This is a genomic window from Rheinheimera sp. NSM, assembly GCF_052380015.1.
Classification (GTDB): Bacteria; Pseudomonadota; Gammaproteobacteria; order Enterobacterales; family Alteromonadaceae; genus Alishewanella.
Map to the genome: position 1 here is coordinate 1 of NZ_JBQTCI010000005.1, position 57,671 is coordinate 57,671.

48 protein-coding genes, 1 tRNA gene and 1 pseudogene (1 of these 50 running past the window's edge) are annotated in these 57,671 nt (G+C 50.7%); 37 read left to right on the top strand and 13 right to left on the bottom strand.

What is annotated here, in order from left to right; translation table 11 throughout:
• Positions 1 to 200: 200 nt before the first annotated feature.
• From ACTZWV_RS14425 to pdxH, 7 genes are all read left to right on the top strand, one after another.
• The gene (locus ACTZWV_RS14425) at positions 201 to 2,237 is read left to right on the top strand and encodes a prolyl oligopeptidase family serine peptidase (RefSeq protein ID WP_444787225.1); all 2,037 of its coding nucleotides are present in this window, start codon (positions 201 to 203) and stop codon (positions 2,235 to 2,237) included.
• A 152-nt stretch (positions 2,238 to 2,389) separates the two neighbouring features.
• Positions 2,390 to 2,466, top strand: a tRNA-Trp gene (locus ACTZWV_RS14430).
• A gap of 9 nt (positions 2,467 to 2,475) precedes the next feature.
• Positions 2,476 to 2,871 carry a hypothetical protein gene (locus ACTZWV_RS14435; RefSeq protein WP_444787226.1) on the top strand — a complete coding sequence of 132 codons (396 nt, stop codon included), beginning with the start codon at positions 2,476 to 2,478 and terminating at the stop codon, positions 2,869 to 2,871.
• Positions 2,858 to 3,301 (top strand): ribosomal protein S18-alanine N-acetyltransferase, encoded by a 444-nt coding sequence (gene rimI / locus ACTZWV_RS14440; RefSeq protein ID WP_444787227.1) that lies wholly within the window; start codon positions 2,858 to 2,860, stop codon positions 3,299 to 3,301. Before ACTZWV_RS14435 ends, rimI begins: the two co-directional genes overlap by 14 nt.
• Before the next feature lie 128 nt (positions 3,302 to 3,429).
• Positions 3,430 to 5,016 carry a peptide chain release factor 3 gene (gene prfC / locus ACTZWV_RS14445; protein ID WP_444787228.1) on the top strand — a complete coding sequence of 529 codons (1,587 nt, stop codon included), beginning with the start codon at positions 3,430 to 3,432 and terminating at the stop codon, positions 5,014 to 5,016.
• Positions 5,017 to 5,028: 12 nt separating this feature from the next.
• The gene (argS, locus tag ACTZWV_RS14450; protein WP_444787229.1) at positions 5,029 to 6,768 is read left to right on the top strand and encodes an arginine--tRNA ligase; all 1,740 of its coding nucleotides are present in this window, start codon (positions 5,029 to 5,031) and stop codon (positions 6,766 to 6,768) included.
• Positions 6,769 to 6,770: 2 nt separating this feature from the next.
• Positions 6,771 to 7,409, top strand: coding sequence for a pyridoxamine 5'-phosphate oxidase (gene pdxH, locus ACTZWV_RS14455; RefSeq protein ID WP_444787230.1), 639 nt, complete (start codon positions 6,771 to 6,773; stop codon positions 7,407 to 7,409).
• A gap of 5 nt (positions 7,410 to 7,414) precedes the next feature.
• Here pdxH and ACTZWV_RS14460 read toward each other — a convergent pair whose 3' ends face one another.
• Positions 7,415 to 8,788, bottom strand: coding sequence for a tetratricopeptide repeat protein (locus tag ACTZWV_RS14460; protein ID WP_444787450.1), 1,374 nt, complete (start codon positions 8,786 to 8,788; stop codon positions 7,415 to 7,417).
• A 234-nt stretch (positions 8,789 to 9,022) separates the two neighbouring features.
• Positions 9,023 to 9,364, bottom strand: a pseudogene (locus ACTZWV_RS14465) (winged helix-turn-helix domain-containing protein); the annotation flags it as partial.
• Positions 9,365 to 9,472: 108 nt separating this feature from the next.
• Between ACTZWV_RS14465 and ACTZWV_RS14470 the strand changes: the two are divergent.
• Both ACTZWV_RS14470 and ACTZWV_RS14475 read left to right on the top strand, forming a co-directional pair.
• Complete coding sequence (locus ACTZWV_RS14470; RefSeq protein WP_444787231.1) at positions 9,473 to 11,011, top strand: amidohydrolase family protein; 1,539 nt, start codon at positions 9,473 to 9,475, stop codon at positions 11,009 to 11,011.
• 91 nt (positions 11,012 to 11,102) lie between these two features.
• Entirely contained in the window at positions 11,103 to 11,882 is a 780-nt protein-coding gene (locus ACTZWV_RS14475) for a TatD family hydrolase (RefSeq protein ID WP_444787232.1), read from the top strand.
• On the opposite strand, the gene ACTZWV_RS14480 is transcribed toward ACTZWV_RS14475, so the two are convergent.
• The gene (locus tag ACTZWV_RS14480; RefSeq protein ID WP_444787233.1) at positions 11,862 to 12,455 is read right to left on the bottom strand and encodes an AhpA/YtjB family protein; all 594 of its coding nucleotides are present in this window, start codon (positions 12,453 to 12,455) and stop codon (positions 11,862 to 11,864) included. The genes ACTZWV_RS14475 and ACTZWV_RS14480 overlap by 21 nt on opposite strands.
• Before the next feature lie 80 nt (positions 12,456 to 12,535).
• Between ACTZWV_RS14480 and serB the strand changes: the two genes are divergently transcribed.
• Positions 12,536 to 13,582: a phosphoserine phosphatase SerB gene (gene serB, locus ACTZWV_RS14485; protein WP_444787234.1), complete on the top strand. Its 1,047-nt coding sequence runs from the start codon at positions 12,536 to 12,538 to the stop codon at positions 13,580 to 13,582.
• 2 nt (positions 13,583 to 13,584) lie between these two features.
• Entirely contained in the window at positions 13,585 to 14,484 is a 900-nt protein-coding gene (locus tag ACTZWV_RS14490; RefSeq protein WP_444787235.1) for an alpha/beta fold hydrolase, read from the top strand.
• Here ACTZWV_RS14490 and ACTZWV_RS14495 read toward each other — a convergent pair.
• Positions 14,449 to 16,968 (bottom strand): PilZ domain-containing protein, encoded by a 2,520-nt coding sequence (locus tag ACTZWV_RS14495; protein WP_444787236.1) that lies wholly within the window; start codon positions 16,966 to 16,968, stop codon positions 14,449 to 14,451. The genes ACTZWV_RS14490 and ACTZWV_RS14495 overlap by 36 nt on opposite strands.
• A gap of 120 nt (positions 16,969 to 17,088) precedes the next feature.
• On the opposite strand from ACTZWV_RS14495, the gene radA reads away from it, so the two are divergent.
• On the top strand, positions 17,089 to 18,450 hold the full coding sequence (gene radA / locus ACTZWV_RS14500; RefSeq protein ID WP_444787237.1) for a DNA repair protein RadA: 1,362 nt from the start codon (positions 17,089 to 17,091) through the stop codon (positions 18,448 to 18,450).
• Positions 18,451 to 18,487: 37 nt separating this feature from the next.
• On the opposite strand, the gene ACTZWV_RS14505 is transcribed toward radA, so the two are convergent.
• Positions 18,488 to 19,237 carry an outer membrane protein assembly factor BamD gene (locus ACTZWV_RS14505; RefSeq protein ID WP_444787238.1) on the bottom strand — a complete coding sequence of 250 codons (750 nt, stop codon included), beginning with the start codon at positions 19,235 to 19,237 and terminating at the stop codon, positions 18,488 to 18,490.
• A 124-nt stretch (positions 19,238 to 19,361) separates the two neighbouring features.
• Between ACTZWV_RS14505 and rluD the strand changes: the two genes are divergently transcribed.
• From rluD to pssA, 4 genes are all read left to right on the top strand, one after another.
• Complete coding sequence (rluD, locus tag ACTZWV_RS14510) at positions 19,362 to 20,336, top strand: 23S rRNA pseudouridine(1911/1915/1917) synthase RluD (RefSeq protein WP_444787239.1); 975 nt, start codon at positions 19,362 to 19,364, stop codon at positions 20,334 to 20,336.
• Positions 20,337 to 20,342: 6 nt separating this feature from the next.
• The gene (gene pgeF, locus ACTZWV_RS14515; protein ID WP_444787240.1) at positions 20,343 to 21,083 is read left to right on the top strand and encodes a peptidoglycan editing factor PgeF; all 741 of its coding nucleotides are present in this window, start codon (positions 20,343 to 20,345) and stop codon (positions 21,081 to 21,083) included.
• 93 nt (positions 21,084 to 21,176) lie between these two features.
• Positions 21,177 to 23,756, top strand: coding sequence for an ATP-dependent chaperone ClpB (clpB, locus tag ACTZWV_RS14520; protein ID WP_305551670.1), 2,580 nt, complete (start codon positions 21,177 to 21,179; stop codon positions 23,754 to 23,756).
• Positions 23,757 to 23,880: 124 nt separating this feature from the next.
• On the top strand, positions 23,881 to 24,711 hold the full coding sequence (gene pssA / locus ACTZWV_RS14525) for a CDP-diacylglycerol--serine O-phosphatidyltransferase (RefSeq protein WP_444787241.1): 831 nt from the start codon (positions 23,881 to 23,883) through the stop codon (positions 24,709 to 24,711).
• A 53-nt stretch (positions 24,712 to 24,764) separates the two neighbouring features.
• Here the strand turns inward: pssA and ACTZWV_RS14530 are convergent, their stop codons facing one another.
• Entirely contained in the window at positions 24,765 to 26,309 is a 1,545-nt protein-coding gene (locus ACTZWV_RS14530; RefSeq protein WP_444787242.1) for a methyl-accepting chemotaxis protein, read from the bottom strand.
• Positions 26,310 to 26,535: 226 nt separating this feature from the next.
• Here ACTZWV_RS14530 and gshA point away from each other — a divergent pair, with 226 nt between their 5' ends.
• Together gshA and ACTZWV_RS14540 are read left to right on the top strand one after the other, a co-directional pair.
• Positions 26,536 to 28,125, top strand: a complete 1,590-nt coding sequence (gene gshA, locus ACTZWV_RS14535) for a glutamate--cysteine ligase (RefSeq protein WP_444787243.1) — start codon at positions 26,536 to 26,538, stop codon at positions 28,123 to 28,125.
• A gap of 90 nt (positions 28,126 to 28,215) precedes the next feature.
• Entirely contained in the window at positions 28,216 to 28,848 is a 633-nt protein-coding gene (locus ACTZWV_RS14540) for a transglycosylase SLT domain-containing protein (protein ID WP_444787244.1), read from the top strand.
• Between the two features lie 55 nt (positions 28,849 to 28,903).
• Here the strand turns inward: ACTZWV_RS14540 and ACTZWV_RS14545 are convergent, their stop codons facing one another.
• Both ACTZWV_RS14545 and ACTZWV_RS14550 read right to left on the bottom strand, forming a co-directional pair.
• The gene (locus tag ACTZWV_RS14545; protein WP_444787245.1) at positions 28,904 to 30,172 is read right to left on the bottom strand and encodes an HlyC/CorC family transporter; all 1,269 of its coding nucleotides are present in this window, start codon (positions 30,170 to 30,172) and stop codon (positions 28,904 to 28,906) included.
• A 65-nt stretch (positions 30,173 to 30,237) separates the two neighbouring features.
• Entirely contained in the window at positions 30,238 to 31,044 is an 807-nt protein-coding gene (locus ACTZWV_RS14550) for a cytochrome C assembly family protein (protein WP_444787246.1), read from the bottom strand.
• A gap of 150 nt (positions 31,045 to 31,194) precedes the next feature.
• On the opposite strand from ACTZWV_RS14550, the gene ffh reads away from it, so the two are divergent.
• The 11 genes from ffh to tyrA all read left to right on the top strand — a co-directional run bounded on the left by ffh (position 31,195) and on the right by tyrA (position 41,078).
• Entirely contained in the window at positions 31,195 to 32,562 is a 1,368-nt protein-coding gene (gene ffh / locus ACTZWV_RS14555; protein WP_444787247.1) for a signal recognition particle protein, read from the top strand.
• 161 nt (positions 32,563 to 32,723) lie between these two features.
• Entirely contained in the window at positions 32,724 to 33,674 is a 951-nt protein-coding gene (locus ACTZWV_RS14560) for a GAF domain-containing protein (protein ID WP_444787248.1), read from the top strand.
• 90 nt (positions 33,675 to 33,764) lie between these two features.
• Positions 33,765 to 35,339 (top strand): hypothetical protein, encoded by a 1,575-nt coding sequence (locus ACTZWV_RS14565; protein WP_444787249.1) that lies wholly within the window; start codon positions 33,765 to 33,767, stop codon positions 35,337 to 35,339.
• A gap of 102 nt (positions 35,340 to 35,441) precedes the next feature.
• Positions 35,442 to 35,840: an ACT domain-containing protein gene (locus ACTZWV_RS14570; RefSeq protein WP_444787250.1), complete on the top strand. Its 399-nt coding sequence runs from the start codon at positions 35,442 to 35,444 to the stop codon at positions 35,838 to 35,840.
• 159 nt (positions 35,841 to 35,999) lie between these two features.
• On the top strand, positions 36,000 to 36,251 hold the full coding sequence (gene rpsP / locus ACTZWV_RS14575) for a 30S ribosomal protein S16 (RefSeq protein ID WP_166835971.1): 252 nt from the start codon (positions 36,000 to 36,002) through the stop codon (positions 36,249 to 36,251).
• Positions 36,252 to 36,281: 30 nt separating this feature from the next.
• Positions 36,282 to 36,809: a ribosome maturation factor RimM gene (gene rimM, locus ACTZWV_RS14580; protein WP_444787251.1), complete on the top strand. Its 528-nt coding sequence runs from the start codon at positions 36,282 to 36,284 to the stop codon at positions 36,807 to 36,809.
• On the top strand, positions 36,809 to 37,597 hold the full coding sequence (gene trmD, locus ACTZWV_RS14585) for a tRNA (guanosine(37)-N1)-methyltransferase TrmD (RefSeq protein WP_444787252.1): 789 nt from the start codon (positions 36,809 to 36,811) through the stop codon (positions 37,595 to 37,597). The genes rimM and trmD overlap by 1 nt, the downstream gene beginning before the upstream one ends.
• A 22-nt stretch (positions 37,598 to 37,619) precedes the next feature.
• Positions 37,620 to 37,979, top strand: coding sequence for a 50S ribosomal protein L19 (gene rplS / locus ACTZWV_RS14590; protein ID WP_068234280.1), 360 nt, complete (start codon positions 37,620 to 37,622; stop codon positions 37,977 to 37,979).
• 58 nt (positions 37,980 to 38,037) lie between these two features.
• A complete protein-coding gene (locus ACTZWV_RS14595; RefSeq protein WP_444787253.1) occupies positions 38,038 to 38,652 on the top strand; it encodes a DNA-J related domain-containing protein in 615 nt (204 codons plus the stop codon).
• Positions 38,653 to 38,885: 233 nt separating this feature from the next.
• Positions 38,886 to 39,944, top strand: a complete 1,059-nt coding sequence (locus tag ACTZWV_RS14600) for a 3-deoxy-7-phosphoheptulonate synthase (protein ID WP_444787254.1) — start codon at positions 38,886 to 38,888, stop codon at positions 39,942 to 39,944.
• Positions 39,945 to 41,078 carry a bifunctional chorismate mutase/prephenate dehydrogenase gene (gene tyrA / locus ACTZWV_RS14605; RefSeq protein WP_444787255.1) on the top strand — a complete coding sequence of 378 codons (1,134 nt, stop codon included), beginning with the start codon at positions 39,945 to 39,947 and terminating at the stop codon, positions 41,076 to 41,078.
• On the opposite strand, the gene ACTZWV_RS14610 is transcribed toward tyrA, so the two are convergent.
• Complete coding sequence (locus ACTZWV_RS14610) at positions 41,075 to 41,974, bottom strand: LOG family protein (protein ID WP_444787256.1); 900 nt, start codon at positions 41,972 to 41,974, stop codon at positions 41,075 to 41,077. The two genes, tyrA and ACTZWV_RS14610, sit on opposite strands and share 4 nt — an antisense overlap.
• 133 nt (positions 41,975 to 42,107) lie before the next feature.
• On the opposite strand from ACTZWV_RS14610, the gene ACTZWV_RS14615 reads away from it, so the two are divergent.
• The 4 genes from ACTZWV_RS14615 to gloA2 all read left to right on the top strand — a co-directional run bounded on the left by ACTZWV_RS14615 (position 42,108) and on the right by gloA2 (position 46,637).
• The gene (locus tag ACTZWV_RS14615; protein ID WP_444787257.1) at positions 42,108 to 43,703 is read left to right on the top strand and encodes a Na/Pi cotransporter family protein; all 1,596 of its coding nucleotides are present in this window, start codon (positions 42,108 to 42,110) and stop codon (positions 43,701 to 43,703) included.
• Entirely contained in the window at positions 43,693 to 45,099 is a 1,407-nt protein-coding gene (locus ACTZWV_RS14620) for an MBL fold metallo-hydrolase RNA specificity domain-containing protein (RefSeq protein WP_444787258.1), read from the top strand. The genes ACTZWV_RS14615 and ACTZWV_RS14620 overlap by 11 nt, the downstream gene beginning before the upstream one ends.
• A gap of 102 nt (positions 45,100 to 45,201) precedes the next feature.
• Positions 45,202 to 46,182: a tetratricopeptide repeat protein gene (locus ACTZWV_RS14625; protein WP_444787259.1), complete on the top strand. Its 981-nt coding sequence runs from the start codon at positions 45,202 to 45,204 to the stop codon at positions 46,180 to 46,182.
• A 35-nt stretch (positions 46,183 to 46,217) separates the two neighbouring features.
• Positions 46,218 to 46,637: an SMU1112c/YaeR family gloxylase I-like metalloprotein gene (gloA2, locus tag ACTZWV_RS14630; RefSeq protein ID WP_444787260.1), complete on the top strand. Its 420-nt coding sequence runs from the start codon at positions 46,218 to 46,220 to the stop codon at positions 46,635 to 46,637.
• 115 nt (positions 46,638 to 46,752) lie between these two features.
• Here the strand turns inward: gloA2 and ACTZWV_RS14635 are convergent, their stop codons facing one another.
• The gene (locus tag ACTZWV_RS14635; protein WP_444787261.1) at positions 46,753 to 47,112 is read right to left on the bottom strand and encodes a hypothetical protein; all 360 of its coding nucleotides are present in this window, start codon (positions 47,110 to 47,112) and stop codon (positions 46,753 to 46,755) included.
• 104 nt (positions 47,113 to 47,216) lie between these two features.
• Here ACTZWV_RS14635 and ACTZWV_RS14640 point away from each other — a divergent pair, with 104 nt between their 5' ends.
• The gene (locus ACTZWV_RS14640; RefSeq protein ID WP_444787262.1) at positions 47,217 to 48,101 is read left to right on the top strand and encodes a LysR family transcriptional regulator; all 885 of its coding nucleotides are present in this window, start codon (positions 47,217 to 47,219) and stop codon (positions 48,099 to 48,101) included.
• A 72-nt stretch (positions 48,102 to 48,173) separates the two neighbouring features.
• Here the strand turns inward: ACTZWV_RS14640 and ACTZWV_RS14645 are convergent, their stop codons facing one another.
• Positions 48,174 to 49,328, bottom strand: coding sequence for a chorismate mutase (locus ACTZWV_RS14645; RefSeq protein WP_444787263.1), 1,155 nt, complete (start codon positions 49,326 to 49,328; stop codon positions 48,174 to 48,176).
• Positions 49,329 to 49,508: 180 nt separating this feature from the next.
• Positions 49,509 to 51,860, bottom strand: coding sequence for a penicillin acylase family protein (locus ACTZWV_RS14650; RefSeq protein ID WP_444787264.1), 2,352 nt, complete (start codon positions 51,858 to 51,860; stop codon positions 49,509 to 49,511).
• Positions 51,861 to 51,915: 55 nt separating this feature from the next.
• Between ACTZWV_RS14650 and ACTZWV_RS14655 the strand changes: the two genes are divergently transcribed.
• Complete coding sequence (locus ACTZWV_RS14655) at positions 51,916 to 52,566, top strand: cytochrome b/b6 domain-containing protein (RefSeq protein ID WP_444787265.1); 651 nt, start codon at positions 51,916 to 51,918, stop codon at positions 52,564 to 52,566.
• A 16-nt stretch (positions 52,567 to 52,582) separates the two neighbouring features.
• On the opposite strand, the gene ACTZWV_RS14660 is transcribed toward ACTZWV_RS14655, so the two are convergent.
• Complete coding sequence (locus ACTZWV_RS14660; RefSeq protein WP_444787266.1) at positions 52,583 to 53,035, bottom strand: c-type cytochrome; 453 nt, start codon at positions 53,033 to 53,035, stop codon at positions 52,583 to 52,585.
• A 110-nt stretch (positions 53,036 to 53,145) separates the two neighbouring features.
• Between ACTZWV_RS14660 and ACTZWV_RS14665 the strand changes: the two genes are divergently transcribed.
• Complete coding sequence (locus ACTZWV_RS14665; protein WP_444787267.1) at positions 53,146 to 56,109, top strand: bifunctional diguanylate cyclase/phosphodiesterase; 2,964 nt, start codon at positions 53,146 to 53,148, stop codon at positions 56,107 to 56,109.
• A gap of 14 nt (positions 56,110 to 56,123) precedes the next feature.
• Positions 56,124 to 57,671, top strand: partial view of an amidohydrolase family protein gene (locus tag ACTZWV_RS14670; protein ID WP_444787268.1) — the beginning only. It continues 1,581 nt past the right edge of the window; the window shows 1,548 of its 3,129 coding nt (coding positions 1–1,548); it begins with the start codon at positions 56,124 to 56,126; its stop codon lies off the right edge, out of view.

Sequence of the window (57,671 nt, forward strand, 5' to 3'; positions counted from 1 at the left end):
TGCGACGATGGTAGTGTAGCATTCGCTATGCGAGAGTAGTTCACCGCCAGGCTCCTATTAAGTAAACAAGCCTCACGCGAAAGCGTGGGGCTTTTTGCTTTTTATCTCCTCGATCTTTCACTCTGACGAAAGCCTGTAGTCTGTTGCGATTATTCAGTTAGTATCATCTGGCGTCTAAAACTATAAAATCGGATACCAAGATGAATCTAAAGCATATAACTAACGGTTTGTGTTTAACCGCATTACTGCTGTTAACAACAAGTAGTGCAGTGGCAGCCGCTAAAGCTTTACAATATGACGACGTGTTTGAACTGGAGTTTGTATCAGATCCACAGCCGGATGCTAAAGGCGAGCAAATTGTTTTCGTGCGCAACTGGATGGATAAACAAACCGATCGGCGTCGCATGACGTTATGGCTCAGTTCGGCCGATGGTAAAACGCAGGAAGCCTTAACTGATAAAGATATTAATGCCAGCTCACCGCGCTGGGCTCCCGATGGTAAACGACTGGCGTTTATTGCCAATGGCCAAATCCAAGTTAAATGGCTTGATAGTGGCCGCACGTCACAGTTAGGCCAGCTAACGCAAAGCCCGTCGAATTTAAGCTGGTCACCAGATGGTAAATGGTTGGCTTTTACCTTGTTTACGCCCAAGCAGGTTAAAGCGCCTGTGAGTTTACCTGGCAAGCCGGAGAAAGCGGACTGGGCTAAAGCCGCGATATATATAGATAACAAACAGTATCGCGCCGATGGTGCCGGTTATCTGAAAGCCGGCTACCAGCATATTTATATTATGCCGGCTGACGGCGGTTCTGCTATACAGCTAACCGAAGGTGATTTTAATCATGCCAGTGCTATCAGTTGGACTAAGGATAGCAAAGCGATTTATTTCTCGGCCAATCGTCATGCCGACTGGCAGTCAAAACCAATAAATAGTGAAATATTCCAGCTGACGCTGGCTGATCGTGAACTGACGCAACTTACTGATCGTAACGGCCCTGATGCATGGCCGCAGCTTTCGCCTGATGGCAAACTGATCGCCTATGTCGGATTTGATGACCGAAAACTGGCACATCAGGCCAACCGTTTGTATGTGATGAATACTGATGGCAGTAATATCCGCAATCTTACCGAAGATTTAGACCGCGCTATTGATGATTTTCAATGGCTGCCAAACAGTAAAGCCTTGTATATTTCTTACGATAGTGAAGGTAGAGGCATACTGGCAGAGCAAGCTTTGTCCGGAAAACGCAGTATTATTACCGAGGATATCGGCGGTGGTTCCTATGGTCGGCCTTATAGTGGCGGCCAGTTTTCTGCAGCGGAGAATGGCCTGATTGCCTATACCAAGATGAATACGCAAACACCGGCTGAGCTGGAGGTTATCTATAAGCGCAAAAAGCAGACGCTAACTCAACTTAACGCCGATCTGTTGTTTGCTAACGATATCGGCGAAGTAGAAGAGTTTTGGTACAGTTCATCGGTTGATCAGCGTAAGCTACAAGGTTGGATTATTTATCCGCCACAGTTTGATGCCAGTAAAAAATACCCACTTATTTTAGAAATTCATGGTGGCCCGCACACCGCTTATGGCCCGCATTTCGCGATGGAGCTGCAGTTAATGGCGGCGCAGGGGTATGTGGTGCTGTATACCAATCCTCGCGGCAGCACCAGCTATGGTGAAGATTTTGCCAATCTTATTCATCATAATTACCCCAGCCAGGATTTTAATGATCTGATGGACGGCGTCGATGCAGTAATTGCTAAAGGTTTTATTAATGAAAAAGAGTTATTTGTTACCGGCGGTAGTGGTGGTGGTGCTTTAACGGCCTGGATTGTTGGCCATACCGACCGCTTTGCCGCAGCGGTATCGGTAAAGCCGGTGATTAACTGGTTTAGCTTTGTATTAAATGCCGATATGTACAGTTATTTTACTCAGTACTGGTTCCCGGTCATGCCATGGGAAAACCCGCAGCATTACTTAAAGTACTCGCCAATCAGTTATGTGGGGAATGTGACAACGCCAACCATGCTGATGACCGGCGAGGCCGATCATCGCACACCGATCTCTGAAACCGAACAGTTTTATCAGGCATTGCAATTGCGTGGCATTGATACTGCCATGGTGCGGATACCGGAAGCTTCGCATTCCATTTACAGCCGGCCAAGCAATTTAATGGCGAAAACCGCTTATATCCTGTACTGGTTTGAGAAATACCGCCAGAAAACTGCAGATTAAAGTCGGCTCAGCCCGGTAGGCAGACTACCGGGCTTATGCTAGGCTGCACTGATTAATAGTGCTGATGTTCGTTTTATATGCAGTTGAATGTAATTACACAGCTTTTTGCTTTACCTTTAGGGCGGCTTTTGTATAATGGCGCGACCAGCTACAGGGGCATAGTTCCAATTGGTAGAACAGCGGTCTCCAAAACCGATGGTTGGGGGTTCGAATCCCTCTGCCCCTGCCACTTTTCCTTATGACAACACTTTCTTATTCTCAGCAGCAGCTGTTAAAAGTTTTGCAAATCTCGCCGGTTAAATTAACCGATGCTTTTGCTACTCAGCCATTGCTGGCTGCAGTAAGTTCAGCGATTGAAAACCAGTCAGCACAAAGCTCGTCAGATAATATTGCCTCACTCAAGATTGAATCACAGAGCGTAGTGCCGGATCTTAGCCAACTATTAGCGCAGGATATTGCTGCGGCATTAGCCGAGGGCCTGAACTGGCATATTGCTCCTGACGCTGCGCAAAGCCAGATCCAGCAGCAACAGCTGCTGACGCCACCGTTGTCGGTATTACAGCAACCTGAACAGAAAAAAGCCTTATGGGCGCTGCTAAGTGGCTATACACAAGGTAGCTATGAGCAAAGTTGAGTTGTTAAGCCATGCCGATATCATTGCGGTTTTGCCTATTGAACAAGCGGCCAATAGTTATCCGTGGACAGAGGCTGCCTTTGCCAGCAGTTTTGCCGATAGTTACTTCAGCTACAAGTTGTTGGATAACGCCGGCAATATTGTCGGGTTTTATATTGCACAGCTGATTTTAGAGCAATTGGAGCTGTTTAATATCTGTGTTGCGCCAACGCAGCAGGGTAAAGGTTACGGCCATATATTAATGCAGCACTTCTTAAAGGAAGGCGCAGCCAGAGGCGCGACAGAAGTATTTTTGGAAGTGCGTAGCAGTAATGTGGCGGCAATCGCTTTGTATCAGCGCTACGGCTTTACGCAAACAGGCTTACGCAAAGGCTACTATGTCAGTAGCCAAGGTAAAGAAGACGCCCTGCTGATGAGTTGTATTCTGTAACGCAGCAGGGCATTTGTACTCTGTGCCCGCGCCGTCCAAGCTGTTATAATCGCGCGCATTATTATTTACTTGTGGGCTTTCGCCCGACACCGTAGCCGGATGCCTGCGGTAACACACTATTGGATATTATGAGCACAGATAACTTTTTAGCCGAAGTAAACAGCCGCCGCACCTTTGCGATTATTTCGCATCCCGATGCCGGTAAAACCACCATTACCGAAAAGGTATTGCTGTTCGGACATCTGATCCAAAAAGCCGGTACCGTTAAAGGTAAAAAGTCCGGCCAGTATGCTACCTCCGACTGGATGGAAATGGAAAAAGAGCGTGGTATTTCGGTTACCACCTCAGTAATGCAGTTTCCGTATAACGATTGCCTGGTAAACCTGCTGGATACACCGGGCCACGAGGACTTCTCGGAAGATACTTATCGTACTTTAACGGCGGTAGACTCCTGCCTGATGGTTATCGACGGCGCCAAAGGTGTTGAAGAGCGCACCATTAAACTGATGGAAGTTACCCGGCTGCGCGACACGCCTATCATTACTTTTATGAACAAAATGGACCGCGATATCCGCGACCCGGTTGATTTGTTAGATGAAGTAGAAAGCGTACTGAAAATTGCCTGCGCGCCCATTACCTGGCCTATTGCTTCGGGCAAAGAGTTTAAGGGCGTGTATCACATTTTACGTGATGAAATTATTTTGTATAAATCCGGTATGGGCCATACCATTCAGGATGTGGATATTATTAAAGGCCTGAATAACCCTGAGTTGGATAAGCGCATTGGTTATTACGCTCAGCAACTGCGTGATGAAATGGAGCTGGTGCAGGGCGCCAGTAATGAATTTGACCAGGAGCTGTTTTTAAAAGGTGAGTTAACGCCGGTGTTCTTTGGTACTGCCTTGGGTAACTTTGGTGTCGACCATATGCTGGATGGCTTAACGCAATGGGCGCCGATACCGCAATCGCGCGCTACCGATACCCGTACAGTGGAACCCACCGAGACCGGTTTTAGCGGTTTTGTGTTTAAAATTCAGGCCAATATGGACCCGAAACACCGCGACCGCGTGGCATTTTTGCGCATAGTGTCGGGCAAGTACGAAAAAGGCATGAAGGTGCGCCATGTACGCATTGGTAAAGATGTATTGATCCCGCAGGCATTAACCTTCTTAGCCGGCGATCGCGAGCATTTGGAAGAAGCTTACCCGGGCGATATTATCGGTTTGCATAACCACGGCACTATTAAGATTGGTGACACCTTTACCACCGGTGAAAATATGCAGTTTACCGGCATTCCGAACTTTGCGCCTGAACTGTTCCGCCGTATACGCCTGCGCGATCCGCTAAAGCAAAAACAATTGCTAAAAGGCCTGGTGCAATTATCCGAAGAAGGTGCGGTGCAGGTATTCCGGCCGCTGGATAATAACGATCTGATCGTAGGCGCGGTGGGCGTGCTGCAGTTTGACGTGGTCGTACACCGGCTTAAATCGGAATATAACGTTGATGCCTTGTACGAGTCGGTTAACGTATCCACCGCGCGCTGGGTGTACAGTGATGACGGCAAAGCGCTGGACGAGTTTAAAAACAAAGCCAGCCAGAATTTAGCGCTGGATGGTGGCGATGCCTTAACCTATATCGCACCGACTATGGTAAACCTGAACTTGTCGATAGAGCGTTACCCGAAAATTAAATTCCACAAAACCCGTGAACACTAACAGGCAGGCCGCATGAATATTAAGCATTTATTAACCGAAAAAACCCAAGCCGCTTTTGTCGCGCTGGGCTTACCTGCCGACACTAATGCCGCTGTTACCGTAAGTACCAAGCCGGAGTTTGGTGATTATCAGATTAACGGCGCTATGGCCGCTGCCAAGCTGTTAAAGATGAATCCGCGCCAGTTGGCTGAGCAATTAGTGCAACAGCTGGATCTTGCTGATATTGCCGACAAAGCCGAGATCGCCGGTCCGGGTTTTATTAACGTTACGTTGAACAAAAATTGGCTGGCCGCGCAATTACAACATGCCGGCGCAGACAGCCGTTTGGGGGTGTCTGCAAATACCGCACCGCAAACGGTAGTGGTGGATTACTCGGCACCGAATTTAGCCAAAGAGATGCACGTTGGCCATTTGCGTTCGACTATTATTGGTGACGCCGTCGTGCGCACATTAGAGTTCTGGGGCGATAAGGTGATCCGTCAGAACCATATGGGCGACTGGGGTACCCAGTTTGGTATGCTGATAGCACACCTGGAAGACAAACTGGCCGCCGGTATCGACCTGGAGCAGGTTGCCCTGGCTGATTTGGAAGACTTTTACCGTGAAGCGAAAAAACGCTTTGACGATGAAGAGGGCTTTGCCGATAAATCGCGTGACTATGTGGTGAAGCTGCAAAGCGGCGACGCGCACTGCCAAAAGCTGTGGCAGCTGTTTATCGATACCTCGATTAAACATAGCGATGAAGTGTATCAAAAGCTCAATGTCACCCTGACCCATGCTGATATTAAACCGGAAAGTGCGTATAACAGTATGTTGCAAGGCATCGTCGATGATTTAAAACAGCAGCAGCTGGCTGTGGAAAGCATGGGCGCTCTGGTGGTGTTTTTAGCCGAGCTGGCTGATAAAGAAGGTAACCCGTCGCCGTTTATTATTCAAAAAACCGGTGGCGGCTTTTTATACTCCACCACCGATTTAGCAGCCTGCCAGCATCGCAGCCATACTTTGCAAGCCGATCGGGTGATTATTTTTACCGATGCGCGTCAGGCGCTGCATTTTAAACAGGTAGAATTGGTTGCCCGTAAAGCCGGCTATCTGCGCACTGCAACCGCTTATGATCATTGCCCCTTTGGTACCATGATGGGTGAAGATGGCAAGCCATTTAAAACCCGTACCGGTGGCACTGTGAAACTGGCAGAACTGCTGGAAGAAGCGGTAGTGCGCGCTAAAGCTGTGGTGCAGGAAAAAGCCACTGATTTAACCGAAGCAGAAATCGCCGAAGTAGCGCGTAAAGTCGGCATTGGTGCGGTGAAATTTGCTGATTTATCGAAAAATCGTACCAGCGACTATATTTTCAGCTGGGATGCCATGCTGAGTTTTGAAGGTGCTACTGCGCCTTACCTGCAATACGCTTACACCCGGGTACGCAGTATTTTACGCCGCGCTGAGATCAGCGATGGCTTTAGTGCCACATTAAAGCTGGTTGAAGAGCAGGAAAAGCAACTGGCGGTTAAACTGCTGCGGTTTGAAGAAACGCTGCAACAGGTAATTAAAGATGCCCAGCCAAACCTGCTGTGTAATTACCTGTATGAACTGGCCAGTTTGTATATGACCTTCTACGAAGCTTGCCCGATATTAAAAGATGGCATTGAACCGGCCGTGCGTGACAGCCGTTTAATGCTGAGTATTATTAGTTCCCGTATGCTGAAGCAGGGCTTAGACTTGCTGGGTATCGGGGTTATGGAGCGCATGTAAAGATGAAAATCGACGCTATTCGCCGCAGCTATGTGAAAGACAAACTGGATTTGGATAAGCTAAATGCAGATCCTATCGCCCAGTTTGAGATGTGGTTAAAAGATGCCATAGCGGCAGAATTACCGGATCCTACAGCTATGTGTGTGGCCAGCGTCGACGAGCATGGCCAGCCGTCACAGCGGCTGGTACTGTTAAAAGATGTCAGCACTGAGGGTTTTACCTTTTACACCAACCTTGGTAGCCGTAAGGCGACTGAGCTGAGTGCTAACCCTAAAGTATGTCTGCATTTTCCCTGGCACCCGCTGGAGCGTCAGGTCATAGTGTACGGCACAGCCGAGCGGGTATCGGGTACCCAGGTGATGAAGTACTTTTTATCACGGCCAAAAGAGAGCCAGCTGGCCGCCTGGGCGTCAGAGCAAAGCCGGCCGGTCTCTACCCGTCAGGCGCTGATGCAAAAATTTGCCGAGATAAAACACAAATTTGACCACGGCGAAGTACCTTTGCCATCCTTCTGGGGCGGCTTTTTAGTACGGCCGCATAAAATTGAATTCTGGCAGGGCGGTGAGCACCGGCTGCACGACCGCTTTATGTACAGCAAGTCAGCCGATGGCCGCTGGGGTATCGAAAGGTTATGTCCTTAACCCCGTCATTGTGGTACTCCATTGGACTTTATTTCTGCCATTTCTGCAGCAAAGGCGGTTAACACTTGTTGTCGTTGCTGTTGCAGCTTGCTGAAAAACTCGGCTGATAGCTGTTGCCATAACGGGTGTTGTTCAGCTACATAATAATCATCATGTGGTGAGGGTAACCAATCATTGTCTAATAATTGTAATGCTAGCTGGTTTGCTTGCGCTTTCAAATCAACAGCACATAGCAATTGTAAGCTAAGACTATCTGCAGTTTGCTGATTGCTGACAAAGGCACTAATACTGCTTTGATATACTTGCCGTTCTGTCTGCGGCAGGCTCAACAGAAAATACAGCACGTTAAGTTGTTTATTATTAGCCAGATCTTGTTGGATGGCGAGATCTGCATTCTGCTGATAATGAGGCAACAACTGGAGAAATGCACTTTGTTGCGATCTGGCCGCCGCCGGCGGGGATAAAAATAGTGCTTGTAGCTGAAAAATTTTATGCTGTGGTTTAAGACTGGCCCGCTGTTGAAGATAAGTGTTTGCCTCAGCGGTATGAGTCTGAGCCTGAGCGAACATAGCCTGTGCCAACAACACAAAGGGATGTTTATCAGACATTGACACTGCGTGTTGTAAACTGGCTTTTGCCAACTCAATTTGTTGCAGACTCAGTTGTACCAGGCTCAGTTGCGTCCATCGCTCTGGACTATTTAATCTGTCTGGAAAACGTTCTGCCCACAGTAAAAACGCCAGGGCGCGCTGGCTGGTAAGCGGTAGTAGCTCTAACTCGTCCAATGCCCGATCGGAATAGTTATCTTCAAGCAGCAAGGCCTGCTGAAATACTGCGCGTGCCTGGCTAAGCTCGCCGTTGCCAATAAGACTGTAAGCATAATGTCGTTTCAGCAAGCCGGATAACGGTGCCAGTGCAGTTGCTGTTGTCATTAACGTGGCTGCGTCGTCGTAACGTCCCTGAGCCCGGTAAAGTGCTGCTCGCCATAACAGGATTTGCGGATCCTTTGGCTGCAAATGCATCGCTTTATCCAGATAGTAGCTGGCTCCGGCCAGGTTCTGCCTTGATAACTGTAAAGCTCCGAAGCTACCTAGTGCTGGAGCAAAATCAGTTTGTTGCAGTAGCGCCTGCTGCAGTAAAGGTTCGCAAAGTGCTAATACTTTTTGTAGTGGCCAATCGCTATAGATATGCATAGCATGATAGCTGTTACACAGCCCGACTAGCAATGGTGGATACGTGGGGTAAACAGGCAGCAGTTCGCGCAAAATGTGTACTGCCTCACTGATTGTTTCTGCTTGTGGTTGATTTAGCAGATAAAGTGCCTGTTGCAGCATGCTCCAGTCATGATGACTAAAGCCTTCAGCTGGTACCAACTGCACACTGGGCTCCGGAGTTTCATAGGTTCTGTCTGATGTTAGCGGTGCAGCGGTGGGAGGCAGGCTATAAAACCACACTGCATATAACAAAATTAAAGTCGTTAATAGTCCTGTATAAATCCAGCGAGTTTTCGTTATATCAGCAGGTTGTTTAGTGCCTGTCTCTGCCAGCATTGCGGTTTGTTGTTGGTGAGTATTGGTGGGCAATAGTTCCGCATTTTGCAGTAGGCGGTAACCTTTACGTTGCACTCGTTCAATTAGCTGATAGGGCTTTTGCTGATCCTGTAACGCCTTTCTCAACTGAGTGACAACTTGATATAAAGATGAATCCGATACCACTAAATTAGGCCAGACAGTGCTTAACAGTTGTTCGTCACTGACTGTTTGACCGTTGGCAGTCAGCAATAACTCAAATGCCGTCATTAGCCTGGGTTCTAGCTGCAACACTTCGCCTGAATTGCTTATGCTGTTACGCGCAGGCTCGACCAGCCAGTCTCCAAGTTTCCAGCAAGTTTGTGGAGGAATCGTCGTCGGAGTAACCGCTTGATGGAGTTGGTTGGTATTGTCTGATTTTTGCATACAAATTCGCTGGTATTCACACTCTTCAGAAAAGCTTCAGTGATTCTTCAGGTACAACAAGCTGTGTTGTGGCACCTTTGGCCACTGTTAACCAATGGGAGCAATAAAATGAAGCCAATATATAAAGTCTTGCTGAAGTTTGCGTGTTTGGGGATCATGCTGTCAAGCCCGCTGCAAGCACAACTGAACGAGACGTTTGCAGTAATGCCAACGCCGCAGGCAGGAAACTTGTTAATAGAGCCAGTCACTGTGTTATCACCTGAACTTGACGGTGAACTGCCCAATCAGCAAGTGTTAATCCGAAATGGCATCATCGTTAGACTGGCTGAAGCGGGTAGTGCGTTGACAGCCAGTGAGTTGCTGGGCGTAGTAAAACTTAATGGTCAGAACCTATACTTAACGCCGGGGTTAATGGATAGCCATGTACATGTCAGTGACGCACCTGGTTTATTGCCTGCCAGGGCTGATAACTATCTGCCAGAGTTTTTTCGGCAGCAACCGCGTAGTTATCTGTACTTTGGCGTGACACAATTGTTAGATTTAAGCAGCAACCCCCAAGGGATTGAGGTATTTAAACAGCAACCACAGGCGCCTGATTTATGGCACTGTGGTGCGGCCCCTGTGGCAGGTGGTTATGGTAATCCCCGGTCGGCACACCCAAACTTTATTCATCAACATAGCGCAGAAAAGACTTCACCCGAGGAGCAAGCAAATACGCCTGCAACAGTCGTTAAGCGCATTGCTGACCGTGGTGCTCATTGCCTGAAGATTTTTATTGAAGATGGTTTCGGTGATTCCAATCATTTGCCGCTGTATAGCAAAGAAACATTGGCAGAAATCAGGAAGCAAGCCAGCCATTATCAGTTGCCGTTGTTTGCTCATGCCAATGCTTATGATATGCAGCAAATTGCGCTGGAGAGCAAAGTGGATGTGTTGGCTCATGGTCTGTGGAATTGGACCGGGATGACCATTACTGAACAAGAGCGAAAAATGGCGATGTTGCCCTCAGCACTAGCCGAACACTTGCAGCAGATCAAACTGGCTGATGTAGGTTATCAGCCGACATTGAGTGTTATGACACGGTTGGCGGCTATGCTGGATGCTGATGTATTAACCGATCCGCAGTTGCAGCATGTTGTACCGCCGGCGTTACTTAACTGGTATCAACTAGAAGAGGCCCAATGGTTTAAGCGGGAGTTGCTGGCTGATTTCGGTGGTTTGACCGCGTCAGATGCCGCAGCGCGGCTGCGAGCCATTGGTCAGCGCGGCGCTCTAGCTGCAAAGACACTGCATCAACTGGGGCATCCATTGCTGTTAGCCAGTGATACACCATCTGCTCCGGCATACAGCCATCAGCCGGGCTACAGTACTTATCTCGAGTTAACAGAAATGGCAGCGGCAGGTATTTCGTTACAGGCCATCTTTGAAGCCGCAACAATCAACAATGCCCGCTTGCTGCAGCTGGATGAACAATATGGCACTGTCAGCGTTGGTAAGGTAGCCAATTTACTGCTGCTAAAGCACAACCCGCTGCAACATGTAGAAGCTTGGGACAGCATTGAAACCGTGATTTTACATGGTCGGCCGATAGCACGGCAAAGTTTGTCTGCCCGCGATAGGTTTAACAATGCAACCGACAGACAATAGTGTGCTATTGCCAACCAGATGAATTAAATCAGTCAGATGTTCATTGCATCAAGGCCTTGTGGTCGCAGTGAGGATCTGCTGCAATAGCTTAATGAAACTTTTCGATACTCATTGTCATCTGGACTTGCCTGAACTGGCGCCAGAGCAGCAACTTCACTGGCAGCAGGCACAGCAAGCCGGTGTTGCCGCTTTAGTTATTCCCTCCGTACAACAATCCGCCTGGCAAAACCTGCTGGATTTACAAAAACAACAACCCAACTGGCATATTGCGCTGGGTATACATCCGTGGTGGGCGGCTGAGCACTCGCTTGACGCTGTAACCGCGCTGGATAAGCTTGTTGCAGCACATAGCACAGCTATTGTTGCCGTAGGGGAGATTGGGCTGGATTTTGCGCTGGATGAAGACAGCTTTGTTATGCAGCAGCAGCTGTTTACGCTGCAGTTGGCGCTGGCAAAACAGCATAATAAGCCGGTGATCCTGCACCATCGGAAAAGCCAACCGCAGTTGCTGGCAGAGCTTAAACGCCAACAGTTTAGCGGTGGCGGTATTTTGCATGCCTTTTCCGGCAGTCAACAACAGGCGATGGCCTTTGTCGATTTGGGTTTTAAGCTCGGTATCGGCGGCACTATTACCTATGACCGGGCAGAAAAAACCCGCAAAACGGTGCAAAAATTGCCGCTTGAAAGCTTTGTGTTAGAAACCGATGCGCCTGCTATGCCGCTGGCCGGTTTTCAGGGCGAGGTTAATACGCCGGCACAACTGGCGTTGGTGTTTGATGCCTTTTGTCAATTACGACCGGAACCACGCGGGCAGATCGCGCAGATGCTGTGGCAAAACAGCCTTAAGGTGTTAAGGCTTAGCGCGACGTAACCGCAGCGACTGGCGCGACAAGCGCGAGAAACCGCGGCGCAGCATAAAGCCGACAATACCGGCTAACACCAGCATCGCCATCAGCTGTTGCATCATCTGTTGCCACGACAGGCTGATTGGCGTTAATGCCGCATCCTGGCGTAAGCTCAGCTTAATATAGCCCAGTAGCTGCTGATCTTTTTCAATCGACTGCACCATAGCCTGCAACTGTTCACTTTGTGTCGGGCCGTACAACAGTCGCGCCGGCGCGCTGCCTTCTGACCAGCTCATGCGTACGCCGTTAGCGTCATACACCACTACATCGTGCAGGTAAGGGCTGGCCGCGATATGCCGGGTTAACTGCTCCAGGCCATCGAGCTGATCATGCTCAATTAAATAGGCGGCGGTATGCGATAGCGCGGTTAAGGTTTCCCGCATCAGCTGGCTGCTTTGCTGTTGCAATAACTGTTTACCCTGCTGTTGGGTTAGTACCCAGCTATGCAATAACAGCCAAATACCGATAACTGCAACAGCAACCTGTAACAGTTTAATAGTGCTTGATGTGCTGTCCGGTAATGGGATATCGTTCTGCATATTTTCCATAAAGCGCCAGCTAAGCCAGTCATTAAAGCCGCTAGGATGCCATGGCTGTGGCGCTAAGTATAGGTAGCAGAGTGTCGTTTTTTTATCATATTCCAGCACAGCAACACAGCGCAGTATCGCCGTTAGCCCACCTTACTGCAGCAAACCGTTATGCGCTTAAACTCAGTGGCACAGCATTATCGCTGCATAGCAGCCAGCCGTTAGCGTTAGCGACAGCCAATGCTTTTGCCGCAGATGCCGCACCCGGTGCTGCGGTGATCCGCCTGTTTGGCAGGGCGCTTGATTGGCAACTGGTGCATGCGCTGTTGCAACTGGTAGCACCGGATAATGCTGTGCAGTGCCGGGTGCATAAACCGCATCCGCAGTTGGATGGTGCGCTGGAGCTGCAGTTAACACAGCAGTTAAGCACACCACTGCAACAAAAACTGGCAGAATATGCAGCTAAACCGGGTGTTGAGCTGGTGTATCTGCCGCTGCGGCCCGTGTTGGCAAAGCCCGGCGTATTGGTCATGGATATGGATTCAACCGCGATACAAATTGAATGTATTGACGAAATAGCCAAACTGGCGGGTGTAGGTGAAGAGGTAGCGGCAGTTACTGCACGGGCGATGAATGGCGAGCTCGACTTTGCGCAAAGCCTGGTCGCCCGGGTGGCAACGTTAAAAGACGCGCCTGAGACCATACTGCGCCAGGTGCTGGATGCTGTGCCGTTGATGCCGGGCTTAGCTGAGCTGGTCAGCCATTTAAAAGCGCATCAGTGGCAGGTTGCTATTGCCTCCGGTGGTTTTACTTATTTTACTGAAGCATTAAAACAGCAGTTGGGCTTAACGGCGACCTTTGCCAACGAGCTGGATATTATTAATGGCAAACTCACCGGTAAGGTGCTGGGCGATATAGTCGATGCCAATACCAAAGCGCAGGTGGTTGGCCAATTGGCGGCACAATATGCTATAGCTGCTGAGCAAACCGTCGCTATCGGTGATGGTGCCAACGATATTCCAATGCTTAACGCTGCCGCGCTGGGAGTGGCTTTTCATGCCAAACCCAAAGTGCAGGCGCAGGCAAAAGCCGCTATTCGCAGTGGCTCGCTGCTGCAGCTGTTGTATCTGCTGGACTAAGCATGAAGCATCAACAAAGTTCGCTATATCTGGATATGCAGCAGTATCAGCTGCATTTGCGGCGTTTGTTACCATTACAACATGGCATAGCGCCGGTGCTGATGTTGCATGGCGCTATTGAAAACGGTCGTATTTTTTACAGCCAGTCCGGTAAGGGCCTGGGCTGTTATCTGGCGGATAACGGCTTTATGGTGTACTGCGCTGATTTTGCCGGTCGTGGCTTGTCTAAGCCACATGTATCACAAGGTTTTGTTCAAAGCCAACAACAGATGATTACGCAGGATATTCCGGCGTTAATTGAGCATGTGTATCAGCTGCATCAGCAGCCGGTTATCGTTATTGCGCATTCGTGGGGCGGGGTGGTAACGGCGGCCAGTTTGGCACGTTTCCCTGCGCTTAATGCTAAAGTGGCCGCTAAAGTGTGCTTTGGCAGCAAGCGGGTTATCAGCGTGCAAAGCCTGGAGCGTAAGCTGAAGATTAACCTGATCTGGAATAAGCTGGCACCCTGGTTAAGTAAAAAGTACGGTTATTTTCCGGCGCGTAAATGGCGCTTTGGTGCCGATGATGAGCCGCAGCAGTTTTTACAGGATACCGTGCGCTGGATAGCCGGGGCGGCGTTTACCGATTTAACTGATCAGTTTGACTACGGCCACAGCAGCAAAACCACAAACTGGCCACCGGTATGGCACTTTGCGGCACAAAATGACCGTTTACTGGGCCATCCGCAGGATGTAAAAGCCTTTATTGCCGAGACCGCACCGCAAGCCAGGTTCACCTTACTGGCGAAGACGAATGGCTATAAGCAGGACTATGATCATATTTCTATGCTAACGCATCCGGCGGCAGTGGCGGACCACTTTACAGAATTACGCGACTGGCTGTTGCAACTGCGTACTGAGTAGTTGCAGCCGCTGCTGTTGCAGCTTTGCAGGTTCAGCCGCTGCGCCAAAGCGCCAGTATATCTCTGCAGAGATATCGATAGCATCTATCACGCCGGCAACACTCCACAGCTCTTCCTCTAATTGCCTGGCTTTATGGATGGCATAAGCACTGATATAACTTAACTCCGGCGCAATATAGTCGGTATCCGGCCGGCCGGTGCGCGACAACAGTAAGCGGTAGCAAAACAGAACGCCGCTTTGCCGTGCGTCTAGTACAAACTGCTGTTTGCTCTGCTCCGAGCTGAATTCATAATCATATTTACAGCTGATGTGCAGTGCGCCGGCTTCGTTGTTGACAAGCAGAAACAGCTCGTATTGTTTCGGGCTGTCAAACCGTTTCATCTGTTTTAACTGCTGGGCGAAGTTCAGGCTGGCGGCGTTATTTTGCAGTATCAGCGCCAGGTCCATTTGCGCTTCGTCGTCGCTGTGTAAACTAAGTAGCTTATGCAGGCTGTGAGTATTACTGCCTTTTGCTACGGTATCTATGTCATAACGGATACCTTTGCGGTGCAGGTACACGGCAAAGCTATTGTGGGCATTAAGATACATATTGCGCAGCGCAGTAGACAGCCCCGGGTATTTCGGGCTTTCTTCTGCCGGAGTCAGTTTGGCGCGGTTATTCTGAATTAATTGCGAGAAAAACAACCGTCCGGTGTGTGGCTCTTCCGTTTCTGCGGCGCGCAGGTTCATAATGGTACGGCTTTTACTTACTGCCATCACTTCATAGCGTAGGCTGTTTAACTCGTATTTATTACTGATTTTCTGCATATCCGGCAGGCTTAATTGCAAAATATCGCCTTTATTAAAGCGCACCGGAATGGCAGTTTCTACCTGTAAACCTTTGGATGAAAAATCACGGCTATGGCCGTTAAGCTCTGTGCTTGTGGCATCGCGAATGCTTACCGCCGTTTTATACAGGTAGCGCGATTCCGAGCGTAAATTAACATATTGCACCGGCACCGCTTCGCAGTTGCTTTGTGTGGCCGGCTTTTTATGGCCAAATTGTGCCAGCAATTTTAAATGCTGCTGCTCTACCGGATAACTCTGATACCAAAAGGTTGCTTCTGTGCTGGTAATGTCAGTCAGGTTGACGATATAGCGCACATCCTGAATAAAATGTTTTACCAGCGTGGATAACGGCGGTGCTTTTTTGCTATTGCTGCTTTCCGGTAACGTAGCCGGCATTTCAGCCAGCGATGCTGAGGTACGCAATACGCTAAAATGAAATACCCGCCAGCTGGGTTTGCCGGCACCAAAACCGAGAAAGGTTTCTCTGAGTTGTTCTGACGCGGCCAACTCTTCACTGGTGGCGGAATAGAAAAATAACCGGCCCTTCACGGCATGAGTAAAGCAGTACAAAATAGTGGATTGTTCTGGCCCGGGTTTTTGCAGCAAGCTTTTTAAACGGCGGGCGTGGCACAAACCGGCAAAAACCGCCTGATGCTGTTCGTCCAGAAAGTAATGCCAGACGGCCTTATTGTAATCGGTGGTTAGGGTGCAAAGCGGTACCGGTTGGCCGTCCTTTACCGCAATAAACACCGGTAAACTGCTGATGCGTGGTAGATAAAATTGCTCATAGCCTTTGGTGCGCAGGCTTTGACACACGCTGTTCAGGTTAACCTTGTAACGGCGTTTATTGGCATTAATAAAGTTCTGCAAAAACGCCGCAAATTGCGGCTCGTTGTCATCCTGCTGGCGTTGCAGGCGCCAGTATATTGCGGCGGCTTGCGTTTCGATATCGACAATTTTATAAATTACGCCATCGGCAAGGCCCAACATAAACTCTTGCTCCAAGCCGGTAAAATGCAGTTTCACAGTTTGCCCTGCTGCGGCTGTCATCGGTTGTTGCAGCTTTAGCTTACAGCCCGACACCGATAAATCGCTGGTACTGGCGCGCACGCGTTTGCCATTTAGCTCAATCTCTACGTCAATGCTAAAGTGCATGCGCTCATCTTGCCTGGCGGTGTAGCCGCCAAAGCGCACCACACTGGCATATTGCGGCACAACATTGTCTTCTTGCTCTGCGGCGCTGTTTCCATTGTCCGGCGATTGTTGCAGCGCGCTGCGTACCCGCTGCTCGGTTTCTTTGCGGTGCATTACACGAAAGTTGTTTTCGGTGTTTAATACTTCTTCATACAAACCCAGCGTATAGCTGCCGTATTGTTTTAATCCGGCTTCAAATACCTTAATGGCGTTGTAGTCCATATAATGGGTTTTACCCATATAGTCATACGGGATAACTTCACCATCTACATGGCCGCGTAAGTCGATAAAGTAATTGCATGGCTGTGCCATGCGTTTGAGTTCCATTTTTAACAGGAATTGTTTCGACTTGGGCAGATCAGAGGTTAATAAACTAAAGACCTGATCAAAGTCTGCGCTGTTAAGCAAACTTTTCATCCGGTCAATAACGCCGATATATTGTTGTAAATCTGCTGCTGTCATAATTCGGTCAGGTTAAATGCCAAAATACCGGCACCTTAGGGTTATAATCTGTAGTACGCTACGTTGTTACATTTTGAAAAGCAATATCCATGCCTTTCATTTAGCTTGAGAAAATTAATTATGGCAAAAGTAAAAACCGCTTACGTCTGTAGCGATTGTGGTGCTGATTTTGTGCGCTGGCAAGGCCAGTGTACTGAGTGCGGCGCCTGGAATACCGTCAGCGAAGTACGTTTGGGCACGGCCAACAGTAAAAATGCCCGCTTTGAAGGCTATGCCGGTGCGGCCGTGGCCAAAGTGATGCGGCTGGACGAAGTGGATTTACAAGATGTACCACGCTTTAGCAGCGGCTTTGCCGAATTCGACCGTGTACTGGGCGGCGGCATAGTGCCCGGCTCCGCTATTTTAATAGGCGGCCACCCCGGAGCCGGAAAAAGTACCTTGTTGCTGCAAATTATGTGCGGCCTGGCGCAGCAGGGCGGTGCACTCTATGTTACCGGTGAAGAATCACTGCAGCAGGTAGCGATGCGGGCGCAGCGTTTAGGTTTGCCCACCAATGCGCTGAAAATGCTGGCCGAAACCAATGTGGAAACCATTTGCCTGCTGGCGCAGCAGGAAAAACCACGCATTATGGTGATTGACTCAATTCAGGTAATGCATCTGGCTGATATTCAGTCGGCGCCCGGCAGCGTGTCCCAGGTGCGCGAAAGTGCGGCCTTTTTAACCCGTTTTGCCAAGCAGCACCATATTGCCATTATTATGGTGGGCCATGTGACCAAAGATGGCTCGCTGGCCGGCCCCAAGGTGCTGGAGCATTGTATCGACTGCTCAGTGATGCTCGATGGCGACAGCGACAACCGTTACCGTACTATGCGCGGCAATAAAAACCGCTTTGGTCCGGTAAACGAGCTCGGCGTATTTGCCATGACCGGCCAGGGTATGAAAGAGGTAAAAAACCCATCGGCCATTTTCTTAACCCGCGGTAAGGAAGATCAGTCCGGCAGTATTGTAATGGTATTGTGGGAAGGCACACGGCCGCTGCTGGTAGAAATTCAGGGCCTGGTAGATTATTCGCCGTTGAATAATCCGCGCCGCGTTACGCTTGGTATGGAGCAAAATCGCATTTCGATGTTGCTGGCTGTTATGCACCGTCACGCCGGTATACAGATGGCCGACCAGGACGTGTTTGTTAACGTAGTCGGTGGCGTAAAAGTAAATGAAACCAGCGCCGATTTAGCAACTTTGCTGGCCTTGGTGTCGAGTTTTCGCGACAAACCCCTGCCAAACGATTTAGTGGTGTTTGGCGAAGTAGGGCTGGCGGGTGAAATCCGCCCGGTGCCCAGCGGCCAGGAGCGGCTGCGCGAAGCGGCCAAACATGGTTTTAAGCGCGCTATAGTGCCACAGGCAAATTGTCCGAAAGAGCCGATTGCCGGTATGGAAGTAATAGGCGTCAGTAAGCTGGCAGAGGCGCTGGAAGCGATTTAACCGTTAAAAAAGCCCCGCTGTTGCGGGGCTTTGTATTTTAGAATTTGTTATTTTGCGGGAAATTCAGTTTCAGTACCTGATAGGTATCGTTTTTTAACTTGGTTAACCCCAACTTATCGTAGCTCTCTACCATCACTTCCAGCGCTTGTTCCACTAATGGAGAATCGCGATAAAATTCAACAATATACTTGCCACGGTTAGCTGCGGCCAGGTAAGCACCACGGCGCATGTAGTAATCCGCCACAAACAGCTCGTGCCGTGCCAGGGTATCTTTAATGCTTAACATGCGGTTTTTCGCTTCGGCCGCATATTTGCTGTCAGGAAACGAGCTTACCAGCATTTTAAAGTCATCAAATGCCTGGCGGGTACTGGCCAGGTCGCGGTCTGCACGGTCTATACCCAGCATATTATGCAGCGCATTTTCATCGGCTTTTAAGTTACTCAGGCCGCGCATGTAATATACGTAATCCAGCTCTGTATGGTTCGGGTTCAGCCGGATAAAACGGTCAATACCCGCCAGGGCTTTTTGCACATCGCCGGCCTGATAATGAGCATAAATTAAATCTAACTGCACCTGGCGTGCCAGCGGGCCAAAGGGGTAGCGGCTTTCAACAGCGCTGAGTAATTCAATAGCTCTGTTATATAAGCCGTTGTCTAATACTTCTTTGGCTTGTTGGTACAGCGATTGTGCTGTTTGAGTAGAGTTAACATCAGCTTCTTTTGGTTTGCCGGCACAGGCGCTCAGCGTCAGGGCTAACAGAGAAATCAGTAAAAAATTCGCTTTCATTTAAAAATCCGTTACTACTTGAGCTAAATGGCTGTCTAGTCGGGCGTAAAATCGCTAAAATACACGCTATTGGCGATTCTACCCCAGACCCGCCGGGGTTGCACACAGGATAACTGCTTCCGTTATGACAAAACAGCTAAAACTTTCAGAAATTGTACCAGACCATCTTTTTGGTAAGCGGTTAGATCAGGTACTCGCGGAAATGTTCCCCGATTATTCGCGATCACGCATAAAAGAGTGGATCCTGGCGGATGCGGTGCAGGTTAACGGCAGTTTGCAAAACCGGCCGCGGGAGAAACTGCTCGGCGGCGAGCAAATTGATATTCTGGCCGAACTGCCTGAAGATCAACGCTTTGAAGCCGAAGCCATAGAATTAAATATCGTCTATGAGGATGAGCATATTCTGGTGATCAACAAGCCGGCCGGGCTGGTTGTGCATCCGGGCGCCGGCAATGCCGATGGCACCTTGCTCAATGCCTTACTACACCACTGCCCGGGCATAGGTGAAGTGCCGCGTGCCGGCATTATTCACCGGTTGGATAAAGATACCACTGGTTTAATGGTGGTAGCGAAGACCATACCGGCGCAAACCCATCTGGTTGAGGCGATGCAGGCACGCGAAATTACCCGCGAATATGAGGCGGTGTGTCATGGCGCCATGACCGGCGGCGGTACTATTGATGAGCCTATCGGCCGCCATCCTACCAAGCGCACCCATATGGCTGTCACGCAATCCGGTAAACCGGCTACCACGCACTTTCGCGTGATGGAAAAATACCGTGCTCATACCCGGTTGCGCTTACGGCTGGAAACCGGCCGCACGCATCAGATACGTGTGCATATGACCTTTGTTAACCACCCGCTGGTGGGAGACCCGGTATACGCCGGCCGGCCACGGCCACCACGTAAGGCCGACGAGCAATTACTGACCATTCTGCGTAACTTTAAGCGCCAGGCTTTGCATGCCGCTATGCTACGTTTGGCGCATCCTATTACGCTGGAAATTCTGGAATGGCATGCGCCGATTCCGGATGACATGGTGCAGTTAAATGCTGCCTTGCGTGCCGATACGGTCGAGCATGGTTTGGATTACGTATAAGCTTCGATGACTGATAACAGCGCCCTGATTATCCCTGACTGGCCTGCACCGGCCAACGTACGCGCGGTATGCAGTAGCCGCGTTGGCGGCTGCTCAGAGGGCGCTTATGCGTCGTTGAATCTGGGCGCGCATGTCGCTGATGCGCCGGACAAGGTGGCAGCAAACCGCCGGCGTTATCAACAAATGGCATTAATGCCGGCACCACCGGTGTGGTTAAATCAAGTGCATGGCACCGGGGTTATCCGCTTAACGGCAACAACAGCAAATGGCTGTAACGCCGATGCTGCTGTTAGCGCTGAGCGTGGCGTGGTTGCCACGGTAATGACAGCAGATTGTTTACCCTTGCTGTTATGCGATGCCGGCGGTACCCAAGTTGCTGCAATACATGCCGGCTGGCGGGGTCTGTGCAATGGCGTGATTGAAAATGCCCTGGCGCATTTTGCAAAACCAGATGACGTGCTGGTATATCTTGGTCCGGCAATCAGCCAAACGGCTTTTGAAGTAGGGCCTGAAGTGCGCGCCGCTTTTATTGTGCAGATGCCTGAAGCCGTGCAGGCCTTTATTGCCGGCAACGACGGTAAATGGCTGGCCGATCTATACTTGTTAGCCCGGCAGCGCCTGGCACGATGTGGTGTGCAGCAGATTTACGGCGGCAACTACTGCACTTATCAACAACCACAGCTGTTTTTTTCCTACCGCCGCGATGGCCAAACCGGCCGCATGGCCAGCTCTGTCTGGTTAGACTGATCTAAGTCAATTTTTTGACGTTTGTTTGCTTGAATTTCCGTCAATAGTGCCCAATCTTATGACACATCAACATTGTGCTTGTAGGAGGCATAAATGCGTCTTGAAAAATTTACCAGTAAGTTCCAGGAAGCGATCGCGGATGCGCAGTCGTTAGCGCTGGGCCGTGATCAACAGTTTATAGAACCGGTGCACCTGATGTTTGCCTTGCTGAATCAGGAAGGCGGCACGGTGCGTGAGCTGTTAAACAAGCTGGCAATTAATTTTAATGAACTGCGCTCTAAGGTGAGCCAGGCGATAGACAAGCTGCCGCGGGTTGAAGGCGAGGGCGCTAATTTACAGCTGTCATCAGCCACCGCACAGTTGCTGCAGCAGTGCGACAAGCTGGCGCAAAAGCGCAAAGATCAGTTTATTTCCAGCGAGCTTTTTGTGCTGGCCGCCACCGATGATAAATCGGACCTGGGTAAAATCCTGCGCCTGATCGGTGTCAGCAAAGAAGGCGTTGAAGCAGCGATTGAGCAAATGCGCGGCGGGCAAAAAGTGGACGACGTTAATGCCGAAGACAGCCGTCAGGCACTAAGCAAATACACGGTAGATTTAACCGCCCGCGCCGAGGCCGGTAAACTGGATCCGGTAATAGGCCGTGACGAAGAAATACGCCGTTGTATTCAGGTATTGCAGCGGCGCACCAAGAATAACCCGGTATTAATTGGTGAGCCGGGCGTAGGTAAAACGGCCATAGTCGAAGGCCTGGCGCAGCGCATTATTAACAAAGAAGTGCCGGAAGGCTTAAAAGATAAGCGCGTATTGTCGCTGGATATGGGCTCGTTGCTGGCGGGGGCGAAATACCGCGGCGAGTTTGAAGAGCGGTTAAAAGCGGTACTGAACGAACTGGCTAAAGAAGAAGGTCAGGTAATTCTGTTTATTGATGAAATTCATACCATGGTCGGCGCCGGTAAGGCTGAAGGCGCGATGGACGCCGGCAATATGTTAAAGCCGGCGCTGGCGCGCGGTGAATTACACTGTTTAGGTGCCACTACGCTGGATGAATACCGCAAATACATTGAAAAAGATGCCGCGCTGGAGCGGCGGTTTCAAAAAGTGTTGGTGGAAGAGCCGACGGTGGAAGACACCATCGCCATTTTACGCGGCTTAAAAGAGCGCTACGAGCTGCACCATGCGGTAGAAATTACCGACCCGGCGATAGTGGCGGCGGCGACCTTGTCACACCGTTATGTGGCGGATCGGCAGTTACCGGATAAAGCCATCGACTTAATAGATGAGGCCGCCTCCAGTATCCGTATGCAGATGGACTCCAAACCGGAGGAACTGGACCGGTTAGAGCGGCGTATTATCCAGTTAAAGCTCGAAGATAATGCACTGGCCAAAGAGACCGATGACGCCACCAAAAAGCGTCGTGAGATCATTCAGGAGCAAATCCGCGAGCTTGACAGCAAATACAACGAGCTGGACGAAGTATGGGAGTCGGAAAAGGCTGCGCTGCAAGGCACACAAAATATTAAAACCGAGCTGGAACAAGCGCGGCTGGATTTGGAAGTAGCCCGCCGTGCCAGTGATTTACAGCGCATGTCAGAGCTGCAATATGGCCGGATTCCTGAGCTGGAGAAAAAACTCGATTTAGCCTCACAAGCCGAGATGCACGACAACACGCTGTTGCGAAACAAAGTAACCGAGCAGGAAATTGCTGATGTCTTGTCTAAAGCCACCGGTATACCGGTGAGCAAGATGCTGGAAGGCGAGCGCGACAAGCTGCTGCGCATGGAGCAGGCATTGCATGAAAAAGTTATCGGCCAGGACGAAGCGGTTACTGCAGTATCACATGCTATTCGCCGCTCACGTGCCGGGCTGGCTGATCCGAATAAACCTATTGGCTCGTTTTTATTCTTAGGCCCGACCGGTGTTGGTAAAACTGAGTTAACCAAGTCATTGGCCAACTTCTTGTTTGACAGCCCGGATGCGATGATACGCATTGATATGTCAGAGTTTATGGAGAAACACGCGGTATCGCGTTTAGTCGGTGCCCCGCCGGGTTATGTCGGCTACGAAGAGGGCGGCTATTTAACCGAAGCCGTGCGGCGTAAACCCTATTCAGTGGTGCTGCTGGATGAAGTGGAAAAAGCCCATCCGGATGTGTTTAATATTCTGCTGCAGGTGCTGGACGATGGCCGCTTAACCGATGGCCATGGCCGCACGGTGGATTTTAAAAACACCGTGATCATTATGACATCTAACCTGGGTTCAGATCTGATCCAGGAGCATTACCGTGAATACAGTTATGCGCAGATGAAAGAGATGCTGATGGGGGTACTGAGCCAGCAGTTCCGGCCGGAGTTTTTAAACCGGTTAGATGAAACCGTGGTATTTCATCCGTTGGACAGCCGGCAAATTCGCAGTATTGCCAAAATTCAGCTGGCCAGGCTGGAACAACGGCTGGCGGAGCGGCAATATGGCTTTAGCATCAGCGACGCTGCGCTGGATAAATTGGCCGAGGTGGGCTTTGACCCGCTGTACGGCGCACGACCGCTAAAACGGGCTATTCAACAACATTTGGAAAACCCGCTGGCGCAAGCCTTGTTGCAGGGCGATGTGGCGCCGGGCAGCACTGTGTTGCTGGACCATAACGGCACGCAGTTTGTGGTCAGCAGCCAGGCTTAGCAGCAGAGCTGCAAAGGTATTGCCGGTTAAGTGACCGCTTTAGCGGTCACTTTTGCCTGCGGACTATCCATGTTAAGGTATGTCCCTTATAATCCTTTGTAATTCCACAACGCAGAAGTGCTTTATGACCGAGTCAAAAACGAATGACACCAGCCCGCGTAAGGGCATTTATCTGTTACCTAATTTACTGACTACGGCCGGCTTGTTTTCCGGTTTTTTCGCTATCGTCTCGTCAATGAACGGCCACTTTGAAGCGGCGGCCGTGGCTATTTTTGTCGCGATGATATTCGATGGTTTGGACGGCCGTGTCGCGCGCTTAACCAATACCCAAAGCGAGTTTGGCGCCCAGTACGACAGCATGTCAGATATGTTGTCTTTCGGTATGGCACCGGCTTTGGTGGCGTATAACTGGGGCCTGGCGGAATACGGTAAGTTTGGTTGGTTAGCCGCTTTTATTTTTGTCGCTTGTGCTGCGCTGCGTCTGGCACGCTTTAACGCCAATTTAGGCGTCACCGATGGCCGGTTCTTTCAGGGCTTAGCCAGCCCGGCTGCCGCAGCGATCGTAGCCGGTATGGTATGGACCGGCAGTATCTACCAAATTGACGGCGATAATATCGGCTATTTAGTCGGCTTGCTGACTATTGTAACCGGCTTGCTGATGGTCAGTAATTTCCGTTATAACTCATTTAAAGATGTGAACTGGCGCGATAAAGTATCCTTTCTTACCATCTTAGTGGTGGTGCTGCTGTTTGTGATTATCGCTTCACGCCCGGCTGAAATGTTGTTTGGTATCTTCTTTATTTATGCCTGCTCCGGCCCGGTAACCACTATCCGTAGTGTGCGTAAATTAAAGCTGGAGCATGTGCTGGGCGATTCTGACGACGCGGATTTCGCTGATCTGGATAACAATAACGCCAAGCCGGCAGCAGACAACAGCAAAGACAAAGCGGAATAACCGCTTCGCATCACGCCAAACAAAACACTCCGCTGCGGCGGAGTGTTTTTTTATCAGCCAAAGCTTTTATTTAACCCGGCGATTTGGCTGGTTTTTTGCTGCAAACTTTTACTGTTCTCAGACACTATCTGAATATTCGCCAGGTTCGTTTCTGCAATCTGCTGAATATTACTTACGCTTTGCTGTACATCTTGTGCCACGGCGCCTTGTTGGGTGGCGGCGGTAGCAATTTGCGACGACAAGTGTGAGATGTTATCTATCATGCGCGAAATTTCAGCCAGTTGCTGCTCGCTGTGCTGCGTTTCCTGCACACAAACATCGGCCTGTTGCCGGCTTTGCAGCATCACTTTGCCCCAGCTGAGCAAGGTTTGTTGAATTTCGCTCACCGACTGCTTAATTTGTTCTGTCGCGTTGTGTGTACGGGATGACAATGCCCGCACTTCATCGGCTACCACAGCAAAGCCGCGACCATGCTCGCCGGCGCGGGCGGCCTCTATGGCGGCATTGAGTGCTAACAGGTTGGTTTGATCGGCAATGCCCTGAATTTCTGTCATTACCGTGCCGATGCGTTCAGCTTCCACTGCCAGTCCATCGGCAGTAGCAGCGGCACCCTGCACCTCAGTGGCCAGCTTTTGTACGGTGTGAGCGGTGTGTTGCATCGCGCCTTTGGCAGTTTCACAAATACTGTGGGTTTCACTGACTTGCTGGTGCGTTTGCTGTGTGCGTTCGGCGATATCCTGCACTGTGGCATACAGTTGAGTGGTGGCCGCGACGATGCCGGTAAGTTGTTCATGTTGCTGATGAATGCCTTGCTCGGTCATTTTAACCGCTTCGCCCTGGGTTTCAGCAATCACGTTTAACGCATTGGTGCTGTCGGCAGTGCGGCCCAATACGGTGCGCAATCTGGCCTGACACATCTTCAGCTGAAAATCTGCGATGCCAAAGGGGCCGAAGCCGGAGTAGATCCAGCGCGATACACTGTCAAATTCGCTGCGAACCTGTTGCAGTTTGGCCGGAATAATAAATAACTCGTCATAACAACAGGCTAACCAGACCAGCGGTAACAGCAATGCCCATAAAAAGTGACCACCAAACAGCATGGCGCCTGCGCCGGCCAGTAGTACTGTCAATGCCACAGCAGCAGCACGTTTGGCGCCAAAGCGGCTGCGCCAATCGGTCGGAATTTTGCCCTGCAACATTGCCGGGTAACCGGCTTCTGCGCGCTGAATCATTGTTGCATCCGGTTTTACGCGGACCGACTGGTAGCCGATAAGTTTATTTTGCTCATAAATAGGCGTAACAAAGGCATCAACCCAATAGTAGCGGCCATCTTTGCAGCGGTTTTTCACTACGCCGCGCCAGGACTGGCCCTGCTTTAACTTTTGCCATAAATCGGCAAAAGCGGCAGCGGGCATGTCCGGATGGCGCACCAGATTATGATTTTTACCCAGCAGCTCTTGTTCGGTATAACCGGCCACCTGGCAAAACGCCGGATTGGCATAGGTAACCACACCGCGTAAATCAGTAGTAGATACTAACTCTTGCTCTGCCGGGAAACGAACTTCTTCATTAACGACAGCCTGGTTGCGACGGTTCATAGTGTTTTATCCATTGAGTAAAGTATGCAGCTTTGTCTAAGTATTGAATTCTAATGCATAAATGCCGGGATTGCAGCACAGTGGCCCGGCGTTCGTCCTGTTAAGCGGTACAAACAACAAAACTGATTGTTGAAACTAAAAATGCAGGCTAAATTAAGGCTCGCTCTTGAGTTTCGTTGTGCCGCCCCAATTTCTGCGGAACACGGTTACCGATTAAGGAAATAACTTGGGCTCTTTTTTACAACAACGCCTGGCCATGCTGAATACTGCGCCTTATCAACAGGCGGTAGTGGGTATTAAACATGGTATTGAGCGTGAAACCTTGCGTGTGCATGCCGATGGTAAACTGGCGTTAACGCCTCACGCACCGCAGCTGGGCTCAGCGTTAACACATCCGTTGATCACCACAGACTTCTCTGAATCCTTGCTCGAATTTATTACCCCGGTAAGTGACAATATCGATACTACGTTGGCGCAACTGGCTGATATTCATCGCTTTACCATTAAAAACATTGCTGACGAGCAGTTTTGGGCGGCCAGCATGCCGTGTTTTATCAGCAATCAGCAGCAAATTCCGTTTGCACAGTATGGCAGCTCTAACGTCGGCCGGATGAAAACCCTGTACCGCAAGGGCTTGCATAATCGTTACGGCAGTATGATGCAAGCTATCAGCGGTGTGCATTTTAATTTCTCCATGCCACAAAGCTTTTGGCAGCAATATCAGCAATTGCTGGGACAAAGTGGCGACTTGCAGGACTTTATTTCGGCGCAGTATCTGGCACTGATCCGTAACTATAAGCGTTATGTCTGGCTGATTGTGTATCTGTTTGGCGCCTCACCGGCGATGTGCAAATCGTTTTTGGAAGGGCGCAGCAGCCGTTATCAATTTCAGCCATTGGGTAAGGGCTCGCTGTATTTGCCTTATGCCACCTCTTTACGGATGAGTGACCTGGGTTATACCAACAGTGCACAATCAAGCCTGAATGTTACCTATAACAGCCTGGCGGAATATATCGCCGGTTTGCATGCCGCCATCAGCATGCCATCGGAAGAATACCGCAATATTGGCGTTAAAGTGGCGGGTGAGTATCAGCAATTAAATGCCAATGTACTGCAAATAGAGAACGAATTTTACTCCACCATCCGGCCCAAGCGCACCACAGAGTCTGGCGAACGGCCAACCTGTGCTTTGGCAAAGCGCGGGGTAGAATATATCGAAGTGCGGGCGTTGGATGTAAACCCGTTCAGTGCTGTGGGCATCACCGCAGAGCAGATGCATTTTTTAGATGTGTTCCTGTTGTATTGTTTATTGCAGGACAGCCCGGAGCTGACAGCAGAAGAGCAGAGCATTACCGAGCAAAACCTGAAAAAAGTGGTAACAGATGGCCGGCGCAGTAATTTAGATATTTTGCAGCAGGGCCAGCCCAGATTAATGCTCGATTGGGCAGAAGAGCTGTTTGCCGACATGATGCCGGTGGCACAGCACCTGGATACCGCTTACGGCACCGATCGATACAGCGGTGCATTAAAGCAGTTTTACATGAGCTTGCTTGACCCGGCACAAACCTTCTCCGGCAAGCTGCTTAATCAGTTGCTCTCGCAGCAACAGGATAACGGCAACTATACGCTGCAGTTATCAGCTCAGTATCGTCAGCAGTTAATGCAGGAGCCTTATCAGTACTATACCGAGTCGCAGTTTATTGCCGCAGCTGAGCAATCGCTGCAACAGCAGAAGCAGTTGGAGCAACAGGACAGCATCAGTTTTGAGCAATATATTGCAGAGTATTTTGCTGAAGTGCCGGCCTGTGATAATTAAAAAAAACGGCTACCTCAGGGTAGCCGTAACAATGTCCGGGGGAGAATAAAAAACTTGGTTGCATCCGTGCAGCTTGTTAGAATCAGCCGGATGAAGAAAGTTCAAACTCCTGTTAAAGTACTGTTGATGGCGACAACCGCAGCGTTGTTGCTCAGCAGTTGCAGTACGCCACCGCCGCAGAATAGCTCTAATCTGTGTGAAATTTTCTATGAACACCGCGATTGGTACGACGCCGCCGCCAAAGTACGCGACAAATGGGGCGTGCCTATTCATGTGCCAATGAGCATGATGTATCAGGAAAGCAGCTTCAGGCATAATGCCAGGCCGCCAATGCGCTGGTTTTTAGGCTTTATTCCTTACGGCCGTGCCAGCAGTGCTTATGGTTATTCACAGGCAAAAACGGTAACCTGGGATGAGTACGTAAAAGAAGCCGACCGGTTTTGGGCCAGCCGCGATAACTTTGACGATGCCATGGACTTTATGGGCTGGTATATCAGCAAAAGTCAGCGACTGAACAAAGTATCAAAGTGGGATGCGTACAATCAGTACCTTAATTATCATGAGGGCTGGGGTGGTTACCGCCGTGGCAGCTATAAAAATAAAGCCTGGTTGGTTAAGGTAGCCAGAAGAGTTGATGACAGAGCAAAAGTATATGCCGGTCAGTTAAAAGGCTGTGAAGACGATTTAAAACGCGGTTGGCTGTGGCGGCTGTTTTTTGGCTAACGATAGCACTGCAACATAAAAAAACCGGCAATGCCGGTTTTTTTATGTCTGTAGCTTAAACTTTTTTCAGATGCGGTAGCAGGCGTACGGTTTTAATCATATTGTCCTGCACGTCAACAACCTCCAGCGGGTAGCCGGATAAGCGGATACTGAGTTTGCCCTGGGGAATTTCTTCCAGATATTCCAGAATTAAACCGTTCAGCGTTTTCGGGCCGTCTGTCGGCAGTTCCAACTGCATCTCGCGGTTTAAATCCCGCAGGTTAATACTGCCGTCAATCAGGTAAGAGCCGTCCGGCTGCGGTAAAATATCTTCGTTGCTGTCTTCGGCCACATCAGTGGTAAATTCACCCACAACTTCTTCCAGGATATCGGCCAGGGTTACCAGCCCCTGGATATCACCGTATTCATCTACCACTAAACCAATGCGCTCTTTGGTGCGTTGAAATTTCAACAACTGGGTATTGAGCGGAGTGCCTTCCGGAATAAAGTAAATTTCGCTAACGGCCCGCATTAAAGTGGCCTTGGTCAACTGCTCTTTGATCAGCAAGCGCATTAACTCGCGCGGATGCACAAAGCCAACAGCTTCGTCTATGCTGTCGCGATACAGCAAAATACGGCTGTACTGCATATTAGCCAGCTGGCGCTCAATATCTTTCCACTCGTCGTTGATATCAATACCGACAATTTCATTGCGCGGTACCATAATATCTTCCACAGTGGCGTTTTCTAAATCCAGTACGCCCACCAGCATACTTTGGTGCTGCTCGGGAATAAGCGCGCCGGCTTCATGCACCACAGTGCGCAGCTCTTCGGCGCTTAAGCTGTTACCCCGGTGTTTTTCCGGGCTGATACCCATAATGGATAAAATGCCGTTGGTAATAAAATTGACCAACCACACCAGCGGATAAAAGATTTTTAACAGTACTTTGAGCAAGGCTGAACTGGGAAAGGCAATGCGTTCCGGGTGCAGAGCGGCAATGGTTTTCGGCGTGACTTCGGCAAACACCAACACCACCATCGTTAACGCTACCGTCGCAATAGCGATACCGACATCGCCGTATAAGCGCAAACCAATAATAGTGGCGATTGCAGAGGCGGCGATATTTACCAGGTTATTGCCAATTAAAATAAGGCCGATTAAGCGATCAGGTCGTTTTAACAGTTCACTGACCCTGATGGCACCCTTATGGTTCTCGTTTGTTAAATGCTTTAAACGATAAGGGTTAACAGACATCATGCCTGTTTCTGATCCCGAGAAATAGGCAGATATGAATAAGAGCACGCCAAGAATAATAAACAGCGTACCCGTCGATATGTCGTCCAAGAGTTAAATACCCGTATTGCCAAACACCCGTACTTGATATTACGAAGTGTCGGTTGAGTCAAGAATTAAAGTGTATTTAGCAGCACTTCGCGTACAAAACGGCTGCCAAAATAGCCAAGTGTTAACAAGGCCGCACCGGTGACAGTTAAAATGTTTGCGGTTTTACCGCGCCAGCCTTTGCGGGCATGGCCCCAACATAACACGGCAAAAACAGCAAAACCAAGCAGGCTGAACACGTTTTTATGCAGGTTGTCTTTCGCCAGCCAGTTGTCCATAAAAACCGCAGCAACCAACAAGGCCAGCCCCAGCAATATAGTGCCGGCCAACAGAATGCGAAATTGTAACACTTCAGCTTGCACTAAAGGCGGCATATGCCGTGTCATGGCTGCAAAGTCTTTCTGCTTTAATCTGTTGCTGATATAGCTAACCTGAAACGAGTACAGCATGGCTATCATTAAAATGGTGTAAGCGATAAACGCCAGCATAATATGCAGCAGCAGAACAATATTTTGCTCAAAGTGTTGCAGTTGCACACTGTGCGGTAAGGTCAGTACGGCCAGTTGCACCAGGCTGGCAAAGCCATACACTACCGGCAGTAACAAAATAGTCGGCGTGCGCAGTGCTGTCAGTGTTATGGCTACGGTTATTAACCAACACACCAGAGAGCTGACATTCAGTAAGCTGAAATTTTGCCCCTGCTCAGTAAATAGCATGGTTACCAGTACCAGCATATGCAGTACCAGGCCGGCAATAGCGGCGCTGAAGGTGGTTTTAAAATGCGGCCCCTGTGGATGAAAAATACGCAGCAGTACCGAGCCGGTTGCAACCAGATAAGCAATTAAGGCCAGCGCAGTTAACAGCACTGTAGACATCAGCAGCATTTCCTTTTGTTTTAATGGTTAACCATTGTATTGCAACTTTTGCCGGATGCCCATAGCTGTGCTCAACAGTTTCTTAACGGCTGCTTCTGCTGCTTGAGTTTGGTATAATCGGCGACATTATCGCTGTTGAGTGAAAAAGCCATGTTTGAGAATCTATCGGATCGTTTAAGTGCCAGCCTGAAAAACATCACCGGCCGTGGTCGTTTAACTGAAGACAATATTAAAGATACCCTGCGCGAAGTGCGTATGGCATTGCTTGAAGCCGACGTTGCCTTGCCGGTGGTGCGTGACTTTATTGCTAATGTAAAGCAGCGCTCGGTAGGGTTAGAAGTCAGTAAAAGCCTGACACCGGGCCAGGAATTCCTCAAAATTGTCCGTAAAGCTTTGGAAGAAGCGATGGGCGATGCTAACGAGGAGTTAGCTCTTAATACCCAGCCACCGGCCGTAGTGCTGATGGCGGGTTTGCAAGGTGCCGGTAAAACTACCTCTGTCGGCAAACTGGCAAAGTTTTTAACTGAGCGTAAAAAAAAGAAAGTACTGGTGGTGTCTGCTGACGTTTATCGCCCTGCGGCGATTAAACAGTTGGAAACCCTGGCCAAAGATATTGGCGTAGAGTTTTTCCCCAGCGATATTTCGCAACAGCCGGTCGATATTGTCAACGCTGCTATTGCGCATGCCCGCACCCGTATTTTTGATGTGCTGTTAGTCGATACTGCTGGTCGCCTGCACGTTGACAGCGAGATGATGGATGAAATTAAAGCGCTGCACGCGGCAGTAAAACCGATTGAAACCCTGTTTGTGGTGGATGCCATGACGGGTCAGGATGCGGCCAATACTGCCAAAGCCTTTAATGATGCATTGCCACTTACCGGCGTTATTCTGACTAAAGCCGACGGTGATGCACGCGGTGGTGCGGCGCTGTCTATCCGCCACATTACCGGCAAGCCGATTAAGTTTCTCGGTACCGGTGAGAAAACCGATGCGTTAGAACCGTTCCATCCGGAGCGTGTCGCTTCGCGTATTCTTGGCATGGGCGATGTGCTGAGCTTAATCGAAGATCTGGAACAAAAAGTCGACAAAGACAAAGCCGCGAAAATGGCGCAGAAGATGATGAAAGGCAAAGGCTTTTCATTAGAAGATTTTCGTGAGCAACTGGTGCAGATGCGCGGCATGGGCGGCATGATGTCAATGCTGGATAAATTACCTGGCATGAAAAACCTGCCGGCCGGCGCGGCCAACCAGATGGGCGATAAGCAGTTTGTGAAAATGGAAGCCATTATTAACTCGATGACACCCAAAGAGCGCGAGTTTCCGGATTTACTTAAAGGCTCGCGCAAAAAACGCATAGCTGCCGGCTCCGGCACTCAGGTGCAGGATATTAACCAGTTGCTGAAACAATTTACCCAAATGCAGAAGATGATGAAGCAAATGTCGGGTAAAGGCGGCTTAATGAAGATGATGCGCGGCATGGGTGGTAAACTGCCACCGGGTATGCTGCCACCGCGTTAAGCGGCGCAACAGCATAGTACCAATACTAAACCCCGCCTTACGTTGCGGGGTTTTTGTTGGTTTTATAGCCAATGTCTCACACTAAATGCCGTTTTGGATGGCAATAGCAGCCCGGTGTTTAAGGTAAGTTAACGCGGTGTAAAACCATGGAGGGTTTTGTAATGACTAACGCCCTGGCTTATTTGTTAGAAATTAACCGTCAGATTGACCCGCTGCAGGATATCACCCGGTTGTGCCAACGTAGCTGTGAGCTGACTGCCGCCGGTTTAACCTTGCCGGACAACGTTATTTACCTGTACCAGACGGATCACAGTTTGCGTCAAATTGCTGCTGCCGGCAGTAAGTATCAACCAGGCGCAGGGGTAGTAGCGCCACTGCAGCTGGTGCCGGGGCAAGGCGTTGTGGGTACAGTTGCCATGCAGCAAAGCAGTTTGTGTATTGCAGATACCAGTGATTATGGCAACTACATTACAGATGATGCAACCCGCCCGGCCGAGCTGGCAGTGCCCATTTGTTATCAAGGCGAGCTGCTGGGCGTAATTGACGCAGAGCACCCTCAGGCCGGCTTTTTTACCTCTGAGCATCAGTGCTTCTTAGAGGGGCTGGCCGCTATGCTGGCGCCGCGTATTGCCAATTTGGCCGCCAGGTTACGCCTGCAGCGGCGCAGTATTCATCCGGTCAGAAAAGCACAGACGGTAAAGCCCGGCGTGCAGCACAAGCTTAGCCGCCGGTTGACTGAGCAAGAGTTCAGCCAGCAGCTTAACCACTGGTTAAAACACTACTACACTGAGCGACAATGGCAAGCTGCCGGCTTGACAGCGCTGGCGCTGCTGCAAGCGTTGCCGGATGTAAGCGCTGTGCGTATTGACTGCATGAAACAGCTGATCTGTACGCAAATTGAGCAAATGCAGCAGTACGATGCTACGGCGCTGTGGGGCCGTATTTTACATGCGCGTTATATTGGCCGCCGTGTCGATCAGCTGACGCTGGCCGCTGAATGCCATATGGCATTCAGTACCTTACGTCGCCATCAGGGGTTGGCTTTGGCTTATCTGCAAGCACAGCTGTGGCGGCAAGAGCTGGATGCACGGCAAGCTTGTGGTGTAAATTAGATTGGCACTTTGTTAGCAGTTTGTTTTTTGTTGTTTGCGTAAACTTGTTGTCGAGTTGTTCACCAGAGCAAATGCAACAAGGAGGCAAGCATGAAACTACTCACTTTAGCCGCGGCCGCAGCCGCTATAACCCTTGCACAGCCGGTTAATGCTGTACTGTACGATCTGCCGTTCAAAGGACAGAACTTCAGCGACAATGAAAAAATTTACACCCGCGATCATGCGGTAACCACATCGCAGCAGTATGGTTATGATTTCAGCGGTCGCCGGTATGATTTTGATAATTCACGCTGGACCTCGGTCAATACCAGCCTGGCTGACTATGATGCCGCACCAACCAATAATAAACATACCATTTATAACAAGTCGGTTTATGCCATGCGTGCCGGCAAAGTTGTCGGCTGTTGGCGTAATGCGCCGGAAAATCCGCGGCCAAAGCTGGCAGGTGATTCAGACACCACCAAGCCATGGCTGCATACTAAATTTAAAGATGGCTATATTCCCGGCGGTGGCAATATGCTGTGGGTAGAGCACGCCGATGGCAGCCGTATGTTGTATGCGCATATGATACCCGGCAGCATTGGCCAAAATTTATGCCCGCACAATGCACAGTATTTCCCGGAGCCCAAAGGCCGTACACCGGAATTTGATTATGTCGGTGTGGCACCAGCGCAGCAGGCGGTGATCAGCAAAGGTCAATATTTGGGCCGTGTTGGTAACAGCGGCAGTTCAACCGGACCACATTTACATGTGCATTTGCAAAACAGTAGCGGCGTTGGCCAGCCGATCAGTTTTAGCCGCGGTATTGCTACGGTGCCGGATAACACTAAACCTTACGGCAGCCCCTGGGTAAGATTTGCCGGCAGCAGCATTCCGGCAGGGCCGCAACTAATTTGGGCGCCGCGCAGCGTAAGCAGCAACTATGCCCGCCATGCGGTAAAAGCAGAAGCCTATCAAAGTTTGTTTCAACATCTGGCAGACTCCGGTTTTAAAATCAGCTGGCTGGACGGTTACAACGTTAACGGTGGCGTGTTTTATAATATGGTGTGGCAACCGTCTGACATTGGCTGGCGCTCATATCATGGCCGCAGTTCTGCGTCGTATCAGCAGGTGTTTAATCAGGCGATAGCAGATGGTTATGTGCCGGTGCATGTGGATAGCCATATCACCGGCAGTGGACCGCGCTACAGCGTTATTTTTGAGAAAAAAGCCTTAGCAACGCTGGCGCGGCATAATTTAAGCTACGCCCAACATATCCAGGTGATGGAGCAGGCTAAAGATCTGGGTATGCGGCCGGTGAGTGTATCTGTGGTATCCAGTGGTGGCGAGCGGCGTTATACCACGCTGTATCATAAGCAGCCGGTGGGTAACTGGACCATGAGTTCACAGCTGACTGCAGCAGCATACCAAAATAAGGTAACAAGTGAGAAGGCGGCTGGCCGGCGGCCAATCTATCTAAGTTCTTACGTACACCAGGGCAATGTGAATTACAGTGCGGTATTTGCGCAGTTCCCGCTAAAAACCTGGGAGGCACGCCATGGCCAAACTTCAGCGCAGTATCAGAACAACTTTAATATGTTGGGAGCCCAGGGCTACAGCGTAGATGTGGTAGCAGGCACAGATGGCTTAAATGTGCACCGCTTCGGCGCTATCTGGACTAAGTAATAGCCGGTAGCAACAATATCGGCTGGCAGTAACCCGTTTGTTATCAGCGCAGGCTACGGCCTGCGCTTTGTTATGTAAAACCATTCAGTTAAGGAGCAACAGATGATGCCGCAAAGTACGCAGCAGGTTATTATGGACAGCGATTTTTTTCTGGAAGCAGATTCCTTCTGTGTAGTGTCGGCGCGCCGCGTTGGTACGCCGGGATTGCACCGGTTGCTATGCCATGACGACAAAGAAGTTACCGTAATAACCACCGAAGCCGCCCTGGCCGATATTGATATTATTGCGCGTAATAAAGAGCAGTGGCGGTTGTTTGTGATTAACTGTGCTAACCCGTTTTACTGTGTTGGCTTTTTAAGCGCTATTGCCGCGGCAATGACACAGGCCGGATTGGATATACTGCTAACGTCCACCTTTAGCCGTGATCTGGTATTTGTACCGCAAGCTGATGTCGACAGCGCCGCTAAGGTGTTAGTGCAACTGGGCTTTAAGCCGCGTTAACGGTGCGAAAGCCGCTAGCGGCACAGTACCGCACTGAGCAGCCAAGCCGCGAAATACCTTGCAATTGCGCGTCAAATCAGTAAAATGCTGCAGCCCTTCGGTCCAACCGGGGGCTTTGTTATTTTTGATAAAACCTGAACGATAAAATTAGAGGGCCTTATGGTAACTATTCGTTTACAACGTGGTGGCGCGAAAAAGCGTCCATTTTACCAAGTTGTGGTAGCGGACAGCCGTTTTGCTCGTGATGGCCGTTTTATTGAGCGCGTGGGTTTCTTTAACCCAATCGCCGGCGGTACTGAAGAGAAACTGCGTCTGGACCTGGACCGCGTTAATCACTGGGTAGCACAAGGTGCTTCACTGAGTGATCGCGTGGCAACTTTGGTAAAAAACGCTAAGAAAGCAGCTGCTTAATTAGCTTAAAGGTCGTGTGGAGTAGTCAGCTTGAGTGAGAAAGATTTAGTCGTTCTTGGCAAATTTGGTGCAGTTTACGGCATCAATGGCTGGCTGAAAGTTAACGCTTACACCGACTTCCCGGAAGGGATTTTTGATTACACACCCTGGCAAATAAAATTTCAGGGTAACTGGCAACCAGTGCAGGTTTCCAGCTGGAAGCGCCATAGTAATGGCCTGATAGCGAAACTGGACGGCGTCAATGATCGTGATCTGGCACAGCAGTATGTAAATGCTGAAATTGCCGTAGCAAGCCAGGCACTGCCTTCATTAGAAGACGGTGACTATTACTGGAAAGACCTGATGGGCTTAGCAGTAATAAACGAGGCGGGCTACCACTTAGGTGAAGTGACCGACATGATGGAAACCGGCTCTAACGACGTTTTAGTGGTTAAAGCCAACCGTACCGATGCATTTGGTCAGAAAGAAAGGTTGTTGCCGTTTTTAACCGATACAGTGATTAAAAGCGTCGATTTAGCCGAGCGTCGCATTATCGTAGACTGGGATCCCGCGTTTTAATGCCGGATGACACTAAACTGTGGCTAGGGGTTGTATCCTTATTCCCGGAGATGTTTCAGGCAATAACGCAATATGGGGTAACCGGCCGTGCTGTAAAGCAAGGCATTATACAACTGCAATGCTGGAACCCGCGTGATTTCACAACGGACAAGCATCGTACTGTAGATGACCGGCCTTATGGTGGTGGCCCCGGTATGCTGATGATGGTGCAGCCGCTGCGTGACGCTATACGCGCCGCCAAGCAAGCTGCAGGTGAAGGTGTACACACGGTGTATTTGTCGCCGCAGGGCCGCAAATTAGACCAACAAGGTGTCACTGAACTGGCGACGTATTCTAAGCTACTGTTAGTAGCTGGCCGGTATGAAGGCATTGATGAGCGCGTAATAGAAAGCGAAATTGACGCAGAATGGTCAATTGGTGATTACGTGTTAAGTGGCGGTGAATTGCCGGCGATGACATTGATAGATGCAGTGTCGCGCTTAGTACCTGGTGTACTTGGGCATGAACAGTCAGCAGAGCAGGATTCTTTTGCATCCGGTTTGCTGGATTGTCCACACTACACAAGGCCTGAAGTGTTATCAGACAAACAGGTACCAGCAGTTTTACTGAGTGGTAACCATGAAAATATACGACGCTGGCGTTTAAAGCAGTCTCTTGGGAGAACCTGGCTTAGACGACCGGATATGTTAAATCTCCTGGCTCTGACTGAGGAGCAACGACGGTTACTGGCTGAGTTCCAACGTGAACATCAGCAAGAGTGCCGGACGGGGCAGCAAGAAGACAGTTAATTCCAGGTAAAGTGAGATTGTTATGAGCAAAGTTAGCCAAAACATCATCAAAATGCTTGAAGACGAGCAGTTAAAGAAAGACGTTCCAGCGTTCGCGCCGGGCGACACTGTCGTAGTTCAGGTAAAAGTAACTGAAGGCGATAAAACGCGTCTGCAGGCTTTTGAAGGCGTAGTTATCGCCAAACGTAACCGTGGTCTGCACTCTGCATTCACTGTACGTAAAATCTCTAATGGCGAAGGTGTTGAGCGTGTATTCCAGACGCACAGCCCAATGGTAGACAGCATCACCGTGAAACGTCGTGGTGCCGTACGCCGTGCTAAGCTTTACTACTTACGCGATCGTTCAGGTAAATCAGCGCGTATCCGCGAAAAGCTTAACTAAGCTACCCTTAAAAGGCCGACACTTGTCGGCCTTTTTTCTTTTTGGCATAGTGCACCCTATGACCGATACTCAAGCCCCCCTTAGCACTGCCATTCTTAACTTGTTGCAAGGCCAGCTGGAAAGCCTGATCCTGGCGTTTACGCCACAGCACAGCCCGATAGAAGAGCAGTATTTGTTATCGCGGCTGGGGTTAAAGCTACACAGCGATACGCTGCAAAGCGCCGATCTTGCCCGCTTTCAACAACACTTTGTGCTGTACCACTTGTTATACCGCATTCAGCAGCACTGGTTGACACAGCGCCACGGCTATTTAGCCATTGGCCTGGCCAAATTACAGCTATTACCCTTAACGCAAGCCTTGCCGCCAGACTCCGATGCCGGCCGGCAAGGCTATTATCTTGACTGGCAGAACTTTTATGCCATGACAGAGCAATTACTTGACCAGCATCTGGATGCTTTCTGGCAACAACTACAACGGCCAACCGTGCAGGTAAATACTATGGCGCATAACCAGGCGCTGGCCTTGCTCGACCTACCTGCTACGTTTACGCCGCAACAGCTGAAAAAAGCTTATCGCACTAAGGCATTGCAGCTACACCCGGATCGCGGCGGCGAGCAGCAGCAATTTATTTTACTGCAACAGGCTTATCAGCAACTGCAGCAACCCGGCTGATAGTTTTTCTGTACACTTAACTATACGAATTTTATGTGGTGCAATTATTTGCTGCTATCTTGATTTTATTGGTCTGTAATGGGTTGACGTGCTGCTTTCTGATCTTTACTATTCGCAAATCGTATTTAAATAATTACGTGTTGTATAGTAAAGTTTACGTAAGGGCGCGCCTTAGCAACTTCAGCGTTTTTACCTATGCTTACGGCTTATAACACCGCACCCGGAGTTTTAGCATGAGTAAAATAGTAGACGATCTGCGCATAGTGGCAGAAAAGCCGTTAAGCCCGCCGGCAGTATTAAAAAAAGTACTGCCGTTGTCGGAGCAGGGCGCACAGTTTGTGCAACAGGCGCGTAATACCATTGCCGACATCGTGCATGGCCGTGATAAACGCCTGTTAGTGGTTACTGGTCCTTGTTCTATTCACGACCCGCTGGCAGCGCTTGAATACGCGCAAAAGTTAAAGCAACTGCAATTGCAATATGCCGACAGCTTATACATAGTGATGCGGGTGTATTTTGAAAAGCCGCGCACCACGGTGGGCTGGAAAGGCTTTATTAACGATCCGCATCTGGACGACTCGTTTGACCTGGAAACCGGTTTAACCTGGGGCCGTGAGCTGTTGCTGAAGATGGTCGACATGCAATTGCCTACGGCTACCGAAGCGTTGGATCCTATCAGCCCGCAGTATTTATCGGATCTTATCAGCTGGTCAGCCATTGGCGCCCGCACGGTAGAGTCGCAAACCCACCGCGAGATGGCCAGTGGCTTGTCGATGCCGGTTGGTTTTAAAAACGGCACCGACGGCAATTTAAATATCGCCCTGAACGCGCTGCAATCTGCTGCCAGTGGCCACAGCTTTATTGGTATTAATCAGCGCGGTGAAGTCAGCTTAGTGCAAACTGCCGGCAACCCCGATGGCCATATTATTTTGCGCGGCGGCGCTAAGCCTAACTATGATGAACACAGTATCGGCGAAGCTTTGGCTAAGCTGGACAAATTAAAGTTACCGCGCGGTATTGTAGTCGACTGCAGCCATGGTAACTCCAATAAAGATCATAACCGCCAGGGCGAAGTGGCGCACAATGTAGTGGCGCAACGTATGGCCGGTAACGAGGCCATTATCGGTATTATGCTGGAAAGCCACCTGTTTGCCGGGCGCCAGGATTTAATTGACGGCAAAGCTGAAAAGTACGGTGTGTCGGTAACCGATGCCTGCATCGACTGGGATACCACAGCACAGCTGCTGGCCAGCCTGCACCAGCAAATGCAACCGGCAGTGGTGGCAGCTTAGATGGCAGACTCGCAAGCGACGCAGGCGCTGGCGCCGCTGCGCCGGCAAATAGACAGTATCGACAGTCAACTGGTGGCGCTGTTGGCACAGCGCGCTAAAGTTACCGCTCAGGTGGGTAAAATAAAGCAGCAGTTTGCCTTACCGGTATATGTACCCGAGCGTGAACAAGCGCTGCTGGCCGCTAGGCGTGAGCAAGCCCGGGCTCTGGGCGTATCAGTAGACTTAACTGAAGATGTGCTGCGGCGTATTATGCGCGAGTCATACCAAACTCAGGAGAGTGGCTTTGTTTGTTGCCGCGGGGGCGGCGGCAAGGTGGTTATTGTCGGTGGCGCCGGCGCGCTTGGCGCCCGCTTTGTTAGTCTTTTTCAGCGTTCCGGCTACGAGGTGGTGGTGCTGGAGCAACACGACTGGCCGCAGGCAGAGGCGATCTGTGCCAATGCCATACTGGTGTTGCTGGCGGTGCCTATTACGCTGACCGTACAGCTGATTAATAAATTACCGGTGTTGGCGGCCAACTGTGTACTGGCAGACATTACCAGTATTAAGCAACAGCCGCTTGATGCCATGCTGCAACAACATAAGGGCCCGGTTGTCGGGCTGCACCCGATGTTTGGCCCGGATATTACCAACCTGGTAAAACAGGTAGTGGTGGTGTGCCATGGCCGTGATGAAAGCCAGTACCAGTGGCTGCTAAAACAGCTTAATGTCTGGGGCGCCGAGTTGGCGGTAAAACAGGCGGCAGAGCACGACAGTGCTATGCAGCTGATTCAGGCCATGCGGCACTTTTCCTCCTTGGTGTACGGTGTGCATTTAGCCGATGAAAACGCCGATCTTAATGAGCTGTTGCAGCTAAGCTCACCGATCTACCGGCTGGAGCTGGCAATGGTAGGGCGCTTATTTGCGCAAAACGCTGAGCTGTATGCCGATATTATGTTGTCATCCGGCGAGGTCGCTGCTTTGCTCGAGCGCTATCAGCAGCGCTTCACTGCCTTGCTGCAACTGCTGAAAGATCAAGACAAAGCCGGCTTAATGGCGCAGTTTGGCAAAGGCCAGCAGTTTTTTGGTGACTTGGCCGGGCAATTTTTGCAAGAGAGCAAACAGCTGCTGCAAAAAGCTGCAGACAGCCGCAGTTAACCCAACTGCGGCGTTTTATCAGGTAACTGGTAATAATCCATTATCAGCTGCCAGGCTTGCTCCGCTGTATCGGCGTACTGGATCAGCTCCAGATCAGAGGCGCTGATCACACCCTCTTCTACCAGCATGTCAAAGTTAATCAGCTTTTGCCAAAAGGCTTTGTCGTACAAAATTACCGGCACCCGCGCGGCCTTTTTGGTTTGAATCAGGGTTAAGGTTTCAAACAGCTCATCTAAAGTACCAAAGCCACCGGGAAAGGCCACCAAGGCGCGGGCGCGCTGTAAAAAGTGCATTTTACGAATAGCAAAGTAGTGAAACTGAAAACAAAACTGCGGTGTAATGTAAGGGTTGGGCTGCTGCTCACGTGGCAGCACAATATTTAAGCCTATGCTTTCACCGCCGGCATCCATAGCGCCGCGGTTGGCCGCTTCCATCACGCCTGGCCCGCCGCCGCTGATAATGGTCATGGCGCAGTCGGGATTGCAACAGCTGTAGCGGGTAGCCAGCGCCGAAAACTGCTGTGACGCTGTGTAGTATTTGCTGTTGTCTAACTGTTTTTTAGCCCGCAGTAGTGCCTGTTGGTTTTGTGCTGTATCGGCTTCGGTCAGTTGCTTTTCTGCCAGTGCTACTGCGGTTTTCGCCTGCTCCGGTGATAAAAACCGTGCGCTGCCAAAGACTACAATAGTAGCGCTGATATTGTGCTGCTCCAGCACCAGTTGCGGTTTTAAATACTCCAGTTGCAGCCGCACATGGCGCAGCTCGTCCTGCATTAAAAACTCATTGTCGGCAAACGCCAGCCGGTAAGAGCTGTGGTCCTGTAATTTCGCTATGGCATCCAATGATTGTTGTGCCGACGCCAAATGGCGTTCGTGTAACTGATGCGGATCAGGTGTCATTTTTGTTATCTCCGTGCAATTTCATTGTTGCCATACTAGGGTAAGGCAACAAACTAAGCTATTGTTTGATTGAGAATAATATAGCCAATGTTTTTTCTGGTTAGGCTTGTCAGCTGTAGTCTGAGGATGCGGAATGTGGACTGATATGTTAATGGCTTTTGGTGCCCTGGGCTTAATTTTGCTTGGCATGGACTGGATGAGTCAAGGTTTGAAAGTGGCCGCAGGGCCGGGCTTGATGCAGTTTCTGCAGCGCTGGACGCATAAGCCCTGGCAGGGAGTGATGTTTGGTACCGTGGCTACCGTGGCAGTGCAGTCTTCCAGCGCGATAACGGTAACTACCATTGGCTTTGTTAATGCCGGTATCTTGTCGTTGCAAAATGCCGCCTTTGTTATTTACGGCAGTAATGTTGGTACCTCCCTTACCGGTTGGTTTATTGCCCTGGTAGGGCTGCAATTTAAAATTGATGCGCTGGCGCTGCCGGTTATCGGCGTAGGCGCCATGTTAAAGCTGTTTAGCCGCGATGGCCGCAATAAAGGCCTTGGCGAAGGCTTGCTTGGTTTTGGCTTGCTATTTCTCGGCTTGGCGTTTTTAAAGCAAAGTTTTGATACCGCCTTTGTCGACATTGAATTTACCGGCCTGGCACAGCTGGGCATTTGGGGTATTTTGCTGGGGGTGCTGCTGGGTACTTTATTGAGTACCTTGATGCAGGCCTCCATTGCGGTAATAGCCCTGGTGATCACAGCGGTGTCGGCCGGCGTTATTCCGCTGTCATTAGCGGCGGCTTTTGTAATTGGTGCTAACCTTGGCACTACATCTACCGCGCTGATGTCTACCCTGGCGGCTACCGCTAAAGCCAAACGGCTGGCTTGGCTGCATGTTATTTTTAATGTGTTAACCGGTGTGGTGGCTTTATTACTGTTATCGCCGCTGCTGTGGGGCATTGAGCTGGTGCAGCAGTGGTTGTTTACCAGCCCGCAGCCGGCAGTAAGTTTGGCGTTGTTTCATACCTTGTTTAATGTGTTGGGAGTGTTACTGATGTGGCCGGTAACCGGCCGTTTGGTGCTGTGGCTGAATAAAAAGTTCCGCCGGCAAGACAGTGCCGGCTTACGTAGTCTGGATGCGTCCAGCCTGGCTATCCCGGCGTTAGCCATTAACGCCCTTAGCACTGAGCTGTTGCGGGTTGGCCAGCTTATTGCCGCCCAGGCAGTGCGGTTAGCGCAGGCTCAGCCTACCGAGGCGGACAGCCTTGATGATATCCGCAGTTTACAAACGGAGATCAGCAGCTACATGCACCGGTTGGGTAAGGAGCAATTGCCGGCAACGGAAGCCATGCTGTTAAATGAGCTGGTAAAAAGCCAGTTGCAGTTGGAAATGACGTTGCAGTTATTGCCGGCACTGACACAGCACCTGGCCGCCGATGTCGAAGTGTTTAGCCCGGAGGCGGAGCTGTGGCAACAGCTAAGCCGGGCTATCTGGCCGGATGATGCCGCGCAGATCCGTAGCTGTTACCGTGAACTGTTGCGCCAGCGTGAGCAGAATAAAAAGCAATTGTATGCCTTGGTATTACAAGAGCGGGTGAGTAAAGATGCCGGTGGCGAGCAATTACTGCGCCTGGCGGAAACCAAACGTTTTACCCGGCAATTGACCAGGGCCTTGCTGGCGCTTGGCGCCTTGCAAAGCCGTTTTGAACCTTTAACAGACGCTCAGGAGGCAACTGATGCCGCTTAATGCCAGTTTAACTTTTGTCGGTGCAGCTCAGCAGGTTACCGGCTCGTGCTATTTAATTAAATTCCAAAATAAGCAGATTTTACTCGACTGCGGTATGGTGCAGGGCGCCGATCAAATACGTGAATGGCATAAGTTTCATTTTGCCTTCCGCCCCAAAGATATCGATTTAGTCATTTTATCCCATGCCCATATCGACCATAGCGGCTTGCTGCCGCTGTTAGTGGCGCGTGGTTTTGACGGCAAAATACTTTGTACCCCCGGCACTGCTGAGCTGCTACCGGTACTACTGAAAGACTCGGTGCATTTGTATTTAAAAGACCTGGAGTGGCAAAACAAAAAAGCCGCCCGTGCCGGTAAAAAGCTGCAAGACCCGGTGTTATCCGTCGCCGATGCCGAACGGGTAGTGCAGTTGTGTGACACCCTGGCCTACAAAAAGCGCCTAACGCCGCTGCCCGGGCTGGAGCTGGAATTTGCCGATGCCGGCCATATTCTGGGTTCAGCCATAGTGCAGTTGTGGCTTAAGGCTGACAAAGCCATGCGCAAGCTGGTGTTTTCCGGTGATTTAGGTAACCCGGCTACCGTGCTGATGCACGACCCGACCGACATTGGCCAGGCCGACATCGTGCTGATGGAAAGCACCTACGGTAACCGTAACCACCAAAACATCGACAATTCGCTGGACGAGTTGGCACAAGCTCTGGAGCAAGCCAATAAAGACGGCGGTAATGTGTTTATACCGGCCTTTGCGCTTGGCCGCTCACAAGAAATTCTGTATTACCTGGCGCTGTTACATCATCAGGGCCGGTTAAAGCAGCGTATGGTATTTCTTGATAGCCCCATGGCTATCAGCATTACCAATATCTACAACGATTATCTGCACAACCTGGACCAAAAAGACTTAGCGGCTATTGGTTTTAAAAAAGGCATGCAACTGCAGGATTTACTGCCGATGCTGCGGTTAACTGAAAGCGTGGAAGAGTCGATGGCGATAAATCGCGTTAGCGGCGGCGCTATTATTATTGCCGGCAGCGGCATGTGTAACGGCGGCCGTATAGTGCATCATATGAAACACAACTTATGGAAAAGCTCGAATCATCTGATTTTTGTCGGCTTTCAGGCCTATGGCACCCTGGGCCGGCGCTTGGTAGACGGCGAGCGGCGGGTAAAACTGTTTGGCCAGGAAATAATGGTAAAAGCCAAAGTGCACACCATCGGCGGTTTTTCCGCCCATGCCGGCCAAAGCGAACTGCTGGACTGGGCGCAGGCCATCGGCGGCCAGCCGCAGTTTTATTTAGTACATGGCGAACCAGAGGCGCAAGCCGTGCTGCAGCAGGAATTGGCACAGCTTGGCATAGCGGCAAAAATTCCGGCCAAAGGCGATGTTATTGAGCTGTAGGTGAGGGTAATACTTTGTTACTTTTGGCCTATGGTAAAGCACCTGTGCTGTGCCTTATAGTGCCTGCAACTTAGTTGTCGCAGCACGATACGGAGCAGCACCATGCGTAGCATCCTCTTTTTTTCCGGCCTGATCCTCAGCAGCAGTGTGCTGGCCAATACTACAGAGCAGCAAGCATTAGCCGAACAGGTTAAAGCTCTGTGGCAAGCCGGTGATGTGTCGGCAGCTCAGGCCTTGTTAAGCCCTATGGTAACTAACAAAACCAAAGATGCACAGCTGCTGGCCTTGTTGGGGCAAACCGAGGCACTGTTAAATAACGCAGACAAAGCAGAAGACTTGTTGGAAAAAGCGGTAAAGATTGACAGCAACAACGCAGACTACCAGCACTGGTATGCCACGGTAAGCTGCAATCTGGCGGCTTCTGCCAGTATGTTCAGTGCGCTGGGGTATGCCAAGCGTTGCAAAAAAGCCTACGAAGCCGCGCTTGAATTAGCACCGGAAAATCCGCGCAGTTATATAGCGCTCGGCAGCTTTCTGGCTCAGGCACCTGGCGTTGCCGGCGGCGATAAAGATAAAGCGTTGCAACTGGCTGAGCAGTTAAAGCAGATTGATCTCTTACAAGGCATTTTGTTGCAGTTAAATGCATCTGATTTGCAGGATGACGCTGTTTTTAATGCACTTTTAGCCAAAGATGAACTGCTAACGCAGCGGCCGGAAACCTACTTACAGCGCGGTGTGGCCTTTTCCCGCGCTGATCAGCATGCCAAAGCGATGGCACTGTTTGAACAGGCACTGACCATGCCGGCAAGTGATGACGAAGCCGCCGAAGCTAAAGCGCAGGCACTGTACCAAATTGGCCGCTCGGCAGTAAAAGGTGAACTGGCTGTGGATAAAGGCATTGCGGCTTTGCAGCAGTTTATTGAGCAGCAGCCGGCAGCCGATAATATTGATTGGGCCAAATTGCGTTTAGGCCAGTTGTATCTGTTGCAGCAGCAACAAGCTAAAGCAGAAGCAATTTTAAAACCGCTGCTGGCATCGACACAGGATAAAGAGTTAAAGGATGAGCTGCAAAAGCTGCTCTGATACACTTAGGGCCTTAGTAGCTTAAGGCCTTTTTTATGACCCGCCCTGAACCTCTTTCTATAACGCGCCCTTTGCTTGGTGCCATTCATCATGTGGCGATAATTTGCAGTGATTACGTCCGCTCAAAGCAGTTTTACACACAATTGTTAGGCTTAAGCGTTATTGCCGAAAACTACCGCCGCGAGCGTGACTCCTGGAAGCTCGATCTTGCCCTGCCAAGCGGTAATCAAATCGAGCTGTTCAGCTTTCCTAATCCACCGCCAAGGCCAAGCCAACCCGAAGCGCAAGGCCTGCGTCATCTGGCGTTTGTGGTAGACAACGTTGCAGAATTTGCCGATTACTTAACCGCGCAGGGCGTAGCGGTAGAACCAATCCGCATCGACGAATTCACCGGCAAAGCCTTTACCTTCTTTCAAGACCCCGACGGCCTGCCGCTGGAGTTGTATCAGCGCTGATGCGCTAGGGGGGCGTTAGGTGATCGGGTTACCCATGATCAATAGACACCTTCTATCGTTAGTTATCGCATCCGCCCTGGTTGCAACAGACCGGCGGCAAATCTTAATGGTGTTGCTATTGCCGCGTAGCCGGTGCGGGTTGTGAGTATATCTGCCAGTGGTGGCCATCCGCATCAATCAACTGCACAGGTAGCTGGTGTTTGTCAGCCGGCCGTGGCGCCATAAACTGACGATAAAAAATGTGCGGTTGGTTGATCATTTTATCTACCAGGCTTGCAGTGAGTAACACTTGGCGCTCTGCAGCGGGAGTGCTGGTTAGCTCGCCCGGCAGGTTTAATGCTAACCGCAGCTGTTGCTCTGTAAGGTTTAATATGGCCCCGCGCGGTGACTGCGACAGAATAACGGCATTCAGCTGTTGCTGATAAAACTGAATCGCTGGTGCCAGGTTACGGGTTGTCAGATAAATCGTTTTCATAATGCCGCTCCATAAGTTGATAGCGGCAGTTTACTGTTTCCTGGTTGTTCGATTAATGGCCTCTGGTTATAATCAAAGTTTCCAAAAGGAAACAATGGTGGCGAATGAAACCGGAACGGCTTGGCGACATGCTGATTTTTGCAAAGGTAGTGGAACAAGGTAGCTTTACCCTGGCGGCAGACTTGCTGGAGTTATCAAAAAGTGCCGTTAGTAAAGCGGTGAGCCGTTTGGAGAATTACCTTGGCCTGCGCTTGTTGCAGCGAACTACCCGCAGCATGGTTGTTACGCTGGAAGGGCAGGCTTATTACGAATATTGCCAACAAATTGTTACCCAAGCGGCCGCTGCTGAGGCGCATCTGGGTAGTTTGCGTGATAGCCCGCGCGGCGTGGTGCGTATTACCGCTGCAGTAACCTTTGGCTCGGTGCTGGTGGCGCCCTTGCTTGCCAGCTTGCTAAAACAGTACCGGGAACTTGAAATAGAACTGATTCTGGATGATGAGCCATTAGATCTTATTGCGGAGAATGTTGATATTGCAGTGCGCTGCGGCCCGTTACCAAGCTCCGGCCTTATCGCCCGTAAGGTGAGTGATTTGCCGTACAGTGTCGTGTGCTCTGCGGCCTATTTAGCCGGACGGGAGCTGCCATTGCATCCTTCTCAACTGGCATTGCATCAGTGCCTTTGGCGTGGCGCCCATGCAGAAAAAGCACGCTGGCATTTTATTGAGCAAGGCAAAGCAATAGTGGTACCGGTAAGCGGCAGGTTAAGAATTAACAGCTCGCAGGCGCTGATCCATGCCATGAAACAAGATTTAGGCATTGCATTGTTACCCCGCTACCAGGTCGCAGCAGAGTTGGAAGCGGGTAACCTGGTGGAGCTATTGCAAGACTTTATGCCCCCCGCAGCACCCGTGTACCTGGTGTATGCTCACCGGCAGCATATGAGTGCAGCTGTTAAAACCTGTATCCGGTTTTTGCAGGAGCAGTTGTAGTGCTAATGGTTGTATCGCTAATAGTTACACTAAAGTTTACGCAGCAGGGCTTGCGCTCCTGCTGCTGTTTTATCAGCTTGCCGTTACCTGGGTTGGCTCGATATCTTCACTGGGGTAGCAGCCTAAAACCTTAATAAATTTGGTGATTTTATTCAGCTCTTCCAGGGCGCGGGTCATGGCGTAGTCGTTCAGGTTGGCAAAGACGTCAACGTAAAACATCTCTTCCCACGGGTTGCCGTTAATCGGCCGCGATTCCAGCTTGCCCATACTGATACCGTGCTGCTTCAGTACTAATAACGCATCGACCAGGGCGCCGGGTTGCTGGCCGGTGTACATAATAAAGGTGGTTTTCGCTGGTATGGCTTTGGCGACGGTTACCGGTTTACGTGCCACTACAATAAAGCGGCTGACGTTATCTTTCTGGTTGGCCAAATCGCGGGTCAGTACTTCAAGGCCATATAACTGGCCGCCTTCTTCGCCGCCAATGGCAACTACGGTAGGGTCTTGCTGCTGTTTAATGCGGTTAAAGGCATCTGATGAGCTGTCGCAATACTCAATTTTTACCTGCGATAAGCCCTGCAAAAACTGGCTGCACTGAGCGATAACCTGCGGATGCGCACACACCTGGCGGATTTTAGTTAAATCGGTGCCCGGCAGACCGAGCAGGCAATGGGCGATAGGGTGGGTCAGCTCGCCAACGATAGACAACCGCGTATGCTGCAGTATGTCATACACCTCGTTAATACTGCCGGACGAGGTGTTTTCAATTGGCAGCAAGGCGTAATCGGCGTGGCCGGTTTCTACTGCCTGGACAATCTCGTTAAAACTGTCGCAGCCTTGTTCGATAATACGCTCGGCACGGCGGGTAAAGTATTTTTGCGTGGCCCAGTAACTGTACGAGCCCTGGCCGCCAAGAAAAGCTACCCGCACTGCCGGGCTGTCGGTGCCGTTCAACTGACCCTGAATTTTTGCCTGTTGCTGCAGCACTGAGTCTTCAATAATCACATGATACAGCCGCGTGACGTATTGTGCGTCTAACCCCAGTGGCTTGCCCTGGCCGATAAGGGATACCAGCAGCTCCTGCTCGCGTTTTTGATCGCGTATCGGTTTGTTCTGTGCCAGTTTGGCATCGGCTACTGCCAGCGCCAGTTGCCGGCGTTTCGACAGCAAGGCCAGCAGTTGTTGGTCGGTGTCGCTTATCGCGTGGCGTATGTCATCCAGTTCCATGTTGGTTCTCTTTATCTGAGGTAAAAATAAGCAAAAAAAAACCTCCCGGCGGGGGAGGTTTTCTGGTTTTACTGCGCGCGCAGCTCACCGCCTCCCGTTGGGGGTGGTAAAGTTAAAAAAGCTGAGCGCGTTAAATACAGTTTTCATGGCTGCTAACATAATCCGTCCGGATGGCTAAAGTCAACCCTGCGGTGTCAGCAGCAGTTGATATTTTTTCTCGCCGGGTAAAAACGGCAAGGCCACTTCATTTAACCAGTAATGATGATCGGCGCGGTAAAACGGCGATAACGGATGGCCGGACTGACCGGCCGGTATAGTTAAAATACCTTTGTGCTCTTGCCCCGGCGCCACCACCATGCGCTGCGACTGGCCAAACCCCGGCCGTTGCACCCGTGGCATATGGCTGTCGCCGTTCAGCTCTGTTTGCGGCATATTCAGCCAACCGCCCAACAGCGGCACGGCAGCGGACAGCGGATGTTGAATGTTGGCGCGGTTCACCGTGCCCCAGTTGCTCTGGTTAATGCTGCCGTATTGCTGCTCTAACTGCTGCTTGCTTTGCAGTATGGCGCTTAGCAGCAGCTCATCCCAACTGCTGAAGTTGGCCGGCAGGGTGTCGGCGCGGCGTTGTTGCAACATAGCCCAAAGCGGCGTCTCCAGTGAATACTTTAGATCGCTGCTGCGGGCACTGTGTTGCTCCAGTAACGCCGATAGTGGCGCAAATTGCAGCTGCAGTAATTGCAGCCTGAAGGCGCGCACCAGGGTATAACCCACGGCGTCGGTCGCGGCGCGCTGAGAGCTGGTTAACACATGCTGGCGGTAAGACTGTAACTGATGCTGCTGCACCGTATCGCTGTCTAAGCGCTGTAACAGTAATTGCTGCCAGCGCTGCAGCATCAGTGCGCGGTTGTCCAGCTGGATCTGGTGCAATGCCTGTTCATCCGCTTGTTGCAGTTGCTCCAGGCCTTGCTGAATTTGCCAGCCGCGGGCGCCTAAATCGTAACCGCCGTTACCCAGCAGTTGGTACATGTCGCCACCTACCACCCGGGCATTGGCGCTCCATAGCCTGTTGCTGTCGGGGTTAAGCAACTGCGGTTGTATCTGTGGCGGCTGATAGCCAAACCAGCCTTGCTCGCCATTGCTCCAATCCTGAGCAGTGTCCCAATCATCGACAGTACGTTGTGGCACCGGACCCATAAGGCTCCAGCCAATGTTGCCTTTGCTGTCAGCCAGCATCAGGTTCTGCGCCGGAATACCGGTTTGTGACGCCAGTTGCACTGCGTCCTGCACTGTTGCGGCAGTTTCCAGTTGCAGCAGTTTAAAGTTTACCGCGACATCATCATACGCCACCCAGCGTAGTGCATAAGCCGGACTGTCACCAAAGCGTACCAGTGGCCCCCAACGGGTTTGTGCCATTTCAACCGGCTGATCGGCTTTGCCGGCCACTTTAATGGTGTCGTATACGTATTCCAGTGCTTGCCAACCATCCGGCGTCAGATAGCGTTTGCCGTCGTCGGACAATTGCAGCGCTACCAGATCATGCCAATCGGCGGTGCTGTTGGTAAAACCCCAGGCCAGCCGGCCGTTAGAGCCCACTACTACCGCCGGAGTGCCGGCCAGCGTCAGGCCGGTTACGGTGTGTAAAGTGCTGCCATTGCGCCAGTTCAGTTGCGCTTTGTACCAGGTGCCGGGCACGCGGATATTCAGGTGCATATCATCGGCCAAAATGGCACTGCCATGGCTGGTTAAACTGCCGGCCACCGCAAAGTTATTACTGCCGATATCGGTAGCATCTTTAACAGTACAAGCCTGACACGCCGTGGCTTGTTCACGCAACGCTTGCGGATACGGCTGGTCCGGCATGGCAACGGCGTCAACTGCAGTGCCGTCGATGGCGGCCTGCCAGATATCGCTGTGTTGCTGTAAAAAGCTGTACCACTGTGCAGGCAGCGCCTGTTGCAGCACTGTCATGGCGTAGTCGTCTTTACCCAGCTTGCCTTGTAAATCAAGGTACATGCTGTAGATCACCAGCAAGGAGTCAGCCGGCAGCCACGGCTGTGGTGTTTGGCGCAGCAGCAGATATTCAAACGGCGACAAGCTCAGTGCACTAAGGCCGGCATTTACGCCGCGGCTGTAATCAGCCAGCAGTTGTTGCTCCGGCGCTGACAGTTGCGCCAGGGCCCGGTTGGCACGAAAACGGAAGCGATGACGGCGCAGGGCTTTATCAGCATCGAGGGCTCGCTCGCCAAACAGGGCCGATAATTCACCGGCGGCATTGCGGCGCAGTAAATCCATTTGGAAAAACCGTTCCTGCGCATGAGCAAAGCCCAGCGCATAGGCGGCATCATTGCGGTTGGCAGCTTGAATACTCAGATAGCCGCCGGCGTCCCGCTCTAACCTGGCGGTGCTGCTTATCAGCGTAGCCTGTTCGCCGTCGTACTGCGGTAAACTCAGATACAGCAGGGCATAAATGCTGGCTGCCAGTAGTGCGGCTAACAGTGCTATTACGCCGATTATCCATTTCCACCAATTCATCTTTTTGCTTCTCTGGTATAAAATCAAAAACTTAGCATAACGGAGACAAAGCTCAATGTCACAGAAAGTAAAAGTATGGGATCTGGCGGTACGGTTTTTCCACTGGAGTCAGCTGCTGTTGATCGCGGGCCTTTGGTATACCGGTGAAGAAGGTTTAACTGCACAGCACCAACTGCTGGCGTATAGCTTGCTGGCATTAGTTGTGGCCCGCCTTGTTTGGGGCGTAATGGGTAGCAGTACGGCCAGGTTTAGCCGCTTTGCCGCCACGCCCGCAGCTGCCGTGCGCTATTTACGCCGGCCACAGCCGGTTAACGGCCATAATCCGGCGTCGTTTTATATGATAGTGTTGCTGTTGAGCTTAACTCTGTTGCAGTTGCTGACCGGGCTGGCGACCTTTGATAACAGCTATATGAGCGACGGCCCGCTGGTCAGCCTGTTACCGGCCGGCTGGGTTGATGTTGCTTCAGATATTCACAAAATAAATATCAATATTTTGCTGGCCGCCATCGCAGTGCATATAGTAGCGGCGCTGTGGCACAGTGTGCGGGTACATAATGTGTTGTTGGTGATGTGCAGTGGTAAAGATGACAAGGCAGCCGGTGCGCCGCTGCAGCTGAAAAACAGTGCGTGGTTTTTTCTGTTGTTTGCCGCTGTGCTGGCGCTGTTGTACTACTGGCAGGGCAGTAAGCTAATGGCGCTGCTGTAAGCAGCGCCAACGGCTGTTAGTTTTTGTAGTCGTCGTGGCAGGCTTTGCAGTTGCGGGCAAAACTGCCGAAAGCTTTGCGTATGTCGGCTTGCTCACCACTGTCAGCGGCGGCTTTTAATGCCAGTGCATCTTTAGCCAGTTTATCGCTGCGGCTGTTAAAATCCTGCAGGTTGTGCCAAATCTCAGCTTTTGCATCGCCACCGCCTTGTTCGGCACCCGGTACGGTAAAGGCTTCCCACGGCAAAGTGGTTAAGGTAGCCAGGGCGCTGGCGCGGCTGGTTACACGGGCGGCGTCATAGCTTACTTCACCTTTTAGCATATCGGCGATATCTGCCATATTATGCCGGATCAGTTGAAATGCCGCCTGACGATAGGTCACGCTGTCTTTGGCGTCGCTGAAGGCACTACCGGCATAAGCGGCCCCTGAAATCAGGGATAACAAAACTGCAGCTAACAGGGGTTTTTTCATTGTGTCATTCTCTTTTGGTGAATTTACATGCAATAATGAAGCTGTCGTATCTTAACAGAAAGCGATATCTTGCCAATAATGAATAACTACCAAGCAATCAGGCAGAGTGAGTGAAGGACGCTAATTTTACCAAACCATCAGGACGGGATTCACTGGGTCGTAAATTTGCGCTGGTGGTATTCCTGGCAATTGTCGCAGCCGGGTTTGGTATTGGCTATGTGGTGGTGTTACTGCAGGAAAAGATAGCGCTGGACCAGCAACGACAAGTCGTTGAACAAAATGCTCTGCGTTATGCGGCGCAATTGAACGACAATTTCCTGCAAAAAGAACAAAAGGCGATAGCGGCCAATCAGGTCGTCAGTCGCAGTTTGGCACGGGCAACGTTAAGCGTACCGAAACGCTTAACGCCGTCAGCGGATGGCAGTGTCCGTGCGCAGGATCAATACTCCGCCGCTTTTACTGCGGTAACAAATTACACCCCCCGTACCTCTGCACTGTTTGAGCACACGGCCACCTTGTGGCAACAACTGTCGCCGTTACTGCTGCAGGACTTTTATAATTTCTACTTTATCTCTAAAGAACAGTTTATCCGTATTTCACCCGGCGATTGGGCTTTACAGGTAGATGCACAGCACGATTTTTCGCAAGACCTGTTTTACCAGATTGCTACCCCGGAGCAAAACCCCGCCAGGCAGCCACGTTGGACACCGCTGTACTATGACAGCATCTGGCAAAAGTGGATGACAAGCCTGATTATTCCGTTGTATATCAACGATGAGTTTATCGGTGTTACCGGTAGCGACTTTGTGTTGGATGATATTCTGGCCGGCTTGCCGCACGCCGGGCCTGGCCAGTACCACAGCAAAGCTTTTTTGTTTGATCATCAGGGTATGGTTATAGGTTTGCGCCAGCAAAGTATCGCCGGTAACGTGCCGATGAACACCCGCTTTAGTGGCATAACGCTGGATAACAGCGTGTTACAGCAGTACGCGCAGCAGGTTGCGGCTAACCCTAATCAGCTGCCGCAGCTGTCCAAAGCTGTACCGCAGCAACTGGTGTCAGCGGCATTAGTGGAGCGGATTAACTGGCATGTAGCGGTATATATTGATAAAGCTGCGGTAAAGGCATCGTTAAGTGAATTTCGCAGCAAACTGCTGGTGGTATTTGTACTGGTAGCGCTGTTAGTCGCGTTATTACTGCAACTGGTGATTTACCAATTTGTACTCAAGCGGGTAAACCGTTTGTCGGCGGCTATCTATCGGTTGTCGCGTGGCGACTTACAAAAGGTAGAGCTTGATCATAAAGCCGATGAAATTGGTTTGTTAAATCAGGCATTTGGCCGTATGTCCGATGAGATATCCGGCCTGGTTAGCGGTTTAAATGCCCGGATTGAAGAAAAAGAGCTGGCCGAGCGCTCCGCCCGCAAGTTAAGTAAAGCCGTGTCGTTTTCCAGCTCCGGCATAGTGATAACGGACCAATTTCTTAGTATTGAATATATTAATCCGTTTTTAACCGAAATTATCGGCAGCAGCGCTGAGCAACTACAACAAAAGCCGTTACACAGTTTATTTGCGGAAGAAATGCATCACGTAGGTGAAGAAATCGCCGAAACCCTGAGCGAGCGCCAACACTGGCGCGGCGATATGTTGCTGCAGTATCAGGACCGTCAGCTGTGGGTGTCGCTGGCTATAGCGCCTATTCGTGATGAAAAAGGCGATATCAGCAACTATGTTTGCGCCATGCAGGACATCTCTTTTATTAAGCAAAGCCAGAAAAAAATGGAGCAACTGGCATACTTTGATGTGTTAACCGGGCTGGCGAACCGCAGTTACTTCCGTGATCAGTTACGCAAAGCTATCGCCATGTCGCACCGTGGCTATTACAGCTTTGCCTTGTTGTATTTTGACCTGGACGAATTTAAACGCATCAATGACACCCTGGGCCACGATGCCGGCGATGAGTTATTAAAAGAGGTGGCCAAGCGTTTAATCAGCCGCCTGCGGGAAGAAGACACTATCGCCAGGCTGGGCGGCGATGAGTTTGCCGTTATTTTAAGCGGGATTAAAGATCGTGGCCAGGCGTCTACCATTGCTGCTAACTTGCAACAGGCGTTTGCCGCCCCGGTAAAACTGGGTAACCATGAGGTGTCAATCAGCGCCAGTATCGGTATTACCGTGGCGCCGGAAGATGCCTCAGAAGAAGAGCTGTTGCTAAAACATGCCGATTTGGCCATGTATGAAGCCAAGGCCCGTGGCAAAAACATGTTCCACTTTTTTAGCCCGGACTTAAATGAAGCGGCCAATGAGCGCTTGTTAATTGAAAACCAACTGCGTGAAGCCATTCGTGAGCATCAATTTTTGCTGTATTACCAACCGAAAGTTGATATTCGGGATAACACTATTATCGGTTATGAAACCCTGCTGCGCTGGCTGCGACCGGACAACACCCTGGTACCGCCGCTGCGGTTTATTTCTGTGGCGGAAAGCACCGGGCTGATTGTACAAATAGGCGAGTGGATTATATGGGAAGCTTGCCGCTTTTTATCGCGTCAACATAGCCGCGGCCATAATATTACTTTGTCGATTAATTTATCCGTGCGGCAATTTAATGATGATAATTTGCCGGAAATTGTTGAACGGATTCTATTGCGCACCGGCGCCAATCCCAAATGTTTAATCTTTGAAATCACTGAAAGTATGTTGATGGGTGATACCGATGCGGCTATTAACCAGTTAAATCAGTTAAAGCGTCTCGGAGTGTCTTTATCTATTGATGACTTTGGTACAGGCTATTCTTCGCTTAGTTATTTAAAGCGTTTCCCGGTAGACGAGCTGAAAATAGATCGCTCGTTCGTCAAAGATATCCCGGACGATCGCAACGACATGGATATTGTCGCGGCGATTATCGCCATGGCGCAGAAGATGAATCTGCGCGTAGTGGCCGAAGGGGTAGAAACTGCCGAACAAGTTGAATTTTTAAGAAAAAATGCTTGCTACCTGGTTCAGGGCTACTATTTCAGCATGCCGTTAGCGGAGCAGGAGTTGAGCCGGCTGAACTACGTTGTTAACTCTTAATTCAGGAACATGTTATGACTCAAGCCCGTTTGTCGCTGTTAAGCACAGCGCTGTTGACGGTTTTTGCTGCGAGCAGCCACGCCGATCAAACTTCGCCCTTGCAAGGTATCCAGGATAAAACCCCTAATTTAATCGCCCTAACCGGTGCCACTGTATATACCGAACCCGGTAAGAAGCTGGAAAATGCCACAGTACTCATTGCCGATGGCCGGATCAGCGCTGTAGGCACTAAAGTGAGTGTGCCGGCCGGTTATCAGCAAATTGATGCCAGCCGTTACACCCTGTATCCGGGCTTTATTGATCCTTATACCCAGTACGGCATTGAAGCGGCCAAACCGGCCAAACCCGGCAGTTACCGCGATGCGCCGGTATATAAAAATGAACGCAAAGGCGGCAACGCCAATAATGCCGCTATTCATGCCGAGCTGAGCTGGGTAAACGAATTTAAACCGGATGCCAAAGCAGCAGCAGAGTTGCGTAAGCTGGGCTTCACCGCTGCGCAGTCTGCCCGCTTTGACGGTATTTTCCGCGGCCGGGCCTTTGTCAGTGCCTTAGGCGACGGCTTGCCAAACGAGCTGGTGTTAAATGCTGCCGGGCCACAGTTTATGGCCTTTAGTAAAGGCACGTCTAAACAGAGCTACCCGTCATCTTTAATGGGCAGTATGGCGCTTATTCGCCAGACGTTAAGTGATGCTAATTGGTATAACCAGGTTTATGGCAAAACCGATGTGCGTTATTTTAACCAGCCGGTTGAGTTTAACGCCGCACTGCAAAGTTTGGGCAATATTGAGCAACAGGGCGCGATTTTTGAAACGTCAGACGACAGGTCCTTGTTACGCGCGCACCAACTGTTAAACGAATTCAGCCTGGCCAACGCCGCTATGGTAGGGTCGGGTTACGAATATGTGCAGCTGGATGCGGTAAAAGCCATGGCTCGCAAGCTGATCCTGCCACTGAATTTCCCGGCTGCGCCGGCTGTGGAGCAGCTGGCCGATCAGTTGGATGTGAATCTGGCCGACCTGCGCCACTGGGAGCGCGCGCCGGCCAATGCCGCAGCACTGGCTAAAGCCGGTGTACCTTTTGCGCTTACCACCTTTAAGTTAAAAGACAAAAAAGATTTTTGGCCTAATGTGCGCAAAGCCGTACAGCATGGTTTGTCTGCCGACACCGCTTTGGCAGCGTTAACAACAGTACCGGCCGGCATTGCCGGTGTAGCGGATAAGCTGGGTAAAATTGCGCCCGGTTATCAGGCCGACTTAGTGCTGGCCAGCGGCGATTTATTCGCCGACGGCGAAATTATCGCTACCTGGGTGCGCGGCCAACAGCACAGCATTAAAAGTGTGACACCGGTTGAATTCGCCGGTGATTATCAGTTAGCGGTTGCCGGTAAAGCGCTGAAGATTACCCTGAAGGGCAAAGCTGACAAACTCAGCGGCAGTGCGGTGTTACTGGCCGGCGCAGCCGATGCCAAAGCGGTTAAGCTTGAGCACGTGCACAGCCATCAGCAGCAACTGCAGTTTAACCTGAACCTGTCTGAGCTGACCGGGGATAAGCAAGTGGCG

Bases quoted from the DNA above. Each gene is read 5' to 3' on its own strand.
- ACTZWV_RS14425 (WP_444787225.1), top strand. From the start codon at position 201: ATGAATCTAAAGCATATAACTAACGGTTTGTGTTTAACCGCATTACTG.
- ACTZWV_RS14435 (WP_444787226.1), top strand. From the start codon at position 2,476: ATGACAACACTTTCTTATTCTCAGCAGCAGCTGTTAAAAGTTTTGCAA.
- rimI (WP_444787227.1), top strand. From the start codon at position 2,858: ATGAGCAAAGTTGAGTTGTTAAGCCATGCCGATATCATTGCGGTTTTG.
- prfC (WP_444787228.1), top strand. From the start codon at position 3,430: ATGAGCACAGATAACTTTTTAGCCGAAGTAAACAGCCGCCGCACCTTT.
- argS (WP_444787229.1), top strand. From the start codon at position 5,029: ATGAATATTAAGCATTTATTAACCGAAAAAACCCAAGCCGCTTTTGTC.
- pdxH (WP_444787230.1), top strand. From the start codon at position 6,771: ATGAAAATCGACGCTATTCGCCGCAGCTATGTGAAAGACAAACTGGAT.
- ACTZWV_RS14470 (WP_444787231.1), top strand. From the start codon at position 9,473: ATGAAGCCAATATATAAAGTCTTGCTGAAGTTTGCGTGTTTGGGGATC.
- ACTZWV_RS14475 (WP_444787232.1), top strand. From the start codon at position 11,103: ATGAAACTTTTCGATACTCATTGTCATCTGGACTTGCCTGAACTGGCG.
- ACTZWV_RS14480 (WP_444787233.1), bottom strand. From the start codon at position 12,455: ATGCAGAACGATATCCCATTACCGGACAGCACATCAAGCACTATTAAA.
- ACTZWV_RS14490 (WP_444787235.1), top strand. From the start codon at position 13,585: ATGAAGCATCAACAAAGTTCGCTATATCTGGATATGCAGCAGTATCAG.
- ACTZWV_RS14495 (WP_444787236.1), bottom strand. From the start codon at position 16,968: ATGACAGCAGCAGATTTACAACAATATATCGGCGTTATTGACCGGATG.
- radA (WP_444787237.1), top strand. From the start codon at position 17,089: ATGGCAAAAGTAAAAACCGCTTACGTCTGTAGCGATTGTGGTGCTGAT.
- ACTZWV_RS14505 (WP_444787238.1), bottom strand. From the start codon at position 19,237: ATGAAAGCGAATTTTTTACTGATTTCTCTGTTAGCCCTGACGCTGAGC.
- rluD (WP_444787239.1), top strand. From the start codon at position 19,362: ATGACAAAACAGCTAAAACTTTCAGAAATTGTACCAGACCATCTTTTT.
- pgeF (WP_444787240.1), top strand. From the start codon at position 20,343: ATGACTGATAACAGCGCCCTGATTATCCCTGACTGGCCTGCACCGGCC.
- clpB (WP_305551670.1), top strand. From the start codon at position 21,177: ATGCGTCTTGAAAAATTTACCAGTAAGTTCCAGGAAGCGATCGCGGAT.
- pssA (WP_444787241.1), top strand. From the start codon at position 23,881: ATGACCGAGTCAAAAACGAATGACACCAGCCCGCGTAAGGGCATTTAT.
- ACTZWV_RS14530 (WP_444787242.1), bottom strand. From the start codon at position 26,309: ATGAACCGTCGCAACCAGGCTGTCGTTAATGAAGAAGTTCGTTTCCCG.
- ACTZWV_RS14540 (WP_444787244.1), top strand. From the start codon at position 28,216: ATGAAGAAAGTTCAAACTCCTGTTAAAGTACTGTTGATGGCGACAACC.
- ACTZWV_RS14550 (WP_444787246.1), bottom strand. From the start codon at position 31,044: ATGTCTACAGTGCTGTTAACTGCGCTGGCCTTAATTGCTTATCTGGTT.
- ffh (WP_444787247.1), top strand. From the start codon at position 31,195: ATGTTTGAGAATCTATCGGATCGTTTAAGTGCCAGCCTGAAAAACATC.
- ACTZWV_RS14560 (WP_444787248.1), top strand. From the start codon at position 32,724: ATGACTAACGCCCTGGCTTATTTGTTAGAAATTAACCGTCAGATTGAC.
- ACTZWV_RS14565 (WP_444787249.1), top strand. From the start codon at position 33,765: ATGAAACTACTCACTTTAGCCGCGGCCGCAGCCGCTATAACCCTTGCA.
- ACTZWV_RS14570 (WP_444787250.1), top strand. From the start codon at position 35,442: ATGATGCCGCAAAGTACGCAGCAGGTTATTATGGACAGCGATTTTTTT.
- rpsP (WP_166835971.1), top strand. From the start codon at position 36,000: ATGGTAACTATTCGTTTACAACGTGGTGGCGCGAAAAAGCGTCCATTT.
- trmD (WP_444787252.1), top strand. From the start codon at position 36,809: ATGCCGGATGACACTAAACTGTGGCTAGGGGTTGTATCCTTATTCCCG.
- rplS (WP_068234280.1), top strand. From the start codon at position 37,620: ATGAGCAAAGTTAGCCAAAACATCATCAAAATGCTTGAAGACGAGCAG.
- ACTZWV_RS14595 (WP_444787253.1), top strand. From the start codon at position 38,038: ATGACCGATACTCAAGCCCCCCTTAGCACTGCCATTCTTAACTTGTTG.
- ACTZWV_RS14600 (WP_444787254.1), top strand. From the start codon at position 38,886: ATGAGTAAAATAGTAGACGATCTGCGCATAGTGGCAGAAAAGCCGTTA.
- tyrA (WP_444787255.1), top strand. From the start codon at position 39,945: ATGGCAGACTCGCAAGCGACGCAGGCGCTGGCGCCGCTGCGCCGGCAA.
- ACTZWV_RS14610 (WP_444787256.1), bottom strand. From the start codon at position 41,974: ATGACACCTGATCCGCATCAGTTACACGAACGCCATTTGGCGTCGGCA.
- ACTZWV_RS14615 (WP_444787257.1), top strand. From the start codon at position 42,108: ATGTGGACTGATATGTTAATGGCTTTTGGTGCCCTGGGCTTAATTTTG.
- ACTZWV_RS14620 (WP_444787258.1), top strand. From the start codon at position 43,693: ATGCCGCTTAATGCCAGTTTAACTTTTGTCGGTGCAGCTCAGCAGGTT.
- ACTZWV_RS14625 (WP_444787259.1), top strand. From the start codon at position 45,202: ATGCGTAGCATCCTCTTTTTTTCCGGCCTGATCCTCAGCAGCAGTGTG.
- gloA2 (WP_444787260.1), top strand. From the start codon at position 46,218: ATGACCCGCCCTGAACCTCTTTCTATAACGCGCCCTTTGCTTGGTGCC.
- ACTZWV_RS14635 (WP_444787261.1), bottom strand. From the start codon at position 47,112: ATGAAAACGATTTATCTGACAACCCGTAACCTGGCACCAGCGATTCAG.
- ACTZWV_RS14640 (WP_444787262.1), top strand. From the start codon at position 47,217: ATGAAACCGGAACGGCTTGGCGACATGCTGATTTTTGCAAAGGTAGTG.
- ACTZWV_RS14645 (WP_444787263.1), bottom strand. From the start codon at position 49,328: ATGGAACTGGATGACATACGCCACGCGATAAGCGACACCGACCAACAA.
- ACTZWV_RS14650 (WP_444787264.1), bottom strand. From the start codon at position 51,860: ATGAATTGGTGGAAATGGATAATCGGCGTAATAGCACTGTTAGCCGCA.
- ACTZWV_RS14655 (WP_444787265.1), top strand. From the start codon at position 51,916: ATGTCACAGAAAGTAAAAGTATGGGATCTGGCGGTACGGTTTTTCCAC.
- ACTZWV_RS14660 (WP_444787266.1), bottom strand. From the start codon at position 53,035: ATGAAAAAACCCCTGTTAGCTGCAGTTTTGTTATCCCTGATTTCAGGG.